General features: G+C 73.0%; 33 protein-coding genes and 1 pseudogene. 20 read left to right on the forward strand and 14 right to left on the reverse strand.

Annotated elements, in window-relative coordinates; translation table 11 throughout:
- A pseudogene (locus G3A44_RS18360) lies at positions 1 to 301 on the reverse strand (SPOR domain-containing protein); the annotation flags it as partial.
- The gene (argS, locus tag G3A44_RS18365) at positions 298 to 1,998 is read right to left on the reverse strand and encodes an arginine--tRNA ligase (protein WP_163459213.1); all 1,701 of its coding nucleotides are present in this window, start codon (positions 1,996 to 1,998) and stop codon (positions 298 to 300) included. The pseudogene G3A44_RS18360 and the gene argS, both read right to left, overlap by 4 nt.
- A gap of 163 nt (positions 1,999 to 2,161) precedes the next feature.
- Between argS and G3A44_RS18370 the strand changes: the two genes are divergently transcribed.
- From G3A44_RS18370 to G3A44_RS18380, 3 genes are all read left to right on the forward strand, one after another.
- Entirely contained in the window at positions 2,162 to 3,565 is a 1,404-nt protein-coding gene (locus G3A44_RS18370; RefSeq protein WP_310734411.1) for a serine/threonine-protein kinase, read from the forward strand.
- 227 nt (positions 3,566 to 3,792) lie between these two features.
- Positions 3,793 to 4,095 (forward strand): hypothetical protein, encoded by a 303-nt coding sequence (locus G3A44_RS18375; protein ID WP_163459215.1) that lies wholly within the window; start codon positions 3,793 to 3,795, stop codon positions 4,093 to 4,095.
- A gap of 5 nt (positions 4,096 to 4,100) precedes the next feature.
- Positions 4,101 to 4,406, forward strand: coding sequence for a hypothetical protein (locus tag G3A44_RS18380; RefSeq protein WP_163459216.1), 306 nt, complete (start codon positions 4,101 to 4,103; stop codon positions 4,404 to 4,406).
- Between the two features lie 95 nt (positions 4,407 to 4,501).
- On the opposite strand, the gene G3A44_RS18385 is transcribed toward G3A44_RS18380, so the two are convergent.
- From G3A44_RS18385 to G3A44_RS18400, 4 genes are all read right to left on the reverse strand, one after another.
- Positions 4,502 to 5,488 carry a DUF6976 family protein gene (locus tag G3A44_RS18385; protein ID WP_163459217.1) on the reverse strand — a complete coding sequence of 329 codons (987 nt, stop codon included), beginning with the start codon at positions 5,486 to 5,488 and terminating at the stop codon, positions 4,502 to 4,504.
- A gap of 18 nt (positions 5,489 to 5,506) precedes the next feature.
- The gene (locus G3A44_RS18390) at positions 5,507 to 5,722 is read right to left on the reverse strand and encodes a hypothetical protein (RefSeq protein ID WP_163459218.1); all 216 of its coding nucleotides are present in this window, start codon (positions 5,720 to 5,722) and stop codon (positions 5,507 to 5,509) included.
- Positions 5,723 to 5,852: 130 nt separating this feature from the next.
- Entirely contained in the window at positions 5,853 to 7,142 is a 1,290-nt protein-coding gene (locus tag G3A44_RS18395; RefSeq protein WP_163459219.1) for an FAD-dependent monooxygenase, read from the reverse strand.
- 100 nt (positions 7,143 to 7,242) lie between these two features.
- Entirely contained in the window at positions 7,243 to 7,737 is a 495-nt protein-coding gene (locus G3A44_RS18400; RefSeq protein ID WP_163459220.1) for a retropepsin-like aspartic protease family protein, read from the reverse strand.
- 192 nt (positions 7,738 to 7,929) lie between these two features.
- Here G3A44_RS18400 and G3A44_RS18405 point away from each other — a divergent pair, with 192 nt between their 5' ends.
- The 6 genes from G3A44_RS18405 (at position 7,930) to G3A44_RS24170 (ending at position 16,382) form a co-directional block, all read left to right on the forward strand.
- Positions 7,930 to 8,988, forward strand: a complete 1,059-nt coding sequence (locus G3A44_RS18405) for an SPFH domain-containing protein (RefSeq protein WP_163459221.1) — start codon at positions 7,930 to 7,932, stop codon at positions 8,986 to 8,988.
- A 61-nt stretch (positions 8,989 to 9,049) separates the two neighbouring features.
- Positions 9,050 to 10,717 (forward strand): DUF4178 domain-containing protein, encoded by a 1,668-nt coding sequence (locus G3A44_RS18410; protein ID WP_163459222.1) that lies wholly within the window; start codon positions 9,050 to 9,052, stop codon positions 10,715 to 10,717.
- 82 nt (positions 10,718 to 10,799) lie between these two features.
- Positions 10,800 to 11,018, forward strand: coding sequence for a DUF350 domain-containing protein (locus tag G3A44_RS18415; RefSeq protein WP_163459223.1), 219 nt, complete (start codon positions 10,800 to 10,802; stop codon positions 11,016 to 11,018).
- Positions 11,015 to 12,625 carry a polyamine aminopropyltransferase gene (locus tag G3A44_RS18420; RefSeq protein WP_375138679.1) on the forward strand — a complete coding sequence of 537 codons (1,611 nt, stop codon included), beginning with the start codon at positions 11,015 to 11,017 and terminating at the stop codon, positions 12,623 to 12,625. Before G3A44_RS18415 ends, G3A44_RS18420 begins: the two co-directional genes overlap by 4 nt.
- On the forward strand, positions 12,615 to 14,276 hold the full coding sequence (locus G3A44_RS18425; RefSeq protein WP_163459224.1) for an FAD-dependent oxidoreductase: 1,662 nt from the start codon (positions 12,615 to 12,617) through the stop codon (positions 14,274 to 14,276). Before G3A44_RS18420 ends, G3A44_RS18425 begins: the two co-directional genes overlap by 11 nt.
- A gap of 1,083 nt (positions 14,277 to 15,359) precedes the next feature.
- On the forward strand, positions 15,360 to 16,382 hold the full coding sequence (locus G3A44_RS24170; RefSeq protein ID WP_163459225.1) for a pseudouridine synthase: 1,023 nt from the start codon (positions 15,360 to 15,362) through the stop codon (positions 16,380 to 16,382).
- 10 nt (positions 16,383 to 16,392) lie between these two features.
- Here the strand turns inward: G3A44_RS24170 and G3A44_RS18435 are convergent, their stop codons facing one another.
- Complete coding sequence (locus G3A44_RS18435; protein WP_163459226.1) at positions 16,393 to 17,988, reverse strand: histidine kinase N-terminal 7TM domain-containing diguanylate cyclase; 1,596 nt, start codon at positions 17,986 to 17,988, stop codon at positions 16,393 to 16,395.
- Between the two features lie 248 nt (positions 17,989 to 18,236).
- On the opposite strand from G3A44_RS18435, the gene G3A44_RS18440 reads away from it, so the two are divergent.
- On the forward strand, positions 18,237 to 20,078 hold the full coding sequence (locus G3A44_RS18440; RefSeq protein WP_163459227.1) for a DUF885 domain-containing protein: 1,842 nt from the start codon (positions 18,237 to 18,239) through the stop codon (positions 20,076 to 20,078).
- Between the two features lie 65 nt (positions 20,079 to 20,143).
- Here the strand turns inward: G3A44_RS18440 and G3A44_RS18445 are convergent, their stop codons facing one another.
- From G3A44_RS18445 to G3A44_RS18455, 3 genes are read right to left on the reverse strand one after another with little or no spacing between them, the layout of a single operon-like run.
- Positions 20,144 to 25,111: a PAS domain S-box protein gene (locus tag G3A44_RS18445; RefSeq protein ID WP_163459228.1), complete on the reverse strand. Its 4,968-nt coding sequence runs from the start codon at positions 25,109 to 25,111 to the stop codon at positions 20,144 to 20,146.
- A complete protein-coding gene (locus G3A44_RS18450) occupies positions 25,108 to 26,256 on the reverse strand; it encodes an HD-GYP domain-containing protein (protein WP_163459229.1) in 1,149 nt (382 codons plus the stop codon). Before G3A44_RS18450 ends, G3A44_RS18445 begins: the two co-directional genes overlap by 4 nt.
- A 31-nt stretch (positions 26,257 to 26,287) precedes the next feature.
- A complete protein-coding gene (locus G3A44_RS18455; RefSeq protein WP_163459230.1) occupies positions 26,288 to 31,258 on the reverse strand; it encodes a PAS domain S-box protein in 4,971 nt (1,656 codons plus the stop codon).
- Positions 31,259 to 31,474: 216 nt separating this feature from the next.
- On the opposite strand from G3A44_RS18455, the gene G3A44_RS18460 reads away from it, so the two are divergent.
- A complete protein-coding gene (locus G3A44_RS18460; RefSeq protein ID WP_163459231.1) occupies positions 31,475 to 32,227 on the forward strand; it encodes a type 1 glutamine amidotransferase in 753 nt (250 codons plus the stop codon).
- Positions 32,228 to 32,469: 242 nt separating this feature from the next.
- Here the strand turns inward: G3A44_RS18460 and G3A44_RS18465 are convergent, their stop codons facing one another.
- Positions 32,470 to 32,775 carry a YkgJ family cysteine cluster protein gene (locus G3A44_RS18465; RefSeq protein ID WP_163459232.1) on the reverse strand — a complete coding sequence of 102 codons (306 nt, stop codon included), beginning with the start codon at positions 32,773 to 32,775 and terminating at the stop codon, positions 32,470 to 32,472.
- Positions 32,776 to 33,304: 529 nt separating this feature from the next.
- On the opposite strand from G3A44_RS18465, the gene mnmG reads away from it, so the two are divergent.
- The 4 genes from mnmG to G3A44_RS18485 all read left to right on the forward strand — a co-directional run bounded on the left by mnmG (position 33,305) and on the right by G3A44_RS18485 (position 37,719).
- Positions 33,305 to 35,365: a tRNA uridine-5-carboxymethylaminomethyl(34) synthesis enzyme MnmG gene (mnmG, locus tag G3A44_RS18470; RefSeq protein ID WP_163459233.1), complete on the forward strand. Its 2,061-nt coding sequence runs from the start codon at positions 33,305 to 33,307 to the stop codon at positions 35,363 to 35,365.
- A gap of 48 nt (positions 35,366 to 35,413) precedes the next feature.
- Complete coding sequence (gene rsmG / locus G3A44_RS18475) at positions 35,414 to 36,070, forward strand: 16S rRNA (guanine(527)-N(7))-methyltransferase RsmG (RefSeq protein ID WP_163459234.1); 657 nt, start codon at positions 35,414 to 35,416, stop codon at positions 36,068 to 36,070.
- A 21-nt stretch (positions 36,071 to 36,091) separates the two neighbouring features.
- On the forward strand, positions 36,092 to 36,739 hold the full coding sequence (locus G3A44_RS18480) for a LysE family translocator (RefSeq protein ID WP_239061957.1): 648 nt from the start codon (positions 36,092 to 36,094) through the stop codon (positions 36,737 to 36,739).
- A 185-nt stretch (positions 36,740 to 36,924) separates the two neighbouring features.
- Positions 36,925 to 37,719: a ParA family protein gene (locus G3A44_RS18485; protein ID WP_163459235.1), complete on the forward strand. Its 795-nt coding sequence runs from the start codon at positions 36,925 to 36,927 to the stop codon at positions 37,717 to 37,719.
- Between the two features lie 35 nt (positions 37,720 to 37,754).
- On the opposite strand, the gene argC is transcribed toward G3A44_RS18485, so the two are convergent.
- Positions 37,755 to 38,696: an N-acetyl-gamma-glutamyl-phosphate reductase gene (argC, locus tag G3A44_RS18490; RefSeq protein WP_163459236.1), complete on the reverse strand. Its 942-nt coding sequence runs from the start codon at positions 38,694 to 38,696 to the stop codon at positions 37,755 to 37,757.
- 152 nt (positions 38,697 to 38,848) lie between these two features.
- On the opposite strand from argC, the gene G3A44_RS18495 reads away from it, so the two are divergent.
- Positions 38,849 to 39,427: an RBBP9/YdeN family alpha/beta hydrolase gene (locus tag G3A44_RS18495; RefSeq protein ID WP_163459237.1), complete on the forward strand. Its 579-nt coding sequence runs from the start codon at positions 38,849 to 38,851 to the stop codon at positions 39,425 to 39,427.
- 39 nt (positions 39,428 to 39,466) lie between these two features.
- Here the strand turns inward: G3A44_RS18495 and G3A44_RS18500 are convergent, their stop codons facing one another.
- Together G3A44_RS18500 and G3A44_RS18505 are read right to left on the reverse strand one after the other, a co-directional pair.
- Positions 39,467 to 40,612 (reverse strand): hypothetical protein, encoded by a 1,146-nt coding sequence (locus tag G3A44_RS18500; protein WP_163459238.1) that lies wholly within the window; start codon positions 40,610 to 40,612, stop codon positions 39,467 to 39,469.
- A 65-nt stretch (positions 40,613 to 40,677) separates the two neighbouring features.
- Complete coding sequence (locus G3A44_RS18505) at positions 40,678 to 42,900, reverse strand: hypothetical protein (protein WP_163459239.1); 2,223 nt, start codon at positions 42,898 to 42,900, stop codon at positions 40,678 to 40,680.
- 195 nt (positions 42,901 to 43,095) lie between these two features.
- Here G3A44_RS18505 and G3A44_RS18510 point away from each other — a divergent pair, with 195 nt between their 5' ends.
- The 4 genes from G3A44_RS18510 to G3A44_RS18525 form a co-directional block, all read left to right on the forward strand.
- Positions 43,096 to 43,851, forward strand: coding sequence for a LuxR C-terminal-related transcriptional regulator (locus tag G3A44_RS18510; RefSeq protein WP_163459240.1), 756 nt, complete (start codon positions 43,096 to 43,098; stop codon positions 43,849 to 43,851).
- Between the two features lie 234 nt (positions 43,852 to 44,085).
- Complete coding sequence (locus tag G3A44_RS18515; protein WP_163459241.1) at positions 44,086 to 45,555, forward strand: hypothetical protein; 1,470 nt, start codon at positions 44,086 to 44,088, stop codon at positions 45,553 to 45,555.
- 142 nt (positions 45,556 to 45,697) lie between these two features.
- Entirely contained in the window at positions 45,698 to 47,359 is a 1,662-nt protein-coding gene (locus G3A44_RS18520; RefSeq protein WP_163459242.1) for a ShlB/FhaC/HecB family hemolysin secretion/activation protein, read from the forward strand.
- A 64-nt stretch (positions 47,360 to 47,423) separates the two neighbouring features.
- A partial coding sequence (locus G3A44_RS18525; RefSeq protein WP_163459243.1) for a filamentous hemagglutinin N-terminal domain-containing protein occupies positions 47,424 to 52,960 on the forward strand: 5,537 nt, incomplete at its 3' end.

The following is a 52,960-nucleotide window of genomic DNA, read 5'->3' on the forward strand; positions in this document are numbered from 1 at the left end:
CGGAGGCCGGCACCGCGGGCGCGGCCGGGGGGGCGGGCACCGCCGGCGGCGGCTCGGGCCGGGAGGCGGCCGGCTTGCAGCCCAGGGCGGCGTTGGGGTCCCAGTGGCGCAGCTTCTCGGCCTCGGCCGCATCCTGCTCCGGCGTGCGCCGGCCCACCTTGTCCACAAAAGGCACCGGCACCTTGGCGATGTAGAGCGCCACCCCCAGGGCGATGCCCAAGCCCAGCAGCAGGCCCAGGATCAGGCCGAGCAGGGTGCCGCCGCGCTGCGGGCGGCCGGAGGTGCCGGGGGTGTGGGTCATGCAGACTCCGTGGGGGCTTCTCGGCCCATCGATTCGGGCGCGCTCACGCCCAGCAGGGCCAGCGCGTTGCGCAGCACCTGGCGGGTGGCCGCCAGCAGGGCCAGGCGGGCCTGGGCCAGACCGGTGTCCTCCACCAGGAAGCGCTCGGCCGCATAGTAGCTGTGGAAGGCGGCGGCCAGATCGCGCAGGTAGAAGGCCACGTCGTGGGGCGCCAGCGAGGCGGCCGCGCCGGCCAGCATGCCGGGATACTCGGCCAGCTTCTTCATCAGCGCCTGCTCGGCTGGGGCCACCAGCCGCGACAGGTCGGCGCCCGCCGGGCTCAGGCCCTTGTCGGCGCCCTGGGCCAGCACCGAGCAGATGCGCGCATGGGCGTACTGCACGTAGAACACCGGGTTCTCGTCGTTCTGCTTCAGGGCCAGGTCGATGTCGAAGGTGAACTCGGTGTCGGCCTTGCGGCTGATGAGGAAGAAGCGCACCGCGTCGCGGCTGGTCCACTCGATCAGGTCGCGCAACGTCACGTAGCTGCCGGCGCGCTTGCTGATCTTCACCTCGGCGCCGTCGCGCACCACGCGCACCATGGTGTTGAGCACGTAGCTGGGGAAGCCCTGCGGGATGCCCAGGTTCACCGCCTGCAGGCCGGCGCGCACCCGGGCGATGGTGCCGTGGTGGTCGGTGCCCTGGCAGTTGATGCAGGTGGTGTAGCCGCGCTCGAACTTGGCGATGTGGTACGCCACGTCCGGCAGGAAGTAGGTGTAGTTGCCGTCCGACTTGCGCATGACACGGTCCTTGTCATCGCCGTAGTCGGTGGACTTCAGCCACAACGCGCCGTCCTGCTCGTAGGTCTTGCCCGAGGCCTGCAGCTTGGCCACGGTGTCGTCCACCCGGCCCGAGGTGTAGAGGCTGGACTCCAGGTAGTAGCTGTCGAACTGCACGCCGAAGGCCTGCAGGTCCAGGTCCTGCTCGTGGCGCAGGTAGGCCACGGCGAACTGGCGGATGCCGTCCAGGTCGTCCGGGTCACCTGAGGCGGTGAACTCGCGGTCGTCGGCCTTGACGGTCTTCTTGGCCAGGAAGTCGACGGCGATGTCGGCGATGTAGTCGCCGTTGTAGGCGCTCTCGGGCCAGCCGGCGTCACCGGGCTTGAGGCCCTTGATGCGGCAGTGCGTCGAGGTGGCCAGGGTGGCGATCTGCACGCCGGCGTCGTTGTAGTAGAACTCGCGCAGGACGTCGTAGCCCTGGGTCTCGAAGAGGTGGCACAGGCTGTCGCCCAGCGCGCCCTGGCGGGCGTGGCCCACGTGCAGCGGGCCGGTGGGGTTGGCGGAGACGAACTCCACCATCAGCTTGCGGCCGTTGGCGGGCTGGCGGCCGAAGGCCTCGCCGCCGGCCAGGACCTCGGCCACGATGGCCTGCTTGGCGCTGGCCTTCAGACGCAGGTTGAGGAAGCCGGGGCCGGCGATCTCCAGCGCCTCCACCCAGCGCTGGAAGGCGGGCTGCGCCTCCAGGGCGGCCTTGAGCTGCTCGCCCACGGCGCGCGGGTTGCTGCGCAGCGGCTTGGCCAGCTGCATGGCGGCGGTGATGGCCAGGTCGCCGTGGGCGGCCTGCTTGGGGTTCTCGAACTGGGGGTTCAGACCGGCGTCGGGCGCCAGCTGGGCCACCACGGCGGCCAGAGCGGCCTGAAGTTCTGCCTGGGCTTGGATCATGGGCAGGATTCTAGGAGGCCGCTCCGGCCGGGGGGCGGGCCTGACCCGGGGCGGCCTGCGGATGGTCACAGGCGGACACACCTAAGGCCTGCAGCCTGCCCGCAACCGGCCGATGAAAGGGGGCCGAACCCGTCATTTCCCGCTTTTCGAGGCCCACCCTGCCGTGAACGCGCCCCTGCCCCGTCTCGACCCCGGCCTGCTGGAGCCGCTGGCGCGGCGCGAGAACCCGCCCACCGACCTGCCGCTGGACCCGGGTCTGCCGCCGGCGCTGGGCAACTACCAGATCCTGGCCCGCCTGGGTGAGGGCGCCACCAGCGAGGTGCTGCTGGGCCTGGACCGCTTCCGGCAGCAGCAGGTGGCCATCAAGCGGCTGCGCCCGCACCGGCTGCTCGACGGCGCCGAGCGCCGCTATGCCGAGCGCTTCTTCGCGGTGGAGGCCACGCTGGTGGGCCGGCTGCAGCATCCCAACTTGGTGCGCCTGCTCGACGCCTTCGAGTCGCCCGAGGGGCCTTGCCTGGTCATGGAGTACGTGCCCGGCGTCACCCTGCGCCACTTCTGCGATCCCGGGCGGCTGCTGAGCCTGGAGCAGGTGGTGGAGGTGGGCTTCAAGTGCGCCATGGCCCTGGGCCACCTCTGGCAGCACGGACTGATCCACCGCGACGTCAAGCCAGCCAACATCTTGGTGAGCACCGACGGGCCGGACGTGGTGGCGGTCAAGGTCACCGACTTCGGCAGCATGCTCAACTTGTGGGCCGACGTGACGCAGGTGCACCGGGTGGGCACGCTGGCCTACATCGCGCCGGAGCAGCTCGAGGGCGATCCCCTGGACTGCCGCAGCGACATCTATGCCCTGGCCGCGGTGATGCACCACCTGGTGGCCGGCCGTCCGCCCTTTGACGGCGCCACGCAGGCCGAGATGCTGCGCAGGGTGGTCAGCGAGCCCGCGCCCTCCTTGCTGGGCGTGCGGCCGGGGGTGACACCCGCGCTGGACGACTGCCTGCACCGCGCCCTGTCCAAGGACCGGCGTGAGCGCCACGGCAGCTGGGAGGAATTTGCCCAGGCCCTGGCCGGGCTGATCCGCCATGGCGAGGTGCCGCGCGGCACCTTCCAGCGGGTGCTGGACTCCGAGCGCTTCGGCCTGCTGCGGCCGCTGCCCTTCTTCGAGGGCTTCGCCGAGACCTCGCTGTGGGAGGTGGTGCACCGCGCGCAGTGGCGGCGCTACCCGGCCGGCCGGCGCCTGATGCGCCACGGCGAAACCACCCGGGAGTTCCACGTCATCGTGCAAGGCGAGGTGGAGGTGCTGCGCGAGGGCCAGACGGTGGCGCACCTGGGCCCGGGCCAGACGGTGGGTGAGATGGCCCTGCTGGCCCCCAGCCCCGCGCTGCGCGAACACCGCGCCGATGTGCGGGCCACCCAGACCTGCGTGACCGTGGTGCTGGATCCGGCGGGCCTGGAGCGCCTGGGGCGCGAGACGCGTCATCAGCTCGACCAGGCCTTCATCGGCGTGCTGGTGCGCCGCCTGCATGCGGCCCATGAGGCGCTGCAACATCCGCGGCAGATCCTCTGAGGACGGGCCGCCACGCCACGGGGCCACCTCTCTCCCTAGATTGAGGGGTGCACGCCGGTGCACGGCCGCCGCGTGCCAGCCGTTGCAGCGCCAGACCCCCCGCCGATGCCGGGCCCCGGCCTGCGGTGGAGGGGGGTCACCGGGCTGCCGTATGCTGCGGCGTCCGCAGGCGCGGCGGCCGGTACGGCCGCAGCCCGACCCACACCGTAGTCTCGAGGATGATGTCCATGCACAAGTTCCTGACCCTGGCCGCGCTGGCCGCCTTCACCCTGGGCGCCCAGGCCCAGCCCGCCTCCGCTCCGGCGGGCAAGACCGGCGAGAAGCCGCACAAGTGCGTGGCCGAGGCGCAGGCCAAGGGCCTGAGCGGCGACGCCGCCAAGGAGGCCATCAAGGCCTGCCGCGAGGAGAAGAAGGTCAAGGTGGCCGAGCACGCCAAGAAGAAGGAAGCCTGCGAGGCCGAGGTCAAGGGCCAGGGCCTGAAGGACAAGGAGGCGCTGGCCGCCTTCAAGGCCTGCATGAAGAAGGACTGACCGCCATGCGCAGTACCCTTCGAACGCTGGTGCTGGCCCTGGCCGCCGGCAGTGCCGGCCTGAGCTGGGCCCAGGCCCCGGCCGCCGCCAGCGCCCCTGCCGGCACCTGTGAGGAGCAGGCCGCCGCCCGCAAGCTGGCCGGCGCGGCCAAGAACAGCTTCCTGAAGAAGTGCAACGCCGACGGCGCCGGCGCCATGGCCGCCTGCGAAGGCAAGGCCGCCGAGAAGAAGCTGGCGGGCGCGGCCAAGAACAGCTTCATGAAGAAGTGCCAGGCCGACGCGGCTTCGGCGCCGGCCTCTGCGGCCAAGTGAAGCCCTGCTAAGACGCCCGTGCGCCGCGGTTGAACCGCGGCCGGGTGGCGCCCTGCAGGCGCTCCCCTGCCTGCGGGCGGGCGCCGGCCCCGGGCTCAGCGCACCCGCAGGACCACCAGGGTCTGGTTGAGCAGCTGGTAGGCGATCTCGCCGAACGTCACCGGGCCCTGCAGGCCACCGATGGACTTGCCCTGCAGCTCCCCGAACACGAAGTTCAGGATGCAGTTGCAGCTCATCACCAACCCGTCGGGAGACAGGGCGGCCAGACGCTCGCGGAAGGCCTGGGCATAGTCGGGCACCGGCCGGGCCACGTGGTAGTCCACGCCGGAGAACACCGGCGCATACAGCTGCACCGTGCCCGCCGCCGCGTCCACCGACTGGAACGAGACGTTGACGTGCGCACCGGCAAAGTCGCCCACCAGCGGCAGGCGGCCGTGGTCCAGGCCCTGCTCGGCCAGCCAGTCCGAGAGCCGGCGGCGCTGGCCCCCGATCTCGCACTCGCCCACCTGGAAGCCGGTCTGCTCAAAGCGCAGCACCGGTCCGTCACCCGGCTCGAAAATGTTGACAATCTCCAGGTCTGCCAGCCGGTCGGGCGGCAGGCCGATGTGGGCCACCACGGCCCGGTCCTCATGGGCCGAGGCGTCGTGCCCGTCGAAGACCTTGGGTGTGACGCGGCCCAGGTCATTGAGGTGCACGCCGGCGATCCAGCCCACGGTGGGCTTGAGGAAGGCCTCGGGGTAGCTGGCGGCCTCCTGCGCAAAGCGGCGGTGGGTGTCCGAGCCCGCCGGCAGGATGGTCAGGGCCACACCGTTGTCGGCCGTGGCCGCGGTGATGGACGCCAGCTCATGGGCGGCGTAGCTGGCCACCCGGACTTCGCCCAGACCGGTCAGGTCGGTGGCAAAGAGCAGGGCGCCGTCTTCCACCACCGTGCCGCCACCGGCAGCCATGAAGTACGGGATGGTGCCACCCACCCAGTTGCCCGCAGGCAGCTGGCGCAGGGCCGATTCAGGGCCGGCCAGGGCCAGGGCGCGACCGGCCCGGATCAGTTCCGCCGCGGCCGCAGGGGTGATCAGTTCATTCATCGTCAAGGTCTCCAGCGGTCAGATCAGGGTGAGCTGCTGCACTTCGGCGGCCAGCACCTTTTCCCATTTGGTGAAGAAGGCGTGGATCTCCGCGGCCTTGACGGGCAGGGAATCGGCGCTGCGCTCCAGGCGCTTGGTGAGCAGCTGGGTGCCCAGGTGCTGGGTCCTGAGCTGGGCCAGGCCACCATTGGCCAGGCGCTGCCAGCAGGGGTGCTGGGGGGATGGAACAGGCATGTGGAAAACTCCGGAACCGCCCGCCGTGCTGGCGGGATGCCAGGCTTATCGGCCACCTTCAGTGCTGGTTAAACGAACCCTCACGGGTATGGGGATCCAGACTTTCCCTGAGCCGATGCCGGGCCGCAGCTCAGCGCCGACCGAACATCATCTGCCGGGCCAGCAGGCCCTTGAGCGGCGGTAAGGCCTGCAGCGCCGCCAGGCCCAGGCCGCGGGCCGCCCCCAGGCCGGGCCAGGACCAGGTGAAGCTGCGCGCCAGGAAATCGGTGGTGGCGATGAGGCCCCAGCGGTCAGGGGCCCGCTCCCAGGCCACCCGGCGCAGGGCAGCGTCCAGGTCGGGCGCCCCGCGCAGGCTGCGCACCAGGCTCACCGCATCGCGCAGGCCCAGGTTCAGGCCCTGGCCGGCCACCGGGTGCAGGGTCTGGGCGGCGTTGCCGATGCGCACCGTGCGGCCGCTGACCAGGCTGGCCTCGGCGTTCAGGCCCAGGGCGAAGGCCTTGAGCGGGCCCACCGCCCGCAGCCGGCCAGCCTCGGGCGGCAGCAGGCTGGCCAGCACATGCCGGCGCTGGGCCTCGTCCAGCGCCGCCACCGGGTCGTCGTCGCAGGGCACGCACCACACCAGCGAGGCGCGCCGGCAGCCGTCGGGCGCCCCCGGGGCCGCAGGCGGCAAGGGCAGCAGGGCCACCGGCCCCTGGCGGGTGAAACGCTCGAAGGCACAGCCCGCCGGGGCCTCGCCCTCCAAGGTCACGGTGCCCACCCAGGCGGTTTGCCGATAGTCGTGGCGCACGGCCTTGCGGGACTGGTCGGCGAACACACCGCCCTCGGCGATCACCGCCAGGTCGAAGGCCTCCGCCACGCCGGCGTCCACCTCCACCCCGCCGCCGGGCAGCGGCTTGAGGCCCTGCACCGGCTGACCCAGGCGCAGCACATGGCGCCCGGCGCTGGCAGCGGCCACCGCCGCCCAGGCCGCCTGCAGCGGCGCCACCAGCTGGCCATAGCTCAGCACCGCCCCCAGCTGGGCCACCCCCTGCTCGGCAGCGGTCAACCGCACCTCCGGGCGCAGCCCCCGGGCCAGGGGCTGCAGCAGGCCGGGCAGGTCCGTCGGCAGGGAGAAGGTGGGCGGGGCCTGGGAGACATGCACCTCGGTGATGGGCTGGGCCTGGGCCTCGGGCCAGACACCCAGCTGGCGCAGCAGCTGCACACTGCCCAGCGACAGGGCCAGGGTGCGCGGGTCTGCGCCCACGTCCTTGTCCGCCGGACGGGCGTCAAACACCGTCACCTGGGCCTGTGGCCACTGGCGGGCGGCCAGCAGCGCCAGGGCCAGGCCCACCGGGCCGGCGCCCACCACCGCCAGGCGCAGCGGGGGCGGGGGCTGGCGGGCGTCTTGCGCAGCCGAAGTGGGGTCAGTCGCATCGGTCATGGTGAGGCCTCCAGGAAGAACTGGCAGCCCGGACGGGCCACCGGCAGATGGGAAAACGAGGTGGTGGACAGGCTGTGGACAAGGGGGCGGCGGCCGCGTGTCAGCGCTCAGGCTCGATGCGCAGCACGCCGTCGCGCTGGCTGAAATGCAGGCGGCCCAGCACGTCCATGCCCAGCAGTGGGCTGTCCAGCGCGGGCAGCACCACCACCGGCAGGCGCTCCAGGCGCACGCCGCCCTGCAATGTCAGGTCCACTTGGCTCAGCCAGCCGCGCACCCGCCCACCGGCGGTGTCGGACTGTGTCTGGGCCCCTCGGGGCAGGCCCAGCGCCAGGGCCAGGGACTCGGGCAGGGCGGTACGGGTGGCGCCGGTGTCCACCAGGAAGTCCACCGCCTGACCGCCGATGTGACCGGGCCAGTGGAAGTGACGGTCGGGGCCGCGCTGCAGGGCGATGCCGCCCTGGGGATCGACCTGCACACGCGGGCGCTGGCGCTCGGCCAGCCAGGCCTGCACGCCCAGGAACAAGGCGGTGCCCAGGACAAGCCAGAGCGTGACGATCTTCCAGGTGCGGGGCAAGGCTTGAGGCGGTGCGGACATGGCGCGCACCATGCCATGAAACGGCCAGGCCTGTGGCCACCGGGGTGAGCCCGGCACGGCGCGCGGCGGCAGCGCCACGCCCCACCGCGGACGTGGGGTGGCGTCCGCGGCGCCCCCCCCTATGATGGCCGGCGCCGGTGACGCGCCCCGCGCCGCCGGCTTGCGCATTCCCAACGCCGCAGGAGGCAGCCCATGGGCCTGATGGATTTCATCAAGAAGCAGTTCATCGACGTCATCGAGTGGACGGAGACCGGCGACGGCACGCTGGCCTGGCGCTTTCCGATGGCGGACAACGAAATCCAGTACGGGGCCCAGCTCACGGTGCGCGAAAGCCAGCTGGCCGTATTCGTCAATGAAGGCCAGGTGGCCGACGTGTTCGGCCCGGGCCAGCACAAGCTGGTGACCCAGACCCTGCCGGTGCTGACCTACCTCAAGAACTGGGACAAGCTGTTCCAGAGCCCGTTCAAGAGTGACGTGGTTTTCCTGAGCACCCGGGTGCAGCTGGACCAGCGCTGGGGCACGGCCCAGCCCATCACCCTGCGCGACAAGGACTTCGGCGCGGTGCGGGTGCGGGCCTTCGGCAACTACGCCTACCGCGTCGCCGACGCCAAACGCTTCTACACCGAGGTGGCCGGCACCCGGGCCCATGTCACCGTGGAGGAACTGGACGGCCAGTTGCGCGGCCTGATGCTGCAGCACATCAGCGACGCGGTGGCCTCGTCGGGCCTGCCGTTCCTGGACCTGGCCAGCAACCTGGGCGAATTCGCTCAGCAGCTGCAGGTGGCCAGCGCCAGCGCCTTTGAGGCGCTGGGCTTGAAGCTGGAAGGCGTGACGCTGCAAAACGTCTCGCTGCCCGAGGAGCTGCAGAAGCTGCTGGACCAGAAGATCGGCATGGGCATGATCGGCCAGAGCCAGATGGCCACCTTCATGCAGTACCAAACGGCCCAGGCCATTCCGCAGCTGGCCCAAGGCGTGGGCCAGGGCGGCTCGGGCCTGGCCGGCGAGGCCCTGGGCCTGGGCGCCGGCGTGGCGCTGGGCCAGGTGCTGGCCCAACAGCTGGGTCAGGGCCTGGGGGTGCCCGGCCTGGCACCCGCGGCCACCACAGCGGCCATCGCACCGGCCGTGGCCCCCGCCGCCAGCGCTGACGAGGTCATGGCCCTGCTGGAGAAGCTCGGCGACCTCCAGGCCAAAGGTATCCTGACCGACGAAGAGTTCGCCGCCAAAAAGGCCGAGCTGCTCAAGCGCCTCTGACGCCGCCCCACCGCACCGCCCCGGCTGAGGCCGTGCGGCCTGCCGAATCACACCGCCCACCGTGGCCTCTCCGCCCCCCGGACCGCCCCCGTCGCCCGAGACGCCGCCCGCCCCCCGCGCCCAGCGCGTCTGGCGCGCGGCCTGTCCGCATTGCGGCGCGCCCGTGGAGTTCAGCTCGGCTGCCTCGGCCAGCGCGGTCTGCAGCTTCTGCCGCAGCACCCTGCTGCGCGAGGGCCAGGCCCTGCGCCAGATCGGCACCAGCGCCGAGCTGTTTGACGACCACAGCCCCCTGCAGCTGGGGGTGCGCGGCCAATGGCAAGGGGTGGGCTTTGTGCTGGTGGGCCGGCTGCAGTACGGCTACGGCGAGGGCACCTGGAACGAATGGTTCGCGCTGTTCGAGCGACCCGACGGCCACGAGAAGCCGGCCTGGCTGAGCGAAGACAACGGCGCCTATGTGCTGGCCTTTGACCAGCCCCTGCCAGCCCCCTGGCCCTCGCCCGAGACCCTGCAGCCCGGCCTGCGACGCCAGGTGGGCACCCAGATGTGGAGTGTGGCCAGCAGCCAGCGGGTGCGCGTGCTGGCCGCCCAGGGCGAACTGCCGCGGCCGCCGCAACTCAACCGCGACTTCATGCTGGCCGACCTGCGAAACGAGGCCAGCGAGGTCGGCACGCTGAGCTTTGAGCGGCTGGACGCGCCCCAGTGGTCCATCGGCCGCAGCGTGCAGTTGACCGAGCTGCGCCTTTCCGGCCTGCGCGAAGACGTGGCCGAGAAAACGCTGCGCGGCCAGGGCCTGAACTGCCCGTCCTGCGGTGCGGCGCTCACCCCCAACCTGGCCAGCACCCGCAGCCTGAGCTGCGGCCAGTGCAAGGCGGTGGTGGACATCTCCCAGGGCGTCGGTGCCGACTTGGCGCACTACGCCCAGCAGCAGGCCGACGCCGGCGGCGAGCCCCTGCTGCCCCTGGGCCGCAGCGCGGTGCTCAGCCTGGGCACGCCCAAGCCCGCCGCTTGGCAGGTGGTGGGCTACCTGGAGCGCTGCGAGTTGCCCGGCCCTGACGACGAGGAGCAGGATTTTTGGCGCGAATACCTGCTCTACAACCGGCAGCTCGGCTTTGCTTTCCTGGTGGACACCGAGGACGGCTGGAGCTGGATGCGGCCGCTGACCGGCGCCCCACAGTACAAGGGCGCCACCGTCACCTGGCAGGCCCGGCGCTACCAGCAGCGATGGGCCTACCGCGCCCGCACCACCTGGGTGCAGGGTGAGTTTTACTGGCGGGTCAGCCAGGGCGAGACCGCCAGCGTGACCGATTTCCAGGGCCCCGGCGGCTGGCAACTCTCGCGCGAGCAGGCCGGCGGTGAAGTGGTGTGGTCCGAAGGCCAGGCCCTGGAGGCCAACACCCTGGCCCGCGCCTTCCGCCTGGACGAGGCCCAACGGGCCCGCATGCACCGCGACGCCGCGCCGCTGTCGGGCCTGGTGCGGCGGCTGGGCCCCCAGCCCACCCAGCTCGACGCCTTCAAGGACGGCGTACGCCTGGTGGCCTGGGCGGTGTTCATCGTGCTGGTGCTCATCGTGCTGCTGGCCACCTGCTCGCGCGATGAATGCGACGACACGCGCCGCGCCTTTGGCGAGGCCAGCGCAGAGTACCGTCAATGCCTGGAGCGCCAACGCAGCAGCAGCCGCTCGGGCGGCAGCAGTGGCAGCTTCAGCAGCGGCGGGGGTGGCCATAAGTGAAGTGGCCCCGCCCCACAGGGCAGAACCTGGCCGGCCCCATGCCTTCGGGCGCAGGCGCCGGCCTCACGGATGAGGTGATGACATGGTGGATGTGATGCGCTGGGATGTGATGCTGGGCTCGGTGGTGTATGCCGTGATCGGCGTGGTGGTGCTGTGCGTGAGTTTTGTCGTGATCGACAAGTTCACCCCCTACGAGCTGTGGGAGGAGATCGTCGAGCACAAGAACATGGCCCTGGCCATCGTGGTGGCCGGGATGTTCATCGCCATCGGCCAGATCATCGCGGCCGCCATCCACGGGTGAGCACGCGCGAGGAGCGCCCGGCCGACGCCGGGCCGGCCGAGGACCCGCCTGCGGCCCGGGTGGGCCTGCCCGAGCTGCTGCTGCTGGTCTCGGTCTTTGTCATCGCCGCCTGCGGCTTGGTCTACGAACTGGCCGCCGGCGCCCTGGCCAGCTACCTGCTGGGCGACTCGGTGCTGCAGTTCAGCACCGTCATCGGCGCCTACCTGGCCGCCATGGGCGTGGGCTCCTGGCTCAGCCGCTTCCTGGAGCGCCAGCTCGCCGCGCATTTCCTGCGCATCGAGCTGCTGGTGGGCACCGTGGGCGGACTGCTGCCCGCCGGCCTGTTCCTGGCCCATGCCAGCCTGCCGGCGGACGCCGCCGGGCCCTTCCGGGCCCTGCTCTACGGCGGCGTGGGCCTGGTGGGCGTGCTGGTGGGGCTGGAGATCCCGCTGGTCATGCGCCTGCTGCGGCGCCAGGCGCGCGCGCGCTACCGGGCCGACCGCGGCCTCAAGGACCTGGTGGCCCAGGTGCTGACCTTCGACTACCTGGGCGCCCTGGGCGTGGCCCTGGCCTTTCCGCTGCTGCTGGTGCCCCACTTGGGGCTGATCCGCACCGGCCTGTTCTTTGGCCTGCTCAACACGGCGGTGGCGGTCTGGGCGCTGTGGCTGTTCCGTCCCGAGCTGCGCCACTGGCGCGCGCACGCCGCCGCCTGCGCCGGGGTGTTGGCCCTGCTGCTGGCCGCGCTGGCCGGGGCCGAGCGCCTGACCACCTGGGCCGAGGACCGTTTCTACGGCGCCGGCATCCTGCTGCGCGAGAGCAGCCCCTACCAGCGCGTGGTGGTCACCCGCAGTGAAGCGGGCATCCGCCTGTTCCTCAACGGCAACCTGCAGTTCCACTCCCGCGACGAGTACCGCTACCACGAGGCCCTGGTGCACCCGGCCATGGCCGGCCATGGCGCGCCGCGGCGCGTGCTGGTGCTGGGCGGCGGTGACGGCCTGGCGGTGCGCGAGATCCTGCGTTATCCCAGCGTGCAGCAGGTCACGCTGGTGGACTTGGACGCCCACGTCACCCGCCTGTTCAGCCAGCAACCGCTGCTGGTGGCGCTCAACGCCGGGGCGTTGCGCGCCCCCCAGGTGCGGGTGGTCAACGCCGACGCCTACACCTGGCTGCAGCAGCACGACGAGGTCTACGACGTCATCGTGGTGGACTTTCCCGATCCCAGCAACTTCGCCCTGGGCAAGCTCTACACCACCACCTTCTATGCCCTGCTGGACCAGCACCTGGCGGCCAGCGGCTATGCCGTGGTGCAGACGACCTCGCCCCTGGTGGCGCGGCGCAGCTTCTGGACCGTGGCCACCACCCTGGAGGCGGTGGGCCTGCACACCACGCCGTACCACGCCCACGTGCCCAGTTTTGGCGAATGGGGCTTCATCCTGGCCGGGCGCCGGCCCTGGCAGCCGCCGCAGACGCTGCCTCCGGGCCTGCGCTTTCTCACCGTCTCCGGGCTGCCGGCCCTGCTGGACTTTCCGCCCGACATGTCCCGGGTGCCCGCCGAGCCCAACCGCCTGGTGACCCAGGGCCTGGTGCACACCTTCGAGGCCGAGTGGGGCCGCCCGCATGGGCCCTGAACGCCCCTGCCCCGGTCGCCGCCGCCTGCTGCTGCTGAGCGGCGCCGCCGGCCTGGCCGCCGGCTGCCAGCCCCCGCCGGCGGCCGACCCGCCCTGCACCTGGGTGGGCGTGGACCCCGCCCGCGGCCACCACCTGCACCGACCGCCGCCGGATGCGGCCACGCTCGCCCGCGCGGCCGGCCCCATCCGCCGGGCCCCGGTGCTGGTGGTGGGCGGTGGGGTGGCCGGCCTGTCGGCCCTGCGCCGGCTGACGGGAGCCGGGGTGGACGAGGCCCAGCTGCTGGAGCTGCATGACGAGGTGGGCGGCAACGCCCTGGGCCATGTGCTGGACGGCCAACCCTGTCCTCTGGGCGCGCATTACCTGCCCGTGCCCGGGCCTGCCGCCCCCGAGCTGCAGCACTGGCTGCAGGACATCGGCCTGCTGCGTCGCGACGGCCCTGCCGGGCCCTGGCGAGCCGATGAACGCCACCTGGCCCACGCCCCCCAGGAGCGGCTGTTCCTGGACGGCGCCTGGCAGGCCGGGCTGTTGCCGGTCGCAGAGGGCCGGCCTGCCACCCAGGCGCAATACCAGCGCTTCGCCCAGGCGGTGGACCAGGCACGCCGCACGCTGGACTTTCCCCTGCCCAGCGGGCAGGCGCGCTGGAGCGCCGGCCTGGCCGCCCTGGAGGCTGAAACCTTCGCCGCCTGGCTGCACCGCCAAGGCCTGGACGACCCCCTGCTGCGCGGCTACCTGGACTACACCTGCCGCGACGACTACGGCGCCGGGCTCGACACCGTCTCGGCCTGGGCCGGCCTGCATTACTTCGCCAGCCGCCATGGCTTTGCCCTGCCGCAGGCCGGCACCAGCACCGGCGGTGGCGGCGAGGGCCTGTTCACCTGGCCTCAGGGCAATGCCCATCTGGTGCAGGCCCTGGCCGCCCCGCTGCAGGACCGCCTGCACCGCGGCCGGGTGGTCCTGCAGGTCACGCCGGCCCGCCGGGTAGGGGGGGACCATCAACTCACCGTCTGGAACGCACTGGCGGGCCGTCTGGAGCGCTGGCAGGCCCCTACCCTGGTGCTGGCCACCCCGCTGCACGTGGCCGCCCGGCTGCTGGCCGACTGGGCCGACCCCCTGGCCGGCGCGCTCGCCCAGGCCGCGCAGGTGCCCCGGGCACCCTGGCTGGTGGCCAATGTCGGCTTGTCCGGTCCGCTGCTGCCGCGGCTGGGTGCGCCAGCGGCCTGGGACAACGTTCCTTTCCAGCCGGCGGGCGGCGGTCAGGCCTTCCTGGGCTATGTGGATGCGGGGCATCAGGGTTTCAGGCCACACGCCGGCCCCACGGTGCTCACCGCCTACTTTGCCTTGCCGGCGGCGCAGCGCGCCGCGCTGCGCGACCGCCCTGCCCAGGCCTGGGGCCGTGAGGTGCTCCAGGCCCTGAGCCCCCTGCATCCTGACCTGCCGGCGCGCGTGACCCGCATCGACCTGGCCCGCTGGGGCCATGCCATGGCCATCCCGGTGCCGGGCGCGCGGCGCCTGCCGGGCCTGCAGGCCCTGAGCCATGCCAGTCGGCAGCCGGGCGCACCCCTGCGCTGGGCCCATGCCGATTTGGCGGGCTACAGCGTTTTTGAGGAAGCCTTCACCCTGGGCTGGGCCGCCGGGCATCGCCCGCGCTGAGGCCGCCGGCCCCGGGGTCGCCCCCGATGGGGGCCTGCACCGGCATGCCGGCCTGCTGGCCTGCCCGCAGGGCTTGGCCGTCTCCTGTCTCTGTCTCTGCCGCTTGGCCTGCCCGTTTTCGCTTCCACCTTTGTTTCTTGTCTTCCTGGCCTGAAGGGCTGAATTGCGGGCAGGAGTTCCTGCTTTTGGACTTCTTGTTCTTAGCAAAGGTATTGAAATTTTTAAGGCAGTAGTAGTGATAAAGGCGGGCTCCTTCTGTGGAAGGCCGGGAAAACCCGAGACGTGACAGTCACTTGCCTTCATGACAAGTCTGTGAAGGTCCCTGGGGAGGGCGTGGCCCCCGATTGGGGGCAGTTGGCGGCGGCATCCCCAGGCCGGGGATAAACCCTAGGTTGTGCCAGAAGCGCCCACAGGGTTGTGCCGGCCGGTGCGCCGCGCGGCCCTGTCGCGGGTGGCAGAGGCTGACGCCCCCCAGCGGTGGACCGTCCGCGCTGTGGATGGCGGGCTGCCGCAGGCGTTTGGGGCGCCTCATGCCGGTGCCGGCCGTCATCCGTGGCGGCTGTTCCCGCTCGGCCGGGTCAAGCCCCGTGGGGTGCGGGGGCCGGCGTTGCGCTGCTCAAACCTGTTCGGCTGTCCCCAGACTTGTGCGACGGCTCAAGGGCCGGCTGTCCCTGTCGATGTCCCCCAAAATGTTGGCACGATGATGGTCATAGCATCAGGTTTTCACCGTGGAGAAGCCCGTTTTCCATTTGCAAATCAATCATTTGGAGTACGCATGACCCTGTGGGCAACAGGTGTGGCGGGCGGGGGCAGTTTTGCACCGACAGCAGGCTTTACCCAGTTTGGCCACAGCCTGCCCCGGCCAAAAGCGGGCTTTGTCCACCGCCGTGCTCCTGGGCTGGGGCCGAGCCGGGTCGGGCACGCCGCCGGCACCGCAGGCCGGCCGTTGCGGGGGCGGGGCGCGGCCTCCGGCTGCCCAGGGTGGGCCGGGTGCGGCCGGGGTGTGGGCAGTCTGTGGAGCTGGTGTGCATGGCCGGCAGGGTGGGGTGCCGCACACACCAGCAGACACGCCGGGGGGTATGCATGAGCCGGCCGGTGCCGTCGTGGCGGCCGGGGCCGCGTCATGGGGTGGCCGCCAGCCGGGTGGCCGTGCCCTCGGACTGGGGGCGCCGTTGGCCGCAGTGCGCCGCCCCGGGCGAGGTGCCGGGCCCGGGCTGGGCCGACTTCCTGGCCTGGCGCCTGCCGGCGGTGAACCGGCTGCAGTGGCAGGCCCGGCTGGCCGCCGGCGAGGTGCTGGACGCCCAGGGTCAACCGCTGCCGCTGCAGGGCCTGGCCCAGGCCGGGGCGCTGTGCTGGTACTGGCGCGAGGTGCCCGATGAGCTGGACTTGCCGGTGCGGCACCAGGTGCTGTTCGAGGATGCGCAGCTGCTGGTGGTGGACAAGCCTCATTTCCTGCCCATGGCGCCCAAGGGCCGGCATGCGCGGGAGACGCTGCTGGCCCGCCTGCAGGCCGAGCGTGGGGAGCCGTCCCTGACGCCGCTGCACCGCCTGGATGCGGAGACCGCAGGGGTGGTGCTGCTGGGCCGGCGGCCCGCCGACCGGGCGGCCTATCAGAACCTGTTCCGCAGCCGGGCGGTGCACAAGACCTACGAGGCGGTGGCGGCGGTGCCGCCCGGCCCGGCGGCACACTGGCCCGCGGGCCATACCCGCGAGGCCCTGCACCACCTGGCCCCTGGCGAGCGGTTTCCGCTCATGGCCGCCTGGCCGCAGCGGCCCCCCAACAGCCAGGCGCAGATCACCCTGCTGGCCCGGCGGGAGGGGCGGGCGCTGTTTCGCCTGGCGCCAAGCACTGGCCGCACCCATCAGCTGCGGGTGCAGATGCTGGCCCTGGGCTGGCCCTTGCTGGGCGACCGCCTCTACCCCACCCTCTGGCCGGAGGCGGCCCCGGGGGCGCCGGTCGACCTGCGCCGGCCGCTGCAGCTGCTGGCGCGGGCCATCGCCTTCACCGACCCGGTGAGTGGGCAGGCGAGGTGTTTTGAGAGCCGGCGCACCCTGCAGGCCTGGGAAGACCCGGCGGGCTGGGCCGGCGACGCCGACGGGGCTTGAGCGCGGGCGCTCAGAGCACCCGGCGGATGGGGGCGTCCGGCGGCGGCGGGGTCTGGTACAGGCTCAGCCCGTCGCGTCCGCTGTGCTTGGTGTGGTAGAGCGCCTGGTCGGCGCGGGTGAGCAGGTCCTGGGCGCTGGCGTCGATGGCGTCCAGGGTGGCCAGGCCCATGCTCCAGGTGACGGTGAAGCGGGCGCCGGTGTCGTCCACATGGGCCAGCTCGCGCAGCTCGCGCTGCATGCGGGCGGCCAGGTTGGCGGCGGCCTGCAGGTCGGTGCCCGGAAACAGCACCGCGAACTCCTCGCCACCGTAGCGGGCGGGTTCGTCCTCGGGCCGCACCAGTTCGGCCAGCGAGCGGCCGGCCAGGGCCAGCACCCGGTCGCCCACCAAGTGGCCCAGGCGGTCGTTGACCTGCTTGAAGTGGTCCAGGTCGGCCAGCAGCACCGTCAGGGGCCGCCCCTGCTCGCGGGCGTGGCGGATCTCCTCGTCGAGCTTGTGCATGAGCCGGCGGCGGTTGGCCAGGCCGGTCAGGGCGTCCACATGGGCCAGGCGCTCCAGTTCCTGGTTGAGCTGGGCCAGGTGCTCCTTGGCCTGCAGCAGCCGTTCGCGGGCGGCCCGGGCCTCGGTGATGTCGCGCAGCATCAGCACGCTGCCCTCCACCCGCCCCTCGCCGTCGGTCACGTGGGTGATGCGGGCCTCCAGCAGGGGGCCGCCGGCGCCCACCGAGACTTCGGTGGGCTGGGCCGGGCCCAGGCTCTGCAGCCCGGGCAGCAGCTCCTGCAGCGGGCGTCCCAGGCGGTGGCCCACGGTCAGGCCCAGCAGCTGGCGGGCGGCGGGGTTGAGGTCCACCACCCGGCGGTCGGCCGACAGCACCATCACCCCGTCCTGCAGGCATTCCACCGCCAGGCCGCGGGCCATGGGCACCAGCTCGAACAGGTTGTGCCGCACCACCGACCACGACAGGGCGGCAAAGGCCAGGGCAAAACCGAAGGGCGTGGGGTCCAGGCGCATGCGCTCGGCCCACAGCAGGTAGGCCAGGTTGGCACCCACCACCGCCAGCGGGCCCAGCAGCACGATCAGCATGGGCACCCGGTACAGCGGGGAGGCCGAGAAGCGCGCCACGATCAGGGTGGTCGCCAGCAGCACCAGGGCGTAGCTGTAGCTGGCGTGCACCGCGTACCACTGGCCGTAGACGATGTGGGCGGTGGGCTGGCCCGCGATGGGCTCTATGGCCTGCCAGACCAAGCCGTGGCCCGGGTTGGTGGCCACCAGCAGCAGCGTGGCCAGCGGAATGATCCACAGCAGCACCGCGCGCCGGCCGTGCTGCCAGCGCCGCCGTCCGGTGTAGGCCAGCACCGCCTGCAGCCACAGCACCGGGGTGGGTGTCACGCCCAGGTATTGCCATTGCGCCACGCAGCGTCGCAGGTCGGCGTCGGGCAGCAGCACCCACAGGATTTCGGTGCCGCACCACCAGGCCACCGCCAGCCCCAGGCAGGCCAGCTGCCGCCAGGCTGGCCCCTGACGGCGCAGGGCCACCTGGGTGGCGATTCCCAGGCAGATCAGCATGCCCAGCAGGGAGGGCAGGGCATAGGGCAGCAGTTGGGGCATGAAAGGTAGCGCCCGCCTTCCCGGCGGGGCAGGGTCGACCACGGCAGTGGGGCCCAATGCTAACGGCCAGGGCCCCGGGCGGCGGGGCATTTCCGGGTCTGCGCTAGGGGACGACGGACGCACGGTGGCCGCTGCCCGGCGCCGGCCGGTGTCGCCGCCGCGACGGCCGGTGCGCCGCGGCGTGTGCGGACAAGGCGGAAGGTGGCAGGCTGTGGACCTTCCCGGCTCCACCGGCCTTTGTCGCCAAGATGTCCATGCGCCTCCAGCCGCCCCCCTCTCCCGCCCGCCGCCGTCTTCTGCGTGCCGGTCTGGCTTGGCCCGCTGCCCTGGGCGTGTCGCGGGCGGCATCGCTGTCCCCCGCCCTCGCGGCCCCTTCCGCACCGCCCGGGCCGGTCCACCGCCTGGCCGACAGCCTGCTGGAGGGCCTGCTGTCGCACGACCCGTTCTGGGCCAGCCAACTGGGCCTGGCGACGCCTGAGCAGGCCGCCAGCCTGCCGCGGCACCTCTTCCCCGACGGCCAGGCCGCCTGGCGGGACTGGGTGCGGCGGTCGCGGCAGGCGCTGCAGCCCTGGGCGCAGGCGCAGCCGGATGACCCGGCCGAGCGGTGTCTGCTGGCGGTGCTGCGTCATGACCTGGACGATTTCGAGGCCGGTCTGGACTTTCCCGACGAGCTGCTGCCGCTGCACCACCTGGGCGACGACCCGCTGACCCAGCTGGCGCAGGTGCCGGGCAATGGCCTGAGCGCCCTGGACAGCGTGGCGGCGCACCAGGCGCATCTGCAGCGTCTGGCCGCCCTGCCGGCCTGGTGCGCCCAGGCCCGACACCAGCTGCGCCAGGGCATGGTCCAGGGGGTGGTGCTGCCGCGGCCTGTGGTGGCCCGCCTGGCGCCGCAGCTGGCCACCCTGGGCCGGACCGATCCGCGCCACAACCCTTTCTACGAGGCGCCGCGCCGGCTGGCCGAGCTGCGCCTGTCCGGCGCCGACCGGCAGCGCCTGCAGGCCCGCTACCGCACCGTGCTGGAGCGCGAGGTGCTGCCGGCGGTGCGGGACCTGGCCGCCTTCCTGGCGCGGGACTACCGCCCGCGCGACAGCGCCGGCTGGGGAGGGCTGAGCGGAGGGGCCGCCTGGTACGCCCACGCGGTGCGCAGTGCCACCACCCGCGACCTCAGCCCGCAGGCGGTGCATGAGCTGGGTCGCCAGGAGGTGGCGCGTCTGCAGGCGGCGCTGCGCGCACTGGCGGACCGCTGGGGGGGCTGGCCCGCCGGGCAGCCACTGGGGCGGTTTCTGGCCACCTATGGGGCGCGGCCGGCCGTGCGCCCCTTCCGCACGGGGCAGGAGGTGGTGGCGGCCTACGAGCGGCTGGATGCACGGCTGCAGGACCGCCTGCCAGCGCTGTTTGGCCGGCGGCCGCGGGCGCCGCTGGCCATCCGCCTGGAGCCGGCGCTCACCCGCGACACGGCTTCGGACCACTACAGCCCGCCGGCAGCCGATGGCAGCCGGCCCGGGGTGTTCTTCGCGGTGGTCACGGACCCGCGCCAATACGCCACCACCGGCATGGCCAGCCTGCTGCTGCACGAGGGCTCACCGGGCCACCACTTCCAGATCGCGCTGGCGCAGGAGCTGCCGCTGAGCCGCTGGCAGCGCTTTGTCGGCCATGACGCCTATGCCGAGGGCTGGGCGCACTATGCCGAGACCCTGGGCGGCCCCCTGGGCCTGTACGAGGACCCCGATGCCCTGCTGGGCCACCTGGGCGATGCGTTGCTGCGGGCGGCCCGCCTGGTGGTGGACACCGGCCTGCATGACCAGGGCTGGAGCCATGCGCAGGCCTGCCAGACCCTGGAGGCGCTGGCCGGTCTGTCGCCACGCGAGGCCCGGGTGGAGGTGGAGCGCTACATGGTCTGGCCCGGTCAGGCCCTGGCCTATGCCACCGGTCGACGTGGCATCGAGGCCCTGCGCGAGCGTTGCCGCGAGCGGCAGGGCGCCGGCTTCTCGCTGGCCGCCTTCCACGACCTGGTGCTCTCGGCCGGCAGCCTGCCCATGGCGGTGCTGGAGCAACAGGTGCTGGAGGGGGCCGGCACCGCCCCGGCCTGAGCCTCGGTCTGGCGGCCCGGCTCACGGGCGCCGGCGTCGGCGTTCAGTCTGCGCTCCATCTGCGCTCAGTCCACTGCCTTGCCGCTGCCCGGCAGCAGACCGAGGCGCTGCAGCACGGCCTGCAGCCGCAGCGCGGCGTCGTCAAAGCGGAATTCTTCGATGGCCTGGGCCAGGGCGCCGGCCTCCAGGCCCAACCAGGGTGCCAAGGCGATGGCCTGGCGGTCGAACAGCTCGCAGGCCGCGGTGTCGTGGCTGTGTAGCAGGGCCAGCAGGGCCAGCAGGGCGTCCTGCGCCTGTTCACGGCCCCAGGGCTCGCCCGCGACCGGGGCGCTGGGCGGGGCGGGCAGGCTGCCCAGCACGCCCAGGGGGCCCAGCAAGGCGTCGAGCTCGGTGCACAGGGCCTCCAGCAGCCAGGCGGGCTGGGGGGCTGGCAGCCGGGTCACGCCGTCGGGTGCGTCGGGTGCGGGGGCCGGCCGTGTGGCGGCAGGGGCGCGCAGCGCGGTCTCCAGGGCCTGGGCCTGCTGCTCCAGCGCCGTGGCGCCAATGGAGGCGGCGGCGCCGCGCAGCGCGTGCACCCGGGCCAGCACCGCAGCGTGCTCGCCTTGATCCCACTGCGTCCGCAGCTGCCGGGCGTCGTGCCGGTGGTGGTTGTGGAACAGCTGCAGCAGGCGCTGGTAGCGGGGCCACTGGCCTTCATTGCGGCGCAGCGCGCCCGCCCAGTCCAGGCCGGGCACTGCGATCAGGTCCGGCGGCAGGCCGTGAGGGCCTTGGCCGGCCGGCGGCCGGGGGGCCACACCGCTGACGGGCAGCGGCAGGGGCCCGGGGGCAGGCGTGGGTAGGGCATGCGCCGGCAATGCGCAGGCGTGGCGCAGCCAGCGCGTCAGGCACTGGCGCAGTGCGGCGGGGTCCACCGGCTTGGGCAGGTAGTCGTCCATGCCGGCGGCCAGGCAGCGCTGGCGGTCTTCCTCGAAGGCGTTGGCCGTCATGGCGATGATGGGCACCTGGGCATAACCGGGCAGGCGTCGCAGGGCTTCGGTGGCCCGCAGGCCGTCAAGCACCGGCATCTGGATGTCCATGAGCACCAGGTGGAAGGCCTCGGCCTGGCAGCGCAGCAGGGCCTGCTGGCCGTCCCCGGCCACGGCCACCTCGGCGCCCATGCTCTGCAGCAGGGCGCAGGCGACCTCCTGGTTGATGGGGTTGTCCTCCACCAGCAGCAGCCGGGTGCCCGGCAGCTGGGGCACCGGGGCCAGCTCGGTGTAGTGGCGGCCGGGGCTGGCCTGGGAGCTGGCAAAGGGCAGGTCCACCCAGAAGCGGCTGCCCTGGCCCGGTTGGCTGTCGACCTCGATGTCGCCCCCCATCAGCCGCGCCAACCGCCGGCTGATGGCCAGGCCCAGGCCGGTGCCGCCAAAGCGCCGGGTGGTGGAGGCGTCGCCCTGCTGAAAGGGCTGGAAGAGCTGCAGGATCTGGGCCTCGCTCATGCCGGGTCCGGTGTCCTGCACCTCGAAGCGCAGCCAGTGCAGGCTGCCCTGCTGGCGGCCGCGGCGCACCCGCAGCCGCACCATGCCGGCGTCGGTGAACTTGACGGCGTTGCCCAGCAGGTTGAGCAGGATCTGCTCCAGCCGCAGGCGGTCGCCGCGCAGGGCCAGGCCGGGGTCGCCGTGGTCCAGCTCCAGGCCCAGGCCTTTGGCCAGGGCGCGTTCGCGCACCATGTCCAGCGTGCGCTGCAGGCTGACGTCCAGGGTGAAGTCCTCCTCCTCCAGCTGCACCTTGCTGGCCTCGATCTTGGAGAAGTCCAGGATGTCGTCTATGACCTGGGAGAGGTGGCGGCCGGCTTCGGCGATCTTGCGCAGGTGGTCGAGCTGGGTGGCGTTGAATGCCTCCTTCTGCAGCAGGTGGGTGAAGCCCACGATGGCGTTCATGGGGGTGCGGATCTCGTGGCTCATGTTGGCCAGGAAGGCGCTCTTGGCCTGGTTGGCGGCCTCGGCCTCGGCCTTGGCCTGTGACAGGGCCAGCTCGACCCGCCGGCGGGTCAGGATGCGCATCAGGTCGGCGGCCAGCAGCTGCAGTTCGCGGGCGTCGCTGTCCCAGGGCTTGGCGTCGTTGTCGCCGGTGGCCACCACCGCCACCAGGCGGTCGCCGTCAAAGACTGGCGCGACCAGCACCCGGCGCACATCCAGGGGCAGGGGGGCGGTGGTGCTGGTGGGCACCATGGCGGTGCCGTCCTCGCGGAGGACCAGCAGGTCGTCGCCGTCCGGGGCTGGCTCCTCGATCCAGCCGCCTTGGTGCCAGCCGCGACGCTCGGCAGGATCACCCAGGCTGATGGGCTCGCGGCCGGCCAGCAGGCGCAGCCGCCACTGGGGCAGGGCGGGCAGCGGTGGCAGGGGCTGGCCATCGACGGTGCAGCCCAGCAGGCGCGGGGTCATGAGGGCGCTGTCCTCGTCGGAGAGTGCGGCCCAGCGGGTGTTGCCGCCCAGGCGCAGGATTGCGCTCAGGCCTTCCGCCAGCAGTTCCTCCTCGCTGAGCTGGCTGGCGCGCTGGCTCAGGGCCAGCATGGTGCGCAGGCGCTCGTCCTCGCGGCGCAGGCGGTCGTTGGCGTTCTCCAGGGCCTGGGTGCGCAGGGCCACCAGGTCCTCCAGGTGGGTCTGGGTGGCCTGCAGGGCCTGCTCCACCAGCACCCGCTCGGAGATGTCCAGGCCGGTGCCCACGATGACCGGGCCCTGGGGCAGCACCACCCGGCGCGAGACGAAGAGGAAGGTGCGCAGCTGGCCCTGGTGGGTGCGCAGCCGGGCCTGCTCGCGGCCTTCGCCGGTCTCGAAGACGATGCGCATGGCCGCGCGCATGCGCTCGCGGTCGCCCTCCTCGAAGAATTCCAGCGCCGGGGTGCTGACGAGCTGCTCATGGCCCAGGCCGGTGACCTCCTCGACCCGGCGGTTCCAGAGCACCAGGCGCCCCTGGGCGTCCACGGCGAAGAACAGGCCGTCCACCGATTCGACGAGCTGCTCGCGCAGGCGCTGCTCGTTCTGGCGTTCGGCCTGGCTGTCGGCATAGTCCAGGGCGAAGCCCAGGTCGCGGGCGGCGCGGCTGTAGAGGGTGAGCTGTTCGGCGTCGATGGGGTCGGTGGTTTCGCTGTACACCGCCAGGCAGTGCCAGCGCCGCGGGTCGGCCTGCTCGATCGGAAACAGGGCCACGGCCCGGTAGCCCCGCTCCAGGGCCAGCTGATGGCGCGGGGCCAGGCCCGGGTCGGCCAGGATGTCGGGGATGACGACTGGCGCCCGGGTGGCCAGCAGCCGGTCCACCGGCCCGTCGCCCTGCGGGTCGGCGCTCAGGCTGAGCTGCTCGGCATAACCGTCGGAATGACCGGCGTAGAGCTGCGGCCGCACCCGGCCCTTGCCGTCCGGCCCGCCGATCCAGGCCATGCGGAAGCCTCCGACCTCCACGGCGATGCGGCAGACCTCGCCGAACAGGCTGACCGGGTCGCGCATGCGCACGATCGCCTCGTTGACGCTGCCCAGCACCGCATAAGCCTGGGTCAGGCGTTGCAGGCGTTCCTCGCGGCGCCGCTGCTCGGTGATGTCCTGCCAGACTGCGCACAGCAGGTCGCGGCCGGCCACGCTGACCGCGCTGAGCGTCAGGGCGGCCAGCTGCAGGCTGCCGTCGCGGCGGCGGTGGCGCAGTTCGTGGCGCAGGGTCTCGCCGGCCATGACGCGGACCACGGCGCGGTCCAGCCGGGCGACGTCCTCGGGCATCAGGAAGTCGCGGGGGCTCAGGCGGCTGAAGTCCTCGCGGCTGTAGCCCAGGCCCTGGCAGGCGCTGTGGTTGAAGGTGATGAAGCGGCGTGCATCCGGCTCCAGCAGGGCGATGGCGTCGTTGGACTGGTTGAGCATCGTCTCGACCAGCTGTTCCTGCTGGGCGATGGCCCGTGTGCCCTGGCGCAGCAGGGTGATGTCGCGGGCCACGCTGATGACGCCCAGGGGCTGGCCGTGGGCGCCGTGGATGGGGGTGCGCACCACCTCCAGCAGGCGCTGCGGGCCACCGTGCGGTGGCGGCACCCAGAGCTCGCCGGTGACGCTGCCGGCGCCGCGCAGCACCTCCGCATGGTCGGGCCCCGGGGGCGTGGGCAGGCCCAGGTGGCTCTGGCCCAGCAGCTGGCTGCGGCGGGTGCCGGTCATGGTCTCGAACGCGGCGTTGCAGTCCAGCAGCCGGCCCTGCACATCGCACAGCCAGACCATGTCGGGAATGGCCTGCAGCAGGTCGCGCAGCTGCTGCTCGCTCTGGCGCAGGCGCTGGGCCGCGGCCCGCTGCTGGATGGCCAGCGCGGCCAGCCGCGCGGTGAAGCCCAGGTGGTCGAGCTCGTCGTTGAGCGGGGTGTGCGACAGCCAAGCCAGGACCTTGCCCAGCACGGTGCCATCCGCACCCAGCACCGGCTCCACATGGCTCAACCACTGGCCGGTGGGGCTGTCGGGTGGCTGCGGGGCGCGCAGCACCCCCACGCTGATGTGCTCCAGCCCAGCGCCCACCAGCTGGATGCCGCAGCGACTGGGCGGGAACAGGCTTTCATGGTCCCCGACCAGCTGGCCCAGCAGCTCGGGCAGGGGAGCGCCCTGGATGAGCCGCTCCATCACCGCCAGCCGGCGGCGGTCGCGGCTGAGGGTGCGCTTGAAGGCGCTGATGTCGTTGAAGGCCGCCACGCGGCAGGCCCGGCCGTCCACTTCCAGGCCGTGGGAGCGGGCCTCCACGTCCAGCGGGCGGCCGTCCTTGCGCAGGTGGCGCCACTGGCCCACATAGGCCAGGCCCTGCAGCTCGGGTGCCCGGCGGGCCACGGTGGCGCGGTCGGCCTCGGGGTAGAGGTCGGTCAGGCGCAGTTGCAGGGCCTCCGGGGCGCTGTAGCCGTAGAGGTCGAGGAAGGCGTCGTTGACCGCCAGCAGGCGCAGCTCGGCCAGCTCATAGAGCACCAGGGGCGTGGGCGAGCTCTGGAACAGGGTCTGCATGGCCAGGCCCAGGCCACCAGCCACGGTGGTTGGGGTGGCGCTCATGCGGCCTCCACTGCCGGGGGGGGCGGTGCAGGGTCGGGGTCGGCCAGCTCGCGGGCGGTGGCCTCGAACTGGGGCAGCAGGCGCTCGAAGGCCTGGACCACCAGCGGGTCAAACTGCAGGCCGGACAGGCCGCGCACATGCGCCACGGTGCGCTCCAAGGGCCAGGGGGCCTTGTAGACGCGGCGCATGGTCAGGGCGTCGAACACGTCGGCCAGGGCCATCAGCCGGGCGGGCAGGGGAATGGCGTGGCCGGCCAGGCCGCCGGGGTAGCCGTTGCCGTCCCAGCGCTCATGGTGGTGCGTGGCGATCTGGCGGGCCACCTCCAGGTAGAGCAGGGCCTCGGGCATGGGCTGTCCGGGCTCCACCGGGTGGCTGGCCAGGCTGCGCTGCATGGCCTGGGCAATGGTGTCGCCCCCCAGCTGGGCATGGCGCTTCATGTGCTCGAACTCCTCGGGCGTGAGCCGGCCGGGCTTGAGCAGGATGGCGTCGGGGATGCCGATCTTGCCGATGTCGTGCATGGGCGCGGCCTTGGTGATGCGCACGCACTGCGCCTCGTCAAGTTCGGCGGCGTACGGGCCGCGGGCCAGCTCCTGGGCCAGCAACTCCACATAGCGCTGTGTGCGCAGGATGTGGTGGCCGGTCTCGTGGTCGCGGGCTTCGGCCAGCTCGGCCAGGGCGGTGATGGTCAGGTCCTGGGCCAGCTCGATCTCGCGCAGGCGCCGTGCCAGCTCGCCCTCCAGCCAGCGGTTCTGCTGGGCCAGGCGGTCGCGGGCCTCGGCCAGCTCCAGGTGGGTGGCCACGCGCGCCAGCACCACCGCGGGCTTGAGCGGCTTGACGATGTAGTCCACCGCGCCCAGGGCCAGGCCGCGCTCCTCGTGCAGCTCGCCGCCCAGGGCGGTGACGAAGATCACCGGCACCGCCGCCAGTCGCGGATCACGCCGCATGCGCTGCAGCACGGTGTAGCCGTCCATCTCCGGCATCATCACGTCGAGCAGCACCAGGTCGGGCCGCTCGTTGGCCATCAGCGTGAGCGCGCCGTGGCCGCTGCGCGCGCCCAGCACCCGGTAGCGGCTGTTGAGCAGTCGGGCCAGCAGGGCGAGGTTGACCGGTTCGTCGTCAACGATGAGCAGGGTGGGCTTTCGCATGGGGTATGGGGTATGTCCGGTTCTGGATCGCTCAGGCGGCGGGGCCGGACGCGCCCAGCCAGCGGACCAGGCAGCGCTGCAGCGCGCGCGGCTCCACCGGTTTGGGCAGGAAGTCGTCCATGCCCGCCTGCAGGCACTGGCGGCGGTCCTCGTCGAAGGCGTTGGCGGTCATGGCGACGATGGGGATGTGCTGGCCCGGGGCCTCTGCCGCGCGGATCCTGGCGGTGGCATGCAGCCCGTCCATCACCGGCATCTGCATGTCCATCAGGATGAGGTCGAAGCCGCCGGCCAGGGCCATCTCCACGGCCAGCTGGCCGTTCTCGGCCACCTCCACGCTGGGGCCCAGGTCGGCCAGCAGGGCGCGGGCCACCGCCTGGTTGATGGGGTTGTCCTCCACCAGCAGCACCCGCCGGCCGTCCAGGCTGGGCAGCGGGGCCTCGGGGCGGGGCGGCAGGGGCAGGGTGGGGCGCTCCGCACCCAGGCGCACCGGCAGGCACAGGGTGAAGCAGCTGCCCTGGCCGGCTTGGCTGCGCACCCCGATCTCGCCGCCCATGAGCCGGGCCAGACGCTGGCTGATGGCCAGGCCCAGGCCGGTGCCGCCGTAGCGGCGGGTGATGCTGGCGTCGGCCTGATGGAAGGCCTCGAACAGGTGGGCCTGCTGGCGCGCGTCCATGCCGATGCCGCTGTCCTCGACCTCCAGGCACAGGCGCAGCGGCTCGCCGTCTGCCACGCCGGCCCGGTGCACCCGCAGGCTGACCTGGCCGGTGTCGGTGAACTTGACGGCGTTGCCCAGCAGGTTGATGAGGATCTGCTCCAGCCGCAGCGGGTCGGCCACCAGCGCGTCGGGCACGTCCGCCGCCACGCTCAGGTGCAGGCCCAGGCCCTTGGCCTGCGCCCGCTGGCGCAGCATGCCCACCACCCGGCCCAGGCTGGCGCGCAGGGCGAAGGGCTTGGCCTCGATCTGCAGCTTGTGGGCCTCGATCTTGGAGAAATCCAGGATGTCGTTGAGCACCTGCAGCAGGTGCTCGCTGGCCTCGTGGATGCGGCCGAGCTGCTGGGTCTGCGCGGGGCTGAGCGGCTCCTGTCGCAGCAGGTGGGCAAAGCCGAGGATGGCGTTCATGGGCGTGCGGATCTCGTGGCTCATGTTGGCCAGGAAGCTGCTTTTGGCCTGGCTGGCGGCATCGGCCTGCTTCTTGGCCTCCTCCAGGGCCAGTTCGGTGCGTCGGCGCAGCAGGATGCGCCAGAAATCACCGCCGGCCAGCTGCAGCTCGCGTTCGTCCTCGTCGTCGAAGGGGACGTCGTCGCGGCCCAGGCCCAGCAGCAGGCAGGTGCCGCCGTCCTCGCCCGCCACGGCCAAGCGCAGCAGGGCCTGCTGGTCCAGGTCCTGTCCCAGCGGCCAGTCGTTCAGCCGGCGGCTCAAGGGGGGCTTGAGCGCGGCCACCAGCCCGGGGGTGGAGGCCAGCAGGCGCAGCGACTGGCCGGGCAGCACCTCCAGCAGGCAACCCTGCTGGGCCTGGCTGAGGCTGAGCATGGTGGCCAGGCCGTGCTCATGCAATTCGGCCTCGCTCAGGCGCGAGGCCACCTGGCTCAGGCCCAGCATGGCACGCAGGCGCAGGTCCTCGCGGTGCAGTCGCTCGTTGGCGCCGGCCAGTTCCTCGGTGCGCCGTTGCACCAGGGCCTCCAGGTGCTCGCGGTAGTTGGCCAGCTCGATCTCGCTGGCCACCCGGGCCGAGATGTCGATGCCGGTGCCCACCAGCAGCGGACCATGGGTGTGCTCGATGCAGCGCGAGACGAAGAGGTAGGGCAGGCGCCGCCCGTCCTTGGCCAGCAGCATGGCCTCCAACTCAGAGCTGCCGGTCTCAAAGACCTGGCGCATGGCCTGGTCCACCAGGGGCCGGTCGGAGGGTACAAAGAGGGCTTGGGGCCGCATCTGGGCCAGTTCGGCGTTGTCGTAGCCGGTGGCCTGGCACAAGGCGCTGTTCCAGTAGGTGCAGCGGCCCTCGGGGTTGATCACGAAGAACAGGCCGGCCACCGATTCCATGAGCCGGTGGCGGAAGGTTTGTTCTTCGCGTTGCGCGCGGGCCGCGGCCATGAAGTCCAGGGCAAAGCCCAGGTCCTGGGCCAGGCGCTGGAACAGCCGCAGCAGTTCCTCGTCAAAGTGGCCACGCTGGTGACCGCAGACGGTCAGCACATGCGCCACCCGCTGGCCGGCGTGCACCGGCATGCTGGCCAGGGCCCGCAGGCCCTGCGCCTCGAGCATGGTGTGCCAGGGCGCCAGGCGGGCGTCGGCCTGCACGTCGGCGATCACCACCGGCCGGTCCAGGTGCCAGGCGCTGGAAACCGGGCCGCGCGGCCCCTGGCTCAGGTCGATGCGCAGGGCCGCGGTCAGGTCGCGGCGGCCACCGGCATCGGCTCGGGGCAGCAGGGTGCGGCCCTCGGCATCGGGGCTGCCGATCCAGGCCAGGCCCAGCCCCCCCACCTCCACCAGGATGCGGCAGGTTTCCTCGAACAGGGCCTCGGGTTCGCGCTGGCGCACGATGGCCTCATTGACCGCACTGAGCACGGCATAGGCCTGGTTGAGGCGACGCAGGCGGTCGTCACGGGTCTGGCGCTCGGTGACGTCCCGCGCCATGCTCAGCAGGGCCGGGCCTTCGGCCTCCTCGTCGCGGCTCAGGGGGGTCTGCCACAGCTCGAAGGTTTGGCCGCTGCCGGCCGTGAGTTGCACCAGTTGCTGGCGCGGCGGCCCCCCCGGGTCGGGCCGGGTGGGGGAGGGGGCGCCGGAGGCGGGCCAACCCGGCAGCAGCTGCTCCAGTGGCGCTCCGGTGGTGACGCTGCCGACATGGCGCTGGAAGGCGGCGTTGCAGGCCAGAAGTCGCCCTTGATCGTCCTGCAGCCAGATCATGTCAGGGATGGCCTGCAGGATCTCGCGTAACTGGCGCTCGCTGCGGGCCAGCTGCCGCTGGTGGCTGCCCTGCTGGATGGCGGTGGCGGCCATCTGCACGGTGAAGCCGATGTGGTCCAGCTCCTCGCTGCCCGGTTCACTCGGTTTCACGTGGAACACCGCAAACGTGCCCAGCACGCGGTGACCCGGGCCCAGGATGGGTTCGGACCAGCAGCTGCGCAGGCCGGTGCTTTGCACAAAGTCCTGGTAATCCCGCCAATTGGGGTGCTCGGTGGTGTCCACCGCGATGGTGCGCTGCCCCGTGGCGGCGGCTTCTCCGCAGCACCCCACGCCGGGGGCGACGGGCAGGCCGTCGAGCTGTGTGCAGGCCTCAGGCGAGAGGCTGGGGCCGGCCACAAAGCGCAGCTGCCGCGCACGGACGTCGGTCAGCAGCATGGCGCACATGCTGCCCGGGAACAGGGCCTCATGGGCCCGGGCCAGGTCGGCCAGCAGGGTGGGCAGGTCGTCCTCGCCCCGGGCCAGCTGCTCCAGCAGGCGCAGCCGGGTGCGCTCGCGGTGCTGGCTGCGGTGCAGGGCACTGATGTCGGTGAACACCGCCATGCGGCAGGCCACGTCCTCCAGCATCACGTCATGCGAGTGGGTCACCACGTGGAGCAGGCGTCCGTCCTTGCGCAGGTGGGTCCACTCTCCGGCGGACTGGTGCCCCGTCAGGGTGGGCACCAGGCGTTCCAGTGCGGCCCGCTCGCCGGGCACGTACAGGGTGGTGAGGTGCATGGCCCGCGCCTCCTCGGCGCTGTACCCATATTGGTGCACGAAGGCATCGTTGACCCGCCGTATCTGCAGGGTGCTGCGCTCGTAGACCAGCATCGGCGTGGGGTTGCGGGCGAAGAGCTGCCGGTACTCCTGTGCCACGCGTCGCTGTTCGGTCAGGTTGCGACCGATGCCCAGCACGCCGATCACCCGGCCGCGGGCATCGCGCACCGGTGTCTTGATGGTCTGCAGCCACTCCACATGGCCGTCCTGGGCAAAGCGCTGGGCCTCTTCGAACTGCACCGGTGCCTGCGTGTCCAGGACCTTCTGGTCGCGCTCCCGGTAGCGGGCCGCCTCCTCGGGACTCACCAGTTCCTCGTCGGTGCGGCCCAGCACTTCATGCAGGGGGCGGTTCACCAGGGCCTCGAAACGCGGGCTGGCGTACTCGTAGCGACCCTCCAGGTCCTTGAGCCAGACCAGGTCGGGCAGGGCCCTGAGGATGGCCTCCTGCCGCCGGCGCTCGGCCTCCAGGGTTTCGTCCAGCCAGTGGCCGGAGAGGTCACGGGCCAGGTCCGAAGCCTGCAGCAGGCCCAGCGGCCGGTTTTCCTCGTCCAGGATGACCAGGTGGCGGATGCGGCGGGCCAGCATCAGGTCGGCGGCATCCTGCAAGGCCATTGCCGGGGCAATGCCCACCACCGGTTGGCTCATCAGCACCGCCAGGGGGCGTTGCAAGGCCTCGGTGCCCCAACCCGCCAGCCGGGTCACGTCACGGCTGGTGACCAGCCCCACCGCCTGCCCCTGTGGATTGACCACCACCACCGCGGCATGCTCCTGCGCCTGCATGCGCTGCAGGGCATCGGCCAGGTTGGCCTCGGCGGGCAGACACAGGCTCACCGGTGTCATCAGGTGGTCCACCCGCGTGCGGCCGCTCAGGCGGTGCAGGTGGAACAGGGTGCGGAAGTCCGTTTGCGTGGCGGCTGCCACGGCCCGCTGCGCCTCGTCCACCAGCACCAGTTGGTGGGCATCGGCCTGCTGGCAGGCGCGCCAGGCCTGCAGCACCGTCACCGTGTGCGGCAGGCTCAGCAGGGGCTGCACGCAGGCCTGAAGCGGGGTCTGCAGGTCTTCCCGGCGGGTCAGGGCGGCCAGCAGCCGCGACTCATGCACCTGGCCCAGCACCCGGCCCTGGGCATCCAGCACCGCGACGAAGGAGATGCGGCGCAGCGCCATCACCCGCGCCGCATCGGCCAGCCGGTCCTGCGGACTGAGGGCGGCCAAGGGCGGTTGCAGCCAGCGCAGCAAGGGCTGCTGGGCCAGGGGCAGGGCGTCCGCGGCGGTGGGCTGGGAGGACATGGGGCAGGGCGTTGAGGGCGGCGACGGCGCCCTGCCGCCGCGGCAGGGATGCGGGCGTCGCACGGGCGAAAACCTGATCTCCAGTGTCGATACTAGCGCCGCGACGCCCCTGCCAGGCCTGCGGATTACGCCGAAGGCGCAAGAATTTGAAGACCGCCCGGGCAGGGTGGCGACCACGGGTGATCCGCATGGCCTGCCCTTTGCTAGAGGGTTCGCATGAGCCTCCATCAACTCCGCGTGCTGGTGATCCAGCCCGAGACCCAGGACGATGCCGCCAGCCTGGGCCGGCACCTGCGACTGCGCGGCGTGCCCACCGACCTGTGCGAGGTGGAGGCCGGCGCTGAGGTGCCGCTGGATGCCTCGCCCTGGCACGCGGTGGCGGTGCTGGGCGGCACCATGAGCGTCCACGATGACTTGCCCTTTCTGCCTCGTGTGCGGGCCCTGTTGCGTGATGCCGTGGCCCGCGACATCCCGGTACTGGGCCACTGTCTGGGGGGCCAGCTGCTGGCCCAGGCCCTGGGGGGGCGGGTGGTGGACAACCCCAACCCGGAGATCGGCTGGTGGCCGGTCCAGCACAACGGTTCGGCTCTGGCCCGGGACTGGTTGGGCGAGGAGGCACTGATGATGCTGTTCCACTGGCACTTCCAGACCTTTGAGCTGCCCGCGCAGGCCCAGCTGCTGGCCCGCAGCGCGGCCTGTCGCCACCAGGCCTTTGCCTTGGGTCCGCACCTGGGCATGCAGTTCCACGTGGAGGTGGATGCGGCCAAGCTGGCCCGCTGGTGCCAGGAGGCTCCACCCTCCGGCAGCCCCCTGGCCGCCCTGCCCAGTGTGCAAACGCCAGAGCGCATGCGCGCCGACACCTGGGTCCACCTGGACGCCTGCCAGCGCTTGGCCACCCGGCTGTATGACCGGTGGCTGGCCCTGGCGCGGGCCCGTCTGGTGCTGGGCCGCCTGACCGCCAGGACCTGAGCCGGGGGGTGGCGCCGCCGCAGGGCACCAAGCCGCGCCGCCTCTTTTCCCGGTGAACCCCTGGCGGAGGCGGGAGGCGATGCCATGGCCCTTGCGGCGCCCGGCCAGGGCGAGCGCCGGCAGCAGCCCGGCGATGAGGTCCGGCTGGACGCTGCGCGTCTTGCACGCCGAGCGCTACGGGCCTCAGGGCGCGCGCGACGGGGTGACGCGCAGCCCTTTGCGGCTGGCGCCGCCGCCTGACCTCAAGGCGTGGCGCCGGTCTTCTGCGGCTGGGGCGGGCAGGTGGTTGCCGCGGCCGGGCGTGTGGCCTCCTCCAACGCGGTGAGCCACAGCAAGGCCTGGTGCCGGTTGTCCTGGCACATCTCCTGGCTGGGTTGCAGCTGGCCGCACACCGCCGGCCGGGTGGGCTGGCCGAACAGGCGGCAGCGCCAGGTCTCGTCCAGGTGAGGGCAAGCTACCCCGGCGGGCTTGCCGTGGGGCAGACCGGGCAGGGGGCTGGAGATGGAGGGGGCGATGCAGCACGCAGCGCATCCGGGTCGGCAGTTCACCCGCGGATTGTTTCACGTGGAACGGGGCGTGATGTCGCGGGCCTCGACGCGCAGAGTGCGCCGTTTCACGTGAAACCATCGCCCACCCGGCAGCGTGCTTCGGTGCGCTTGCAGGTCCCGTCGCCATCCGCCGCACGCCGCCGCCCTCCGCCGCCGCCCTCCGCCGCCGCCCTCCGCCGCCGGCCACCAAGACCCCGCCCCCTTGTGGGGGACCGTCCGGCCCGCTGGGCGCGCAGGAGGTGGCCCGTAAAATCAGGGACAAAAGACGGGGGTGGCGGCAAAGCGCCGTGCCGGCTTTCTGCGGGGATCGGGGCCTGTCTTGTGCGTGGCTGGCCGCGGCCGCAGGGCCAGTGTCCTGCCCTGTGTCCGGTCGATGGTTTCCGCGTCCAGGTGGCGGTCTCGCCGTATCCCGCCGGCCTGTATCCCCGCCTGAGGGCCGCCGCCCTAGCCGCCCGGTCCCACCGCCGCAGGGCGCACCGGCCTCACCTGTCCCACCTGTTTCGACTTCCGTCCCAGAAAGCTTCTTGCCATGTTGTATCCCCAGGAGTTCGACGTCATCGTCGTCGGTGGCGGCCACGCCGGCACCGAGGCGGCACTGGCGTCCGCCCGCATGGGCTGCGCCACGCTGCTGCTCACCCACAACATCGAGACGCTGGGGCAGATGAGCTGCAACCCGTCCATCGGTGGCATCGGCAAGGGCCACCTGGTCAAGGAAGTGGATGCCCTGGGCGGCGCCATGGGCCTGGCCACCGACGAGGGGGGCATCCAGTTCCGCATCCTCAACGGCTCCAAGGGGCCGGCGGTGCGTGCCACCCGGGCACAGGCCGACCGCATCCTCTACAAGGCGGCCATTCGCCGGCGCCTGGAGAACCAGGCGAACCTCTGGCTGTTCCAGCAGGCGGTGGAAGACCTGATGGTCGAGGGGGACCGGGTGGTGGGCGCGGTGACGCAGGTGGGCATCGCCTTCCGCGCCCGCACAGTGGTGCTCACGGCCGGCACCTTCCTGGACGGCAAGATCCACGTGGGCCTGCAGAACCACCCGGGTGGGCGGGCGGGGGATGCACCGGCGGTGCGCCTGTCCGCCCGCCTGAAAGAGCTGCAGTTGCCCCAGGGCCGGCTCAAGACCGGCACCCCGCCGCGCATCGACGGACGCAGCATCGACTTCAGCCGCTTGACCGAGCAACCGGGTGATGGGGTGGACCGTGTGGGCCGCTATGGCGAGTCGGCGCCCACCGGGCCGGAAGTGCCCGTGTTCAGCTTCCTGGGCGATGCGGCCATGCACCCGCGTCAGTTGCCGTGCTGGATCACCCACACCAACGAGCGGACCCACGAGATCATCCGCTCCGGCTTTGACCGCAGCCCGATGTTCACCGGTGTCATCGAGGGCGTGGGCCCGCGCTACTGCCCCAGCATCGAGGACAAGATCAACCGCTTTGCGGACAAGGACTCGCACCAGATCTTCCTGGAGCCCGAGGGGCTGACCACGCACGAGTTCTACCCCAACGGCATCTCCACCAGCTTGCCGTTTGACATCCAGTTGGCGGCGGTGCGCTCCATGCCCGGACTGGAGAACGCTTTCATCCTGCGGCCGGGCTACGCCATCGAGTACGACTACTTTGACCCGCGTGCGCTCAAGGGCAGCTTTGAGACCCGGCAGATCCAGGGCCTGTTCTTTGCCGGTCAGATCAACGGCACCACCGGTTACGAGGAGGCCGCGGCACAAGGCCTGTACGCCGGCGCCAATGCCGCCCTGCAGGCCCAGGGCCGGGAGCCGCTGGGCCTGCGCCGCGACCAGGCCTACCTGGGTGTGCTGGTGGACGACCTGATCACCAAGGGGGTGACCGAGCCCTACCGCATGTTCACCAGCCGCGCCGAGTACCGCCTGCAGCTGCGCGAGGACAACGCCGACGCCCGACTGACCGAGCTTGGCCGTGGCCTGGGCTTGGTGGATGACACGCGCTGGGCGGCCTTCGAGCGCAAGCGCGAGGCCGTGGCCCGTGAGACGGAGCGCCTCAAGAGCACCTGGGTGCATCCGGCCATCCTGCCGGCCGACGCGGGCGAGCGGCTGCTGGGCAAGGCCATCGAGCGTGAGTACAGCCTGGCCGACCTGTTGCGGCGCCCCGGGGTGGACTACGACAAGGTGGCGGAGATTGCCGCGCTGGCGCGGCCCGAGGCCGGTGTTTCACGTGAAACCCGTCACACTGAACTGGGCGCCACGCTGGCCGAGGCCGTGCTCGAACAGGTGGAGATTGCCATCAAGTACGCTGGCTACATCGACAAGCAGGTGGAGGAGGTGGAGCGTGCCCAGGCCTACGACCACCTGCGGCTGCCGGCCGAGCTGGACTACGCCCAGGTCACGGCGCTGAGCCATGAAGTGCGGCAGAAGCTGGCCCGGCAACGGCCGGAGACCCTGGGGCAGGCCTCGCGCATTTCCGGTGTGACGCCGGCGGCCATTTCGCTGCTGCTGGTGCACCTCAAGAAGAAGCGCTTCAAGGGCTTTGGCGGGCGCGAGGAGGGCGGGGTCGCCGACACGACCGTCGACACGACCGCCGCAGCGGCCGACGGCGCGGGGGTGGCCTCGGCCACCTGAGGCCGCGGCCGCTGGCGACGCAGGGCGGGCAGGGGAGACAATCGCCCCATGCCTTCTGCCTCCCAAGACCTCAAGCCCCTCCTGACCCAGGGCCTGTCCGCCCTGGCGCTGGACCTGGACGCGGCCACCGTCGACGGCCTGCTGGCCTACCTGGACCTGATCGGCCGCTGGAACAAGGTCTACAACCTCACCGCCATCCGCGACCCACGGGAGATGCTGCACCAGCACCTGCTGGATTGCCTGGCCGTGGTGCCGCCGCTGCGCACCGCCCTGGCCGGCCTGCCGGCGCCCCGTGTGCTGGACGTGGGCAGCGGCGCCGGCCTGCCCGGTGTGGTGCTGGCCCTGTGCAACCCCGGCTGGACCGTGCACTGCGTGGACACCGTGGCCAAGAAGGCCACCTTCATCCGCCAGGTGGCGGCCGAGCTGGGCCTGACCGGCCGCCTGGTGGGCGTGCATGCCCGGGTGGAGGCCATGGACAGCACGCACGACCTGGTCACCTCGCGGGCCTTTGCCTCGCTGGCCGACTTCACCCACCTCACCCGGGCACGGTTGGCCCCGGGGGCGCGCTGGGCCGCCATGAAGGCCCGCCTGAGCGAGGCCGAGCGCGCCGAGCTGCCCGCTGACGTGCGCCTGCTGCAGGTGGAGCCGCTGCGCGTGCCGGGGCTGGACGCCGAGCGCTGCCTGGTCTGGCTGCAACCGGCCTGAGCCCGCCTGCGCGTGCCGACCATGTTCACCGCCCTGCTCCAAGGCCCCTTCATGGGCGTGGCCGACTACCCGGCCTTCTGTGCGGCCGTGCTGATCTTCCTGGCCTTGCCCGGGCCGGGCACCTTCGCGCTGCTCACCTCCACCGCCAAGGGCGGCTTGCGCGCCGGGGCGGCCGCCACGGCCGGCATCATCCTGGGCGACCAACTGCTGCTGTGGCTGGCGGTGGCTGGGGTGGCCGCGCTGCTGGCGGCCTGGCCGCTGGTCTTCGAGGCGGTGCGCTGGGCCGGGGCGGGCTACCTGGCCTGGATCGGCTGGCAGCTGCTGCGCCCGCGTGCACCGGGCCAGGCCCCGGCCTCGCCGGTGCGCATCGAGCCGCGCCACTACCTGCGTCAGACCCTGCTCATCACCTTGCTCAATCCCAAGGCCATCGTGTTCTACATGGCCTTCTTTCCGCTCTTCATCAGCCCGGCGCACCACCAGGGCCTGCGCACCTTTGCGCTCATGGCCGTGACCATTGCCGCGATCACCGCGGCCTACTGCCTGCTGCTGTGCGCCTTTGCTGGGGTGGTGGCCGCGCAGGTGCGGGCCCATCACCGCCTGGCCCGCCTGCTGGAGCGGGCCGCCGGCCTGTGCCTCATCGGCTTCGGCTTGCGCCTGCTGCGGCCCTGAGCCCGCGCCGCGGGTCGGGGTGGTTTTGCCCCTCAACTTGTCGTGAATGCACCACCGCGGGCGACCGCCGGCCCGGCCATCGGCATGCGCCTGGCCGCCAGAGGGATCAGGCAGGCGACAATCGGCTCCCGCCGCCTCACCGTCCGGGTGGACGGTCTGGCCCCGAAACTGCTTTGCTTGTGCCCATGTCCCGCATCTTCTGCGTCGCCAACCAGAAAGGTGGAGTCGGCAAGACCACCACCACGGTCAACCTGGCCGCCGGCCTGGCCCAGATCGGCCAGCGTGTGCTGCTGGTGGACCTGGACCCGCAGGGCAATGCCACCATGGGCTCGGGGGTGGACAAACGCACCCTGGTCCACAGCGTCTACGAGGTGCTGCTGGAGACCACCGGGGTGGCCGAGGCCCGGGTGCGCTCCGAGCGCGGCACCTACGACGTGCTGGGTGCCAACCGCGAGCTCTCCGGCGCCGAGGTGGAGCTGGTGGCCCTGGAGCGGCGCAACCAGCGCCTGGCCCAGGCCCTGCAGACCGTGGACGCCGACTACGACTTCGTGCTGGTCGACTGCCCACCCTCACTGAGCCTGCTCACCCTCAACGGCCTGTGCGCCGCCCACGGGGTCATCGTGCCCATGCAGTGCGAGTACTTTGCGCTGGAGGGCCTGACCGACCTGGTCAACACCATCAAGCAGGTGCACGCCAACCTCAACCGCAAGCTGCAGCTCATCGGCCTGCTGCGGGTGATGTACGACCCGCGCATCACCCTGCAGAACCAGGTCAGCGAGCAGCTCAAGGCGCACTTTGCCGAGAAGGTGTTTGACACCGTGATCCCGCGCAATGTGCGCCTGGCCGAGGCGCCCAGCTATGGGCTGCCGGGGGTGGTGTTCGACCCGTCCTCACGTGGCGCCCAGGCCTATGTGGAGTTTGCCCGCGAGATGGTGTCACGGGTGGGGCGGCCCCAGCCGGCCTCGGCTGCGGCCGGCTGAGCCCGGGGGGCAGCCCGGTGCCGGGCCGCGCGGGCTTACAGGCCCAGGCCTTCGTCCACGCCCAGGTGGACGTTCATCGACTGCACGGCGGCGCCGCTGGCGCCCTTGCCCAGGTTGTCCAGGCGGGCCACCACGATGGCCTGCTCGGCGTTGGCGAAGACGAACAGGTCCACCCGGTTGGTGTCGTTGCAGCCCTGCACGTCCAGGAAACCGGCCGAGAGGTTCTCCGGTTCGCCCAGGGGCATCACGCGGATGAAGCGCTCGCCGGCATAGCGCTCGGCCAGCGCGGCATGCAGCTGCACCCCGGTGGTGCCCGCGGCCAGTTGCGAGAAGTGCAGCGGCACACTCACCGCCAGGCCTTTGTGGAAGGCCGCCACGATGGGCATGAAGGTCGGCGTGCGCTGCAGGCCGGTGTGGGCCATCATCTCCGGCAGGTGCTTGTGGGCCAGGCCCAGGGCGTAGGGGCGGGGGGAGGCCAGGGCCGGGTCGCCGCCGGCCTCGTACTGGGCGATCATGGACTTGCCGCCACCGGAGTAACCGGTGATGGAGGTGGCCGACACCGGCAGGCCGGCGGGCACCAGGCCGGCGTCCACCAGCGGCCGCAGGGCCAGGATGAAGGCGCTGGCGTGGCAGCCTGGGTTGGCGATACGCTTGGCAGCGCGGATGGCCGCGCGCTGGCCGGCGCACAGCTCGGGCAGGCCAAAGGCCCAGCCCGGGGCGGTGCGGTGGGCGGTGGAGGCGTCGATCAGGCAGGTGTTGGGGTTGTCCACCAGCGAGGCGGCTTCCTTGGAGGCGGCGTCGGGCAGGCACAGGAAGGCCACGTCGGCGGCGTTCAACAGGCGGGCGCGCTCGGCGCTGTCCTTGCGCTTGTCGGCGTCGATGCGCAGCACCTCGATGTCGGTGCGCTGGGCCAGGTAGTCATGGATGCGCAGGCCGGTGGTGCCTTCCTGGCCGTCGACGAACACTTTGAAAGTCATGAGGATCCTCGTTCTTGGAATGCGGTGGACCGGCGCGGCTGGGTCAGAATTCCCGGCAAACCGGGGAGGCGCCGCCGCAGGCCGGCGCGGACACGCGCGAGCATAAGCCAAGCCCCCCATCCGCCCCAGTGCCTCCACCGATGGCCTTCGACATGACGACCCCCGACGCTTCCACCCCCCGTATCCTGCTGCTGCCCGGCTGGCAGAACTCCGGCCCCGCCCATTGGCAGAGCCGCTGGGAGGCCCTGCACGGCGACGAGCGCGTGCTGCAGGACGACTGGATGTGGCCGCGGCGTGGCGACTGGATGGCCCGGCTGGACGAGGTCCTGCTGCAGGACCGCCGGCCGGTGGCCCTGGTGGCCCACAGCCTGGGCTGCCAGCTGGTGGCGGCCTGGGCTGCGCATTCGCGCCACACCGCACGGGTGCAGGCCGCGCTGCTGGTGGCGCCGCCCGACACCGAGCATGCCGAAACCCCGCCGCAGTTGCACAACTGGCGGCCCATCGTGCGCCGGCCGCTGCCTTTCCCGGCGGTGGCGGTGACCAGCAGCGACGACCCGTACTGCAGCCCGGCACGCGCGGCGCAGCTGGTGGCCGATTGGGGCGCGGTGCACCTGGAGGCGGGCCCCCTGGGCCACCTCAACGGCGAGTCCGGCCTGGGCGACTGGCCCGAGGGCCGGGCCGTGCTGACGCGGCTGCTGGCCCCGGTGGAAGACGACGACGGACAGGATTGAGCGGCGCTCGGCGCCCCTGGCGCGGAGGACGCCCACCGCTCAGAGGTCGTCCTCGGCGCCGAACAGGGCCCGCTCCAGGGCCCCGACCCGGGCGTTCAGGCGCTCCAGCCGGCTTTCATGACGGATGAACAGCCGCGCGGCCAGCACGGCCACGTCAGCGGCCAGTGCCTGGGCGTCCAAGGCCTCGGACGTCCTGGCCTCCGGCAAGGGCGGCACCACAGGATTCTGTATACCTAATTGGGTATTTGGGGCGACAGGTCCGACCTCGGTGGTGGCCGGGGCCTCCGCCCAGTCGGCAAACAGCGGGGCCGAGCGGTTCAGCCGTGCCGCCAGCCGGGCGTTGGCCGGCGCCACCTCGCGGCGCAGGGCCTCGGCCAGCGCCGGGGCCAACGGCGGGGCCCGGTGGCGCAGCTGGGGGTTGGCGCGGCGCAGCAGGCGCAGCAGCGCGGGCTTGTGGCGAGCCGCCTCGGGCTGGCGGTTGAAGGCCAGCGCCAGGGTGAGTGCGGCCTGGCCCAGCCGGTCCTGCTCCAGGGGAGCCGGTGTGGGGTCGGGTGGCAAGGTTTCGCCCATCAGGGTGCCCAGCACGCGCCGCACCGGGTCGGCGCCGGGGTCGAAGGGGTGCACGCACAGCGCGGCGTCGCCAAAGGCGTCGGCCCAGTCGCCCAGCACGCGGTCATAGTCCAGCAGGTCCAGGCGCTGGTAGGCGGCCAGAAAGTCCGGCAGGTCCAGCCGGGCCAGGGGGCTCACATCGGTCTTGACCAGCTGGTTGTGCCAGGAGGCGATCCAGTGGTCCTGGCGCCGCAGCTGCACCAGCACCCGCACAGTGGCGCCGCTGGCCCGCAGACGCCCGGCCAGCCAGTCCAGGCGCTCGCGCCGGCGCGGTGGGTCCTGCTCGAACAGGTGCCACAGCACCTCCTCACTGACCAGCATGCGTGGCAGGCCGCTGTGGGCCCAGGCCTGCAGCAGGTGCTCCACCGCGGCCTCGGCCTGCGGCCCGCCGGCGTGCAGGCCGTCGGCCAGAAAGCGGTGCTGGGCCTTGAGTGGGTGGCTGGCGGGCACCTCGGGGTAGAGCAGGCCCGCCTGGGCCAGCAGGTCGCGGTGCTGGGCGCACCAGGCCTGCAGGGCGGTGGTGGCGGTCTTGGTCTGGCCGATGTGCAGCCAGAGCTGGGGAACGGTGGCGGTCATGCGCAGGCTTTGCCGGGGGGTACTGGCCAGGGGAGACGAAGGGATCACGCCGCGGCGCCGGCCGCTCAGACCCGGTAGCGCCGGCCTTCGGCCCGGCCGTACTGCAGGTAGTGGCGGCGCGGGTCAACGCCGGCGCGGGCCACGTCGGCATGCAGGGCGAGGTAGACCTGGGGATCGAAGTCCTCGGGCAGGTCCAGACGGGTGACGGTGGCGCCACGGCGTTCGCTGGGGCGGCGCAACCAGGCCAGCAGGCTGCGGCCCTCCGGGCGGTTTTCGCCGTCGTCGCGGGGCGCGGCGTCTGCGCTGCGTGCTGCACGGCTGGCTGTGGCCGAGGCCGGAACGGCGGCCAGCGCGGGTGCCAGCGGCCCCAGCGCCGGACGGGTGCGGCTGGGCAGGGTCGGGGCGTGGGCCAGCATCGCGGCGCGATCGCGGGTCTGCTGGCGCAGCAACTGGGTGCGCGATTCCAGCCGACGGGCCATGTCGGCCCAGAAGGCCGGCTCACCACTGGCGCGCAGGCGCTGGCGCCAGTGCTGGCGCAGGGCCTCGTGGTCCCGGTTGAACTGGGCCAGGCGGTGCAGATAGGCTTGCAGGTGCTGCAGCCGCACGCTGTCGTCGTGGGCGGGTTCGTGCACGCTGTCGCGGCTTTCGTCCAGCAGCAGCACGCGTGGGGCCTCGGGCAGCAGGGCGCTGCCGCCTTCAGGCAGGGGCAGGGGGGCCGGGTAGAGGTAGGGCCGCAGCTGCAGCTGCCCGGTGTGGTGCTGCACATGCAGGCGCTCGCGATCACCCGGACCCAGCGCGGTCCAGCGGGCCTGGCGCAGGCGCGCCAGCCGTGCCGGGTAGTGGGCCATGAAGTCCGGTGTCAGCAGGGCGGATGTTTCGCCTTCGCACAGGTCGTCGAGCACCTGCTGGTAGACCGCCAGGCCGGCCAGATCGCCCAGCGGCCCGTGGGCCAGCAGCCGCTGCTCGAACCAGCGCACGTGGTCGGCGGCGGGCGTCCGGGCATGTGCCAGGTTGAGCAGCATGCCGTGCAGCACCGCCAGGTATTCCTGGGCATGGGAGTGGGCGGGCTCATGCCAGGCCGCCAGGTTGGGGCTGGAGAGCACGGGCACCCCCTGGGCGCCGGCGCGCAGCGACAGCTCCACGTCGTCGCCGCGCAGCAGCAGGGCGGCGGGCAGCCCGATGCGCCGCAGCGTGGCCAGCGACAGGCCGAAGAAGATGAAGGTGGCGTAGTCCACCGGATGCAGGACGCTGAAGTCGTCGAGCGGGCCGAAGTCGTCCAGGCGCAGGCCGTGGCGCAGCAGGTGCGGGCCCAGGCCGCGGTGCCGGGGGTCCTGCAGCGGGCTCTGGCGGCCCCAGTAGGCGCCGTCCTCCCACACGGTGGTGGGGCGGCTCTTCATGAGCACGGGCAGGGTCCAGACCTGTTCTCCCTGGCGCCAGTGCAGGAAGGCGGCGTAGCGCGCCAGGCTCTCCAGCGAGAGCTGCAGGTCGTCGTCCAGCAGCAGCAGCTCCTCGGCCTGGGCGTCGGGCTCGCCGGCCTCGTGCGCGGCCAGGTATCGCTGCAGCAGGTGGCTGGCGTTACCGCCGCCGCCCAGGTTGGGCGCGTGCCACAGGCGCAGGCCCAGGCCGCGGGTGTCCACGCCGTCCCACTGGGCAGGCGCGTCCTCGCTGCTGTCGAGGACCCACAGGTCCAGGCTGCCCAGGGTGGCGGCCAGGGCGGGGTGGCCGGCGGCCTGGTCCTGCCACTGGCGCAGCAGGTCTTGCACCGCGGCGCTGCGGCCATGGGTGCGCAGCAGGGTCGCCAGGCGGATGCTGCGCCGTGGCGGGGTGGCGGTGCACCACCAGGCGTCCTGCAGGCCGGCGCAGGGGCCCAGGGCCTCCACATGCCAGAACAGGCGGGACGCGGCCGGCAAGGTGTCGGGCGGGGGCAGGGGCCAGCAGCACCAGCCGGGGCCGTCCTGCTCCACCGTGGTCTCCACCAGGGTCTGCGCCGGGGCCCCCGGGGTGGCCAGCATGATGCGCACCCGCAGCGCGCCCTGCACCTGCAGGGCCAGCCACAGGGACTGCAGGCCGGCATGCAGGCGCCAGGGGGCCAGGTACAGGCTGTTGCGGAAGGTGCCGCTGCCCAGCCACTGGCCGGGTGCCAGCGGCGGCAGGGGCGCCGGGGCGGGGGGCAGCGCCACGTTGCTGGCCAGGTAGAGGTGGGCGGCGCCCAGGTGGCTGCGGTCCAGACCTTGCAGGCGGTGCAGGGGCGGGTGTTCCGCGGTGGCGGGCAGGCGGGAGAGCGTCATGGCGGCCGGCGGGGGGCGGTGGGGCAGGGCAGGGCAGGGCAGTGCGGGGCCCGGCGGGCCCGGCGCAGCGGGCCGGAGCGGGCGACCGGGCCGCATGGTGTCGCTGCCGTGTGACCGGGCTGCGACAGGCTGGGGCCGGCCGGCCCCGCCAGGGGTCACGCCGCCGTCACAGGCGGCCACCAAGATGCCGCCCCCATGACCGACCCCCACGACCCCGGCATCCTGGACCATCCGGCCTGGCGCTGCCTGCAGGCCGCCGGGGCGGTGGCCAACCGCCAGCAGTTCTTCCTGTGGACGCGCCTGCACCTGCACCATCTGGTGCCGCATGAACTGCTGGTGGTGCAGGGCCTGCCCGGGGGCGGCCAGGCGCGGTGGCAGGAGCTGCTGCACAGCGTGGCCCTGCCGCCGGCGCTGCTGCAGGCCCTGGCCGATGCCCACCACCCGCTGTGGCAGGTGCTGGCCCAGGCGACGGCCGGCACCGCCGGTCCGCAGGGCCTGGTGCCGGAGGTGCTGGCCGTGCCGGAGGTGCCGCAGGGCGAGGTCCTGGCCCGGGGCCTGCGCCAGGCGGGCCTGTCGCAGCTGCTGCTGCTGGGGGTGGACCCGCTGGCCCAGGGCCGGCCGCAGGGTTGGCTGCTGCTGGGCTGCGGCGCGCAGGCCGATGCGGCGGCGGCCTGCCGCCACCTGGCCTGGGTCTGGCCCTGGGTGTGGTGTGCGGCGGCGGCGGTGGCCGTCGGGGCCCGTCAGACCGCGGGCGCCGGTGTGCTCACGGCCCGCGAGCTGGGCATCCTGCGCGAGGTGCGCCAGGGCCTGAGCAATGCCGAGATCGGCGTGCAGCTGGGCCTGAGCGCCCTGACCGTCAAGAACACCCTGGCGCGCATCCTGCGCAAGCTGGCGGTGCACAACCGCGCCCAGGCCGTGGCCGAGGCCATGGCCCGCCGCTACCTGGACTGAGCGGCCCCGGAGGTCGTGCCGGCCGCGCGGCGCCACCCCTGCCCCGCCCCTGCACTGTGACAGGGGCGGGCGGCGCACGGGTCCGTTCGGCCCTGGTGCCCACCCGCGGTGCCCCAACACCCTGTCACGTGCGCTGGCCACAGTGCGGGTCTTCCGTGAAGAAGTTCACCGCGGATGTGAAGCGAGGTGAACGCTGCGCGGGTTCCGGCCCTACCCACCGTGGAGAAACTGTCCATGCAAGTCCGTCTGATCGCCCTCGCCGCGCTGGCCTCCTGCGGCGCCTCCCATGCCCTGACCCCTGCCCAGATCGACGCCGCGCGCGCCGCTGGCACCCTCAAGGAGGTGTATGTGGCCGGTGCCTCGGCCCAGCGCCTGTTCGTCGGCGCCTGGTTCCAGGAGCAGTGCAAGCCCACCACCTTCGACGTGTTCTTCAACGGCACTGGCGCTGCCCCGAGCGGCTCCAACCACCGCGCCTACTCCTGCGAGCTGAACAAGAAGGTCGGCAACTGGGCCGCCGGCACCAAGGTGCTGTTCGTCAAGCGTGACCAGGGCGGCTCCACCCAGGGGGTGGTGCCCGTGGCCTCCGGCGCAGCGCAGGACTTCATGGCCGTGGACGGCACTTGCACCGCCACCGGCAAGCCCAGCCCGGCCACCGACATCCTCAACGCCGGCTTTGCCTGCAACAACGTCTTCTCGCGCCTGGCCGATGCCGGCGTCTCCGACGTGGAGCCGGCCCTGCTGAACAAGCCGGTCAACCTGCTGGCCCCGGCCGTGGCCGTGGCCACCACCAGCCTGGATGTGGGCACCATCAACCAGACCGTGATGGCCGTGGCCGTCAACAAGAAGGCCTACCGTGCCCTGCAGGAGGCCCAGGGCCTGATCGGTGCCGGCGCCGCGCTGGACGACGATCCTGCCAAGCAGCCCAGCCTGCCGCGTACCTTCGTGTCCGCCGCCTTCTCCGGCAAGCTCAGCGGCGGCACCGCCGACCGCCGCGGCTGGAACGTGGTGATCCCCGCCAGCGTGGATGCCGACGTCGAGAACAAGCAGGTAAACGTCTGCCGCCGCAACGTTGGCTCTGGCACCCAGGCGTCCTTCAACGCCGAATTCCTGAACAACGACTGCTCCAACGTGGCCGGCAACAAGCTGGCCGTGCTGGGCCAGACCACTGGCACTACCAATTCCACCGTGGTGGCCCCCACCACCACCGCCGCCGCCCTGGGCACGCAGTGGTGGAACCTGGGCTCGGGCTCGGGCAATGTGGAGACCTGCCTGGGCAGCACCGTGGAGAACGCCGCCGGCACCGCCTACGCCATCGGCGTGCTCAGCCGTGAGAACACCCCGACCCCGACCGGCACTACCACCGACAAGGGCTACCGCTTCGTCAAGCTCGACGGCATCGCCCCGACCCGCGACAACGCCAAGGTGGGCGCCTACGGCTTTGTCTACGCCGCCACCATGCAGTGGAACAAGACCACACTGACCGATACCGCCGTCAAGAGCTTCCTGAGCCAGATGCGCAGCAACGCCGGCCGCGCCGCTTCGCTCAGCATCGCCGACGTGGACACCCAGGAAGGTGTGCTGGCCCCGCCGACCACCTACAGCGGCCCCTACGCCGCCCTGACCGACGCCGTCACGCTGAAGTTCGCCTCGCGCGTGGCCCGCAACACCTCGGCCAGCTGCAGCCCGCTGGCCATCGTCAAGTAAGCCCGAATTGCCGGTCCGTCCGGACCGGCCCCTCACCGCCGACCCGCCTGCGGGCCGGCGGCATCGGCGCGAGTGTCGCGAGCCGAACGCCGATCGCCTTTGCGGCCCCCCACGGGGCCGCCTTTTTGTGTCTGTCCTGACGATGTCCACGCGTCCTCACGTGCTGCTGCCCCTGTGTCTGGCCCTGGCGCTGGGTGGCTTGTCCGCCGTTGCCGTCCGCGCCCAGCCGGCTTCACCGGCGGCCGGCGAGTCGGCCTTCGACATCGCCATGTTCCAGATCGAGGGCAACACCGTGCTGCCCGCCACCGTGCTGGAAGCGGCGGTGGCGCCCTTTCTGGGCCCCGGCCGCGGCATGGCCGGGGTGGAAGGGGCACGCCAGGCCCTGGAGGCCCTCTACCAGCAGCGCGGCTACCTCACCGTGCTGGTCGACATCCCGGAGCAGCGGGTGCAGGGGGGGGTGGTGCGCCTGAGCGTGATCGAGGGCCGCGTGGGCGGCCGCCATGTGCTGGGTGCGCGCTGGCACGACCCCGCCCGCCTGCGCGAGGCCGTGCCCGCCGTGGCCCCCGGCCAGGTGCCCGACTTCCACCGCCTGCAGGCCGAGCTGGCCCCCCTCAACCAGGGCGAGGCCCTGCGGGTGCAGCCGGTGGTCAAGCCCGGCCTGCGGCCGGGCACGGTGGAGGTGGAGCTGCAAGTGCGCGACCAAGCCCCCGTCTCCGCCAGCCTGGAGCTGAACAACCAGCATGCTGCCGGCACGGCCGCCCTGCGCCTGTCGGCCAGTGCCCGGCATGACCACCTCTTCCAGCGTGGCCACAGCCTGCAGCTGACCCTGCAGACCGCGCCCGCCGCCCCGCAGCAAAGCCGCGCCCTGGTGCTGGCCTACGCCGTGCCGGGGCAGGCACCTGGCAGCGCCTGGACCTACCAGCTCTCGGCCTCCGACAGCGACGTCGCCAGCCTGGGTGGCGTGCAGGTGCTGGGCCGGGGCCTGACGGTCGGCCTGCGCCACCAGCAACTGCTGCCACGCACCGAGGGCGCCAGCGTGCTCACCCTGGGCGTGGACCTGCGCCGCCTGGAGGAGACCGTGGCCTTTGGTGCGCAGGCCGACCGCTTTCCGCTGCGCTACGTGCCCTGGCAGGCCAGCCTGGCCGACGGCCTGGCCCTGGGGGCCTGGCAGTGGCAAGGCAGCGCCACCCTGGGGGCGGCCTGGCGCGTCCTGGGCCGCCGCGAGGTGAGTTGCCCGCTGTCCGACGGCAGCGTGGGCACGGTCGACCAGTTCGCCTGCAAGCGCAACGGCGGTGACGGCAGCTTTGCCACCCTGCGCACCGACCACCGTCTGCAGCGTGCCGCCCCCGGCGGCCAGTGGGCGCTGCGGCTGGCGGGCCAGTGGGCCTCTGGCCCGCTGGTGAGCGCCGAGCAGGCCAGCCTGGGCGGCGCCGACAGCGTGCGCGGCTACCACGAGGGCGAGGCCAGTGGCGACCACAGCCGCCTGCTCAGCCTGGAGTGGCGGGGCCGCAACCGCTGGCCCGCTGCGCCCGCGCCCGCCAGTGAGGCCCCCGCGCCCGCCAGCCGCCAGGAACTGGTGCCCCTGTTCTTTGCCGACGTGGCCCAGGTCCGTACCGAGTCGCCGGCCCCGGGCCAGGCCGGTCGCCAGTCCCTGTGGGGGGTGGGGGCCGGCGTGCGCGCCGCGGCCCAGGCCGTCGGACTGCAGTGGGAGGCCGGCCTGGACCTGGCCCGCGCCGGTCGGGCCAGTGCCGCCACCGCCGTCGGGGACTGGCGCCTGCACGCCCGCCTGCAGGCCCGGTTCTGAACCCCTCACGCCGAGCCTGCACCTCTCCGCCGCCGAACCCCCTCAGCCCCAGATCGACGCCCGCATGAGCCCCCGCCGCCCCGCCTCCCGTCCCGTTTCGCGCCGTCCGGCCCTGCGCCGCCCCTCGCGCCTGCGGCCCCTGGCCGCGGCCCTGGCGGCGGCCCTGCCGCTGGTCAAGGCCGGTGGGGTCCAGGCGGCTCCGGCCGCGGCGGCGGTGCCGGTGCCCGCGGTGAGCTGGCGGACCAGCGGCGCCGGCGTGGCCGCCCCGGTCAACACCGTCAACGCCCGTGGTGGCGTGGACCAGGTCATCGGGCAGACCAGCCCACGTGCCATCTACCAATGGCAGAGCTTTGACATTGGCGCCAGCTCCAGCGTCACCTTCGACATGGCGCTGCCGGGCTCGGCCGCGCTCAACCGCGTGGTGGGCGGGGTCTCGCCCAGCCAGATCTTCGGCCAGCTCAAGGCCACCCGGGGCGGCGAGATCTACCTGATCAACGCCAACGGCATCCTCTTTGGCCAAGGGGCCGTGGTCAACACCGGCTCGCTGGTGGCTTCCACCCTGAACCTGTCGGACCTGGAATTCCACAGCGGGCTGACCCACCACCTGCTCTACGACCCCACCCAGCCGGCCTTCCGCCACGAGGGCGACGCCGCCAGCTTTGTCGACAGCCGCAGCTTTGTGCGGGTGGAGTCCGGGGCCCAGATCACCACCGACCCGGGCGGCCGCGTCTTCCTCTTTGCCAAGCGGGTGGAGAACGCCGGCCACATCGAGACCCCCGGCGGGCAGACTGTGCTGGCCGGGGGCGGCAGCGTCTACCTGGCCAACCCGGCCGGGCAGGCGCTCTACGCCTCGGAGCACAACCCCGCCGTGCCGGCCCTGCGCGGCCTGCTGGTGGAGGTGGGGGCCGGCCCCGGGGGCGCCAGCGGCAGCGTGGCCAACCTGGCGGGCGGCCAGATCCACACCCCGCGCGGCAACACCACCCTGGTGGGCATGGCGGTCAACCAGAACGGCCTGATCCGCGCCACCACCAGCGTCACCGAGAACGGCAGCATCTTCCTGCGTGCGCAGGGCCAGGCCTTTGAGGGCGCCGCCGGCGGCGGCAGCCAGGTGCGGGCCGCCGAGACCGGCACCCTCACCCTGGGCGCCTGCAGCCTGACCACCATCACCCCCGACACCGGCCTCAAGGCCGACGGCAGCGTGCCCACCAGCGACGGCAACGCCACCTTTGTCACCTCGCGCCTCGACCTGACCGGCCGCAGTGTGGTGCTCGAAGGCGGTGCCTCAGGCGGCGCCCAGGTGGTGGCCCCCGGGGCGGTGGTCAACGTGCGGGCCAGCCGCAGTCCCGGCTACGAGGCCGCCGCCAGCGCCACCCATGCCGGCGGTGCCGACGAGGCCCGCGTGGTCCTGGGCCCAGGCGCCACGATTGACGTCTCCGGCACCACCGACACCACCGTCAGCGTCAGCCGCTACTTTGTGACCACCGAGCTGCTGGGCAGCAACGACCTCAAGGACGCCCCGCTGCAGAAGGACGGCCTGCTCTCGCGCAGCCGCGCCACGCTGGATGTGCGCGACGACTCCCTCATCCTGGGCAGCCTGGAGAGCTACCGCGCCGGCCTGCAGCAGACCGTGGGCGAGCGCCTGAGCGCCGGCGGCACCGTGCGCCTGTCGGCCGAGGGGGCGGTGCTGGCCCACGCCGATTCCAGCCTGCGTCTGGACGGTGGCCGGGTCAACGTCACCGGCGCCTATGTGCGCGAGACGCGGCTGATGGCCAGCGACGGCACGCTCTACGACCTCAGCCAGGCCCCCACGAACCTGGTCTACACCCAGGCCCTCAACCTGGCCCGCGGGGGCGAGGCCACCCGCTTTGGCACGGCCGTGCAGTACGGCATCGTCTCCAGCGCCCGGCGCGAGGACGGTTATGTGGAAGGCCGCGCCGCCGGCAGCCTGAGTGTGGTGGCCCCCACCGTGGTGCTGGGCGGTCAGGTGCAGGCCCGCAGCACCGTGGGCGAACGCCAGCGCCAGGGCCTGGACACCGCCGCCAGCGGTGGCCGCCTGAGCGTGGGCGCGGTGCGCCAGGGCACGGCCGACTTCACCGCCACCGGCTACGCCGGCGGCGCCGTGCTCCAGTCCTTCACCCTGGCCGACACCGCGCCGGTGGCCGATGAGGCCCTGTGGACCGACCCCCTGGCCAGCCTGGAGGGCGTGGCCAGCGGCGCCAGCGCCGCGCAGCTCAGCGCCGGCGGCTTCACCTCCTTGGCCGTGGCCACCCTGGGCGACCTGCAGCTGCAGGGCGGCGCCCTCACCCTGGCCGACGGCGCCAGCCTGCGCCTGCTGGCCGAGACCGGCAGCGTCAGCCTGGAGACCTCGCTGCGCAGCCGCGGCGGGCAGGTGGAACTGCTCAGCCGCGAAGGCGGCGTGCGCCTGGCGGCCGGGCAGCAGGTGGACCTGGCCGGGGGCTGGTTCAACCTGCGCACCGGCGGCCCGCAGGACACCACGGCCGCCGCCGGCGGCCGCTTCAGCGCCAGCGGCGGCACCGGCGTGCACCTGGAGACCGGCAGCACCGTGGACGTCTCCGGCGGCGCCGTGCTGGCCGCCGGGGGCACCCTGGCCGGTGCCGGCGCCGGCAGCATCACCCTGCGTCACACCGCCACCGCGGTGGATCCGCAGCACGCCGGCCTGCGGCTGCAGGGCACGCTGCAGGGCCAGGCCCTGGGCACCGGCGGCAGCCTCGGCCTCAGTGCGCCGGTGGTGCAAATCGGCGGCGGCGCGACGGCGTCGGCCGGCACCCTGGCGCTGGGCGCCGACGCCTTCCAGCAGGGCGGCTTTGCCAGCTTCAGCGTCGATGGCCGCCTGGCCCTGGACGTGGCCGCGGGCGCGCAGGTGCAGGTGAGCCGCCAGACGTGGCAGGCCGATCCGCGCGCCGTGCTCGACCTGGCCAGCGGCGGCCGCCTGCACTACGACACCGCCGCCGGCACCCTGAGCGCCGGCGACACCCACCGCGACCTGGGCGTGGCCGGTTTGCCCGTGGGCAGCCTGCCGGCCACCGCCAGCCTCAGCCTGGCCAGCAGCGGCGCGGCCGGGCAGGGCGGACAGCTACGCGTGGGCGCTGGCGCCCAGGTGGCCGTGGCCGACACCGGCAGCCTGCGCCTGTCTGCCCGCCAGCAACTGGCGGTGGACGGCACGCTGCAAGCCCATGCCGGCCGCATCGACCTGACCCTGGCGGCCCAGGCCAACACCGCCGCCGGCGAACAGCCCTGGCTGTGGATCGGCGAGCAGGCGGTGCTGGACGTCTCCGGCGTGGCCCGCACCGTGGTGGGCACCGATGGGCTGCCGCGCGGCAGCATCGCCAGCGGCGGCAGCATCCACGTGAGCACCGCCGGTGACAACGGCCTGGCCAGTGCCCTGGTGGTGGCCAAGGGCGCCGTGCTGGATGCGCGTGGCGCGCAGGGCGACGTGCTGGTCAGCAGCGTGGGCACCGGCGGCCGCAACAGCGAGGTGCGCCCCCTGGCCAGCGCCGGTGGCAGCGTCAGCCTCACCGCCAACGCCGACCTGGTGGTGGAAGGGGACGTGCGCCTGCAAGGCGGCGCCCCCGGCGCCGCCGGCGGCAGCCTGAGCGTGGCCCTGGAATCGGCCAACGACCTGGCCCGCACCGGCGACGCCAGCCTCACCCTGCCGCGCGAGCTGCGCCTGACCGCCGCCCGCACCGACCTCACCCCCGGCACCGCCGCCGGTGACGCCGCCCTGCTGGCCCAGGTGGCCGGCAAGGCCGCCGTCTCTGCCGCCCTGGTGGCGCAGAGCGGGGCCGACCAGCTCAGCCTGAGCGCGCGTGAAACCCTGCGGCTGCTGCCGGGCGCCGACCTGGACCTGGCCGGCACCCTGACGCTGAGCGCCCAGGCCCTGGCCGCGCCCACCCCCGCCGGCGCCGACGCGCCCAGCGCCATCACCCTGCGCGCGGCCCAGATCAGCCTGAACGGCCTGCGGCCGCGCACCGACGACGCCGCTATGGCCCAGCCCGCCGTCAGCGGCGGCGACAGCCAGCTCACCCTGGCCTCGCGGGGCGCCGTGCAGGTGCGCGGCCACTGGGTCACCCAGGGGCTGGCGCAGCTGGACCTGCAGGCCCAGGGCGACCTGATCCTGCAGGGCTTGTCGGGCACCGGCGGCGCGCTCTCCGGCAGCCTGCGCACCGGCGGCGACCTCACCGTCAGCGCCCGCCAGGTCTACCCGGCCAGCGCCACCACCTTCACCCTGGACGCCAGCGGCCACGCCGTCCGCTTCACCCGCCCGGACGGGGCGTCGGCACCGCCTGCCACGCCGCTGAGCGCCGGTGGCCAGCTCGTCGTGCAGGCCGCCCAGATCGAGCAGGCCGGCGTGCTGCGCGCCCCGCAGGGCCAGATCCGCCTGCTGGCCAGCGAGCGCCTGGACTTGCAGGACGGCAGCCTCACCAGCGTCTCCGCCGACGGCCTGACCCTGCCCTACGGCAGCGTCAGCGGCGAGCGCTGGACCGCCCCGGACGGCACGCTGCTCACCCAGCTGCCGGGCAAGCGCATCGAGCTGCAGGCCGGCACCGCGCAGGCCCCGGGCGAGGTGCAGGTGGCCGCTGGCGCCACCGTCGACCTCTCAGGCGGCGGCGACCTGCTGGGCCATGAATTCGTCGCCGGCAAGGGCGGCTCCACCGACGTCTTCGCCGGCACCGACGGCGCCTTTGCCCTGGTGCCCGGCGTGCACAGTGCCGCCGGTTTTGACACCAGCCTGGCCGGCGCCGCCGCCCTGGGCCGGCAGATCCAGATCGGCGCCGGCGGCCCGCTGCCCGCCGGCACCTACACCCTGCTGCCCGCGCGCTACGGCCTGCAGCCCGGCGCCTTCCTGGTGCGCCCGGCCGCCAGCGGCACCGCCCGCTACGACCTGGGCGTGGCCGTGCGCCAGCCTGACGGCGCTTACCTGGTGGGCGCCCGCCTGCTGACCGAGGGCGGCGCCGCCGATCCCCTGAGCAGCACCTGGCAGCTCATCCCCCGTGAGGTGGCCCTGCGCGCCTCCGAGATCCGCAGCACCTCGGCCAACGCCGAGTTCGTGCGCCGCGCCACCCTGGCCGGCAGCGCCGCGGCAGAGCGGCCGCTGGACGCCGGCACCCTGGGCGTGGCCGCCGGCCAGGTCGCCCTGTCGGGCGCGGTGGACTTTGACGCCGCCACCGGCGGCCGTGCCGGCCGGGCCGAGTTCTCGGCCCGCCAGGTGGCCGTGGTGGCCGACGGCGCCGCCCCGGTGGCCGGTGCCCTGACCCTCACCGTGGGCCAGCTCAACGCCCTGGGCGCTGGCGCCGTGGTGCTGGGCGGCACCACCACCGCCCACACCGTGGACGGCGTGGCCGACGGCAGCCGCGACCTGCAGGTCCAGGCCCGCCAGGTCCAAGTCGACACCGGCGGCCAGACCCTGCAGGTCAGCGACCTGACCCTGGTGGCCACCGCCCAGGACGCGCCCGCCGACACGCCCCAGGTCCGCCTAGCCGCGGGCAGCGTCATCGCGGCCGCCGCCGGTGGCACCGAGGCCGCGGGCGACCCCACGCGGCTGCGTGTGCAGGGCGACGGCGCCGCCGTGCGCCTGAGCGC

The organism is Ideonella livida, assembly GCF_010499455.1.
In the GTDB taxonomy this organism is placed as follows: Bacteria; Pseudomonadota; Gammaproteobacteria; order Burkholderiales; family Burkholderiaceae_C; genus Ideonella; species Ideonella livida.

Excerpts from the sequence above, each read along its gene's own strand:
- argS (WP_163459213.1), bottom strand. The coding sequence starts at position 1,998 with ATGATCCAAGCCCAGGCAGAACTTCAGGCCGCTCTGGCCGCCGTGGTG.
- G3A44_RS18375 (WP_163459215.1), top strand. The coding sequence starts at position 3,793 with ATGCACAAGTTCCTGACCCTGGCCGCGCTGGCCGCCTTCACCCTGGGC.
- G3A44_RS18380 (WP_163459216.1), top strand. The coding sequence starts at position 4,101 with ATGCGCAGTACCCTTCGAACGCTGGTGCTGGCCCTGGCCGCCGGCAGT.
- G3A44_RS18385 (WP_163459217.1), bottom strand. The coding sequence starts at position 5,488 with ATGAATGAACTGATCACCCCTGCGGCCGCGGCGGAACTGATCCGGGCC.
- G3A44_RS18390 (WP_163459218.1), bottom strand. The coding sequence starts at position 5,722 with ATGCCTGTTCCATCCCCCCAGCACCCCTGCTGGCAGCGCCTGGCCAAT.
- G3A44_RS18395 (WP_163459219.1), bottom strand. The coding sequence starts at position 7,142 with ATGACCGATGCGACTGACCCCACTTCGGCTGCGCAAGACGCCCGCCAG.
- G3A44_RS18400 (WP_163459220.1), bottom strand. The coding sequence starts at position 7,737 with ATGTCCGCACCGCCTCAAGCCTTGCCCCGCACCTGGAAGATCGTCACG.
- G3A44_RS18405 (WP_163459221.1), top strand. The coding sequence starts at position 7,930 with ATGGGCCTGATGGATTTCATCAAGAAGCAGTTCATCGACGTCATCGAG.
- G3A44_RS18415 (WP_163459223.1), top strand. The coding sequence starts at position 10,800 with ATGGTGGATGTGATGCGCTGGGATGTGATGCTGGGCTCGGTGGTGTAT.
- G3A44_RS18425 (WP_163459224.1), top strand. The coding sequence starts at position 12,615 with ATGGGCCCTGAACGCCCCTGCCCCGGTCGCCGCCGCCTGCTGCTGCTG.
- G3A44_RS24170 (WP_163459225.1), top strand. The coding sequence starts at position 15,360 with ATGAGCCGGCCGGTGCCGTCGTGGCGGCCGGGGCCGCGTCATGGGGTG.
- G3A44_RS18435 (WP_163459226.1), bottom strand. The coding sequence starts at position 17,988 with ATGCCCCAACTGCTGCCCTATGCCCTGCCCTCCCTGCTGGGCATGCTG.
- G3A44_RS18440 (WP_163459227.1), top strand. The coding sequence starts at position 18,237 with ATGTCCATGCGCCTCCAGCCGCCCCCCTCTCCCGCCCGCCGCCGTCTT.
- G3A44_RS18445 (WP_163459228.1), bottom strand. The coding sequence starts at position 25,111 with ATGAGCGCCACCCCAACCACCGTGGCTGGTGGCCTGGGCCTGGCCATG.
- G3A44_RS18450 (WP_163459229.1), bottom strand. The coding sequence starts at position 26,256 with ATGCGAAAGCCCACCCTGCTCATCGTTGACGACGAACCGGTCAACCTC.
- G3A44_RS18455 (WP_163459230.1), bottom strand. The coding sequence starts at position 31,258 with ATGTCCTCCCAGCCCACCGCCGCGGACGCCCTGCCCCTGGCCCAGCAG.
- G3A44_RS18460 (WP_163459231.1), top strand. The coding sequence starts at position 31,475 with ATGAGCCTCCATCAACTCCGCGTGCTGGTGATCCAGCCCGAGACCCAG.
- mnmG (WP_163459233.1), top strand. The coding sequence starts at position 33,305 with ATGTTGTATCCCCAGGAGTTCGACGTCATCGTCGTCGGTGGCGGCCAC.
- rsmG (WP_163459234.1), top strand. The coding sequence starts at position 35,414 with ATGCCTTCTGCCTCCCAAGACCTCAAGCCCCTCCTGACCCAGGGCCTG.
- G3A44_RS18480 (WP_239061957.1), top strand. The coding sequence starts at position 36,092 with ATGTTCACCGCCCTGCTCCAAGGCCCCTTCATGGGCGTGGCCGACTAC.
- G3A44_RS18485 (WP_163459235.1), top strand. The coding sequence starts at position 36,925 with ATGTCCCGCATCTTCTGCGTCGCCAACCAGAAAGGTGGAGTCGGCAAG.
- argC (WP_163459236.1), bottom strand. The coding sequence starts at position 38,696 with ATGACTTTCAAAGTGTTCGTCGACGGCCAGGAAGGCACCACCGGCCTG.
- G3A44_RS18495 (WP_163459237.1), top strand. The coding sequence starts at position 38,849 with ATGACGACCCCCGACGCTTCCACCCCCCGTATCCTGCTGCTGCCCGGC.
- G3A44_RS18500 (WP_163459238.1), bottom strand. The coding sequence starts at position 40,612 with ATGACCGCCACCGTTCCCCAGCTCTGGCTGCACATCGGCCAGACCAAG.
- G3A44_RS18505 (WP_163459239.1), bottom strand. The coding sequence starts at position 42,900 with ATGACGCTCTCCCGCCTGCCCGCCACCGCGGAACACCCGCCCCTGCAC.
- G3A44_RS18510 (WP_163459240.1), top strand. The coding sequence starts at position 43,096 with ATGACCGACCCCCACGACCCCGGCATCCTGGACCATCCGGCCTGGCGC.
- G3A44_RS18515 (WP_163459241.1), top strand. The coding sequence starts at position 44,086 with ATGCAAGTCCGTCTGATCGCCCTCGCCGCGCTGGCCTCCTGCGGCGCC.
- G3A44_RS18520 (WP_163459242.1), top strand. The coding sequence starts at position 45,698 with ATGTCCACGCGTCCTCACGTGCTGCTGCCCCTGTGTCTGGCCCTGGCG.